We start from the raw sequence: 55804 nt of genomic DNA on the forward strand, positions 1-55804 counted from the left end.
GCCCCCCCCCCCCGCGGCGCAGACCCTAGGATCCATGCCGCTACCTCTCCGCTCGGCGGCGGTGCGGAATATGGCCACCTGCGCCTCGCTCTGTTTGGCGAGTATTCTGAGCCGTTTGCACTCTTCGGCTAATGTCGCGGCATGGATCCTAGAGTCTGCGCCGCGTCGCTTCGCTCCTTGCTTCGCCCTAGGATGACGAAGAGAAAGGCGCTCGGCCTTCGCTTCGCTCCGGCCACCCTCTCCCCGGCGGGGAGAGGAGAAGGGGAGCGCTAGATGGACACCTTCCGCGACAAGCTCATCCCCGTGACCTCGATCCTCTTGGGCGTGGTCGTGCTCTGGTACGTCTTTGCCGTCATCCTCAACGCGCCGTTCCAGCGCGATCTCGATAGCCGTGCCAACGAAACCCCCGGCACCGTAGAATTCATCGGCAAGACGCTGGCGCAGCCGAAACCGACGCTGCCGGCGCCGCATCAGGTGGCGGTGAATTTCTTCGAAAACACTTTTCTGCGGCCCATCACTTCGAACCGCAGCCTCGTCTACAATGCCTGGGTGACGCTGTCCTCGACGCTGCTCGGCTTTGCCTTCGGCACCGCGCTCGGCATCATCATCGCCGTCGGCATCGTGCATGTGGCGACGCTCGACCGCAGTCTGATGCCGTGGATCATCGCCTCGCAAACGATTCCGATCCTGGCGGTGGCGCCGATGATCATCGTCGTTCTGGCGGCGGTCGGCATCACCGGACTGATCCCGAAGGCGATGATCTCGACCTATCTGTCCTTCTTCCCGGTGACGGTGGGCATGGTGAAGGGTCTGCGCTCGCCCGAGATCATGCATCTCGACCTCATGCACACCTACAATGCCAGCGCCTCGCAGACCTTCTGGAAACTGCGCGTGCCGGCATCGGTGCCGTTCCTGTTTACCTCGATGAAGGTGGCGGTGGCGGCAAGCCTGGTCGGCGCCATCGTCGGCGAACTGCCGACCGGTGCGGTCGCGGGCATCGGCGCCAAGCTGCTCGCCGGCGCCTATTACAGCCAGTCGATCGACATCTGGTCGGCGCTGGTTGCCGGTTCGATCGTGGCGGCACTTCTGGTCATGGTGGTCGGCATTGCCGGGCGCCTCGTCGACCGCGCCATGGGCGGGAGGCCGGCATGAACTGGCTGAAGCCATCCTGGCAAGCGGTGCTGGCGATCGTGCTGTGCGTGATCGCAGTGGCGCTCGGCGCGATGTCGAAGCCGGAAGCGGCAGCGCTTGCGGACCCGACCGCAAGCATCAATTACCCCTACCTCGGAACGAAGAGCTTGATGCTTGGCTTGGCCATAGTGGCGGCGCTGATCTCGATGATCAGGATTCCGTCGCTTGCGGAAGCCGTCGTCCTGTTTGCCTGTGCCCATCTCGTTGCCTGGTTGCTGATCTCAGGCATTGCAGGTTTTGAAGGCTCGGCACTGGCACCGTACTTTCTGCTGCTCACGGCGGCCTGGCTGCTTGGCTGGCGTTGCGTGGCGGTGCTGTCGGGGCTTCGCCCGATGGCAAATTGGGCCCGCACCGCGCTCCGCCTGATCATTCCGGCCATCTTCGGTGCCTGGATCCTGATCATCTGGGAAGCGGTAACGCGTGGCGCCGGCATTCCCTTCATCCTGTTGCCGCCGCCGAGCGCCATCGGCGCGCGCATCGCGGGCTCGCTGCCGACACTCGGCGCCGATGTCCGGCAGACCATCTTCAAGGCGGTAATCTTCGGCTACGTCGTCGGCAGCGGCGCCGGCTTCATCACCGCGATCCTGGCCGACCGGGTGCCGTTCCTGCGGCGCGGGCTGCTGCCGATCGGCAACATGGTGTCGGCGCTGCCGATCATCGGCGTGGCGCCCATCATGGTGATGTGGTTCGGCTTCGACTGGCAGTCCAAGGCGGCTGTCGTCATCATCATGACCTTCTTCCCGATGCTGGTGAACACGGTCGCCGGCCTTGCCGCTTCCGGCCATATGGAGCGCGACCTGATGCGCACCTATGCGTCGGGCTATTGGCCGACGCTCATCAAGTTAAGGCTGCCGGCCGCAGCACCTTTCATCTTCAACGCGCTGAAGATCAACTCGACGCTGGCGCTGATCGGCGCCATCGTCGCCGAGTTCTTCGGCACGCCCGTCGTCGGCATGGGCTTCCGCATCTCGACCGAGGTCGGGCGGATGAACATCGACATGGTCTGGGCCGAAATCGCAGTTGCAGCACTTGCGGGTTCGGTCTTTTATGGCGTGGTCGCTCTTGTCGAAAGAGCCGTCACGTTTTGGCATCCCTCTGTCCGTGGTGGATAGGGGCGGTGGGTTTAGGGCACTAACTTCAGAGGGTAAAAAAATGAAAAGACTGATTATTCCTGTTCTGGCCGGCGCGATGTCGCTCGCCGCGTTCCAGGCAATGGCCGCCGACAAGGTGACGTTGCAGCTGAAATGGGTCACGCAGGCCCAGTTTGCCGGCTACTATGTCGCCAAGGCCAAGGGTTTCTATGAGGCCGAGGGTCTCGACGTCGACATCAAGCCCGGCGGTCCCGACATCGCTCCCGAGCAGGTGATCGCCGGCGGTGGCGCCGACGTCATCGTCGACTGGATGGGCGGTGCGCTCGCCGCCCGCGAAAAGGGCGTGCCGCTGGTCAACATCGCCCAGCCGTTCAAGAAGGCGGGCATGGAGTTGGTCTGCCCGAAGGACGGTCCGATCAAGACCGAAGCCGACTTCAAGGGCCACACGCTCGGTGTCTGGTTCTTCGGCAACGAATATCCGTTCTACGCCTGGATGAACAAGCTCGGACTCAAGACCGATGGCGGCCCCGACGGCGTCACCGTTCTCAAGCAGAGTTTCGACGTGCAGCCGCTGATCCAGAAGCAGGCGGACTGCATCTCGGTCATGACCTACAACGAGTACTGGCAGCTGATCGATGCCGGCTACAAGCCGGAACAGCTGACCGTCTTCAATTATTCGGCGATGGGCAACGACCTGCTCGAGGACGGGCTCTACGCCTCGGAAGACAAGCTCAAGGATCCTGCCTTCGAAGACAAGATGGTGCGTTTCGTGCGCGCCTCGATGAAGGGCTGGAAATACGCCATCGACAACAATGACGAAGCCGCAGGCATCGTCATGGACGGCGGCGGCCAGGACGAGAACCACCAGAAGCGCATGATGAGCGAAGTCGCCAAGCTGATCGATAACGCCGACGGCAAGCTCGATCCGGCGACCTACGAGCGCACCGCCAAGGCGCTGCTCGACCAGAAGATCATCACCAAGGAGCCGACCGGCGCCTACACGACCGCGATCACCGACAAGGCGGTCAAGTAAGCGGCACGAGCTGCCTCTTGCACATGTTTGAGAAGGGGCGGGCGACCGCCCCTTTTTCGTGGCGAGCGGTCACAAAACCGTGTGCGTGGATACATTGCGCCGCCCAGCCGTTCAAGTTGCGGCATGCGCGCGTCGGGGGGACGCGACGGATGCGACAGCCCATCGGAGGTTTTTCATGCGCACACACTCCCTATTGCCAGTGCTTTCGGCGCTGGCCGTTTCGACTGCTTTCCTGTTCGTGTCCCCGGCTCTCGCCGAGACGGTGAAATACAAGGCGACGCTCGACGGCAGCCAGCAGAGCCCGCCCGTCACCACCAAGGGCAAGGGCACCGCCACCCTCACCTTCGACACCACCAAGAAAAAGCTCAGCTGGAACGTCAAGTATTCCGGCCTCAGCGGGCCGGCTTCGGCCGCGCACATTCATGGCCCGGCGGCGATGGGCGCGAATGCGGACCCCGTCATCCCATTCAAAAAGCTGAAGAGCCCGATCAAGGGGTCGGCGACGCTCACCGATGCGCAGGCAGCCGATCTGGAGGCCGGCAAATATTACGTCAATGTCCACACCAAGGCTAACCCGGACGGCGAGATCCGCGGGCAGATCGAAAAGGCGATGTAGCGTAGTCGGCGAGAGGCAGCAGGCTGCCTTTCGCCTTAGCTCTTGTCGCGGATCTGCGTCATTGTCCGGGTCGGTGTGATCGCCTCCGGATCGAGCCGGATTTCGACGATGGCCGGCTTGCCGCTGGCGCGGGCACGCTCGAAGGCGGCTGCAAAATCCGCCGTCCTCTCCACCGTCTCGCCATGGCCGCCATAGGCGCGGGCCAAGGCTGCGAAGTCGGGGTTGTTGAGATCGGTGGCGACCACCCGGCCGGGATATTCGCGCTCCTGATGCATGCGGATGGTGCCGTAGATGCCGTTGTTGACGACCACGACGACGATCGGCAGGTCGTACTGGACCGCGGTGGCGAATTCCTGCCCGTTCATCAGGAAGCAGCCGTCACCGGCGAAGGCCACGACGGTGCGGTCCGGGAACAGATCCTTGGCGGCGACCGCGGCCGGCGTGCCATAGCCCATCGAGCCCGATGTCGGCGCACCTTGAGTGGCGAAGCGGCGGAAGCGGTGGAAGCGATGCACCCAGGTCGCGTAATTGCCGGCGCCATTGGTGAGGATGGCGTCGTCGGGAAGCATCTTCTCCAGATAATTCATGATCGGCCCCATCTGGACCGGGCCGGGGCCGCTCTCCGGCGGTGTCGACCAGTCGAGATAGGCGGCGTGCAGTTTGGCGGTCTCATCGGCCCAGCTCGGCGCCGCAGCCGGCTTGCGCTTGGCAAAGGCTTCGACGAAGGCAGAAGGCGAAGCGTTGATCGCCAATGTCGGCCGGTAGACGCGGCCGAGTTCGCCGGCATCGGCATGGACATGCACCAGCGTCTGGTCGGGGTAAGGGCTTTTCAGCAGCGTGTAGTCGGAGGATGGCATCTCGCCCATGCGACCGCCGATCAACAGCACGAGGTCGGCTTGCTTGATGGCGGTGGCCAGTTTCGGGTTGATGCCGATGCCGACATCGCCGGCATAGTTCGGATGCAGGTGATCGAACAGCATCTGGCGGCGGAAGGAGCAGCCGACCGGCAGCGACCACGCTTCGGCGATCGCGCGTATCCGTGCCACGGCCTCCGCGTCCCAGCGCGTTCCGCCGAGAATGACGAAGGGACGCTTGGCTTTGCCCAGCAGTGTTTCCAGTGCACCGAGTTCGGCTTCCCCCGGCCGGGTTTCAACGGGCGTGTGCGGCAAGGCGATGGGCGCTTCGACGACGCTGGTCAGCATGTCCTCGGGCAGCGAGATGACCACGGGACCGGGGCGGCCCGATGTCGCCACCGCGAAGGCGCGGGTGACGAATTCGGGGATGCGCGAGGCATCGTCGATCTCGACCACCCATTTGGCGATATCGCCGAAGAACCTCTTGTAATCCACCTCCTGGAAGGCCTCGCGCTCCTTGGCATGGCTGGCGACCTGGCCGATGAACAGGATGACGGGTATCGAATCCTGCATGGCGATGTGGATGCCGGCCGACGCATTGGTGGCGCCGGGGCCGCGGGTGACAAAGCAGATGCCTGGCTTACCAGTCAACCGGCCATGGCAGTCGGCCATCATCGCCGCACCGCCTTCCTGGCGGCAAACGATGGTGCGGATCTTGGAATCATGCAGCGCGTCGAGCACCGCGAGATAGGATTCGCCGGGCACGCAATAGATGCGGTCGGTGCCGTTGGCTTCGAGCGCGTCGACGATGAGTTGTCCGCCGGTCTTCATTTCCCAGACCTCTCCAGTTCGGCAAGGATTTCTTGCGTGTGCTCGCCGAGGCGCGGCGAGGGGCGCTCATAGACGAGCGGTGTGCCGGACATCACCATCGGCGCGCGCACCGAAGGCAGGCGGTTGCCGTGGCCGTCGTCGAGGTCGAGCCGCATGCCGCGCGCAATGGTCTGCGGGTCGGCGAACATCTGGCCGATCGTGTTGATCGGGCTCGCCGGCACGCTCGCCGCTTCCAGCTTGGCCAGCAGCGGGTCTCGATCCCAGCTTTTCAGCGCCTCGATCATGTGCTCGCGCAGCTTGACCCGGTTGGCGACCCGCGCCGGATTGGTGGCGAAATCCGGATTTGCCGGCAATTCGTCCAACCCGATGGCGGCACAGAATTTGGCGAACTGGCCGTCATTGCCGACCGCCAGGATGATGTGGCCGTCCCGGACCGGCACCACCTCGTAGGGGGCGATGTTCATATGCGCGTTGCCCATCTGCACCGGCGACTTGCCGGAGACGAGATAGTTGAGGTTCTGGTTGCCGAGCGCCGAGATCTGGGTGTCGAACAGCGCCATGTCGATGTGCTGGCCTTCGCCGGTTTGCTCAGCATGGCGCAGGGCTGCCTGGATGGCGATGACGGAATAAAGGCCGGTGAAGATATCGGAGATGGCGACGCCGGCCTTTTGCGGTTCGCGGCCGGCCTCACCGGTGATCGACATCATGCCGGCCATGGCCTGAATGATGAAGTCGTAGCCGGCGCGTGGCGCATAGGGCCCATCCTGGCCAAAGCCGGTGATCGAGCAATAGACGAGGCGCGGGTTTGTCTTGCGCAGGCTGTCATAGTCGAGCCCGTATTTCCTGAGCCCGCCGACCTTGAAGTTCTCGATCAGCACGTCAGAGGTGGCGACCAGCCGGCGCACTGTCTCGGCACCTTCCGGTGTCGAGAAGTCGACGGCGATCGAACGCTTGCCGCGATTGCAGGAATGGTAATAGGCAGCCGACAAGTTTTCGCCGTCATGGCTCATGACGAAGGGCGGTCCCCATTTGCGGGTGTCGTCGCCGCCATCGGGGCTTTCGACCTTGATGACATCGGCGCCGAGATCGGCAAGCAGCTGCCCGGCCCAGGGCCCGGCAAGGATGCGGGCGAGTTCGACGACGCGGACGCCTTTCAGGGGTGGTTCGGCCATAAATCACCAGAATTGGTCGGAACCGCAGCCTCTATCAACACCTTGTGCCGCTGTCACGGCCCTTGCGATGGGCCAAACCCTTTCAACCCTTCAGCACGCCGTCGGCCCAGGCGGCGAAATCGTCCATGATGACATCGCGGTTGACCTCGTTCAGGCTTTCATGGCGGGTGTCGGCGTAAACCTTTGAAACGAGATTCGAAAAGCCCATCCTGCGCATGCGGTCAGCGAGATGGGTGACGCCCTTGCCGTAGTCGGAAGCCGGGTCCTTCTCACCGCCGACAATGGCGACGGGAAGGTCGCGCCGGATACCGGCAAAGCCGGCATCCTTACCGCCATTCAGCGCCATAGAGACCACGTCGCGCCACATCGAGACAGAGGCGTCCCAGCCGCACAGCGGATCGGCGATGTATTTGGCCACCTCGGCCTTGTCGCGCGACAGCCAGTCGAACAATGTGCGGTGGTTGGGCACTGCCTTGCCCCAGGCTTGGAAGGTGAGTTTCGGCAGCAGGCGCGACGGGACGTCGGAGCCTAGCCGCATCCGTTCCCAGGCGAGCATGCCGAGTGCTGCCTGCCCAAGCAGCCCTTGTGAAAAATTGCCGTTCCAGATCGCGGCGGCATGGACGCGGGGCGAATGGGCCAAAAGGTAGTTCAGCGCCACGGACGCGCCCATCGAGTGACCGAAGAGGATGACCGGAAGGTTTGGGCATTCGCTGGCGATGAGATCGTGGATGGCGTCGACATCGGAGATCACCTTGGACGGTCCGTTCTTGTCTGCGAATTTGCCGAGCGGCGCATCGGGCGCCTTGGTCGCGCCATGGCCACGATGGTCGTGGACATAGACGTGGAAACCACGCTCGGCGAGGAAGTCGGCGAAACGGGCATAGCGCGCGGCATGTTCGGCCAGACCGTGGTTGATGTGGATGACTGCCCTTGGCGGGCCGTCGGCGTGCCTGACCAGGAGATTGAGGTCGGCGCCGGTCGGCGAACGAACCAAGCGCTGCTGGCTGAATGGCATGGCCGCCCGGTCCCCACCCGTGTCCTGTCTGTTACAGCACCTTGTTTGCGCCGGTGCCGGTTTTGCGTCAATCCGCCTTGCCTGCTTTCACACGACGATGTTTCTTGCGTTTGGCCAGCAAAATATCGCAATTCTGACATGGAGACAGCTTCAGTCTGTCGCCCACTTCTTCAGCCGGGGATTTCTCATGCGCATTGGTGTCGTTTTCGGATTGGCCTTGCTGGCGGCATCACTGACCGGTGCCGCGCATGCCGACGTCAAGATGAGCGGCACCTTCGTCGCCGATGCCTCCTGTCCGGCGACACAGGCCATCAAGAACGGCAAGAACCCCGGCAACGTGTCGACCGATGCCGGAAAGAGCTACCAGTTGCTTGCCGGCAACAAGGACACGCCGACGCACTACCTCATCCAGGTGCCGGGCGCCGATCCGGAGCGCCGGTGGGTGAAGGTTTCCTGCGGTCACCTCTCAGGCAGCAGTGCCGCAACAACGCCGGCAGCACCGGGCGGGCAAGGCAAGCCTGCCGCTTCCGGAAAGCCCGAATATGTCTTCGCTTTGAGCTGGCAGCCGGCGTTTTGCGAGACCAAGTCGAACAAGACCGAATGCAGGGCGCAGAGCCCGAGCGAATTCGACGCCACCAATTTCACCTTGCACGGCCTGTGGCCGCAGCCAAACGGCAATTTCTATTGCCAGGTGCCGGCAAGCGACAAGGCCAATGACAATCCGGGTCACTGGAAGGATCTTCCGCCTGTCAATCTGGACGCGGGCACGCGCGCGGAGCTCAACAAGGTCATGCCGGGCACGGCTTCCCAGCTCGAGCGACATGAATGGATCAAGCACGGCACCTGCTACGGCAAAACCCAGCAGGAGTATTTTTCCGACGCGCTCGGCCTGATGCGACAGGTGAACGGCTCTCCGGTGCGTGATCTCTTCGCCAAGAGCATCGGCGGCAAGCTGACGGCGGACCAGATCCGCGGCGCCTTCGACACCGCGTTCGGCGCTGGGGCGGGGGACCGCGTGCGCGTCTCCTGCGTCATCGATCCGTCGAGCGGCAGGCGGCTGATCGGCGAACTGACGCTCGGCCTTGCCGGCCCGATCGGCCCGAACAGCTCGCTCAAGGATTTGCTGCTGGCCTCGGTGCCGACCAACAAGGCCGGTTGCCCGACCGGCACCGTCGACGCGATCGGGTTCCAGTGACGGGCTGTCGCCGCGCCAGCCGCAGCGAAAGTCGCAACAAACAAACAGAGCTAGATCTGCGCGGATCTGGTCCATGCGACGGTGGTGTCGGGCTCATGGCCGCCCGGCTCGCCGATGACGCGGTCGCGGCCGGTCGACTTCGCCTTGTAGAGGCGCTGGTCGGCGAGCGCGAACAGGTCGGCAAGGCAATGGGTCGTCTCGCCGACACTGGAAACGCCGGCGCTGACGGTCAGTTCGAAGCGGCTGGTGGCCGCCGACGCCTTGACCGCGTGGCGGATGCTTTCGCCGAACAGCCGGGCGACCGAATGCGGCCGCGAACTCAGGATGGCGAATTCCTCGCCGCCGATCCGGAACACCTGATCCTCGGCGCTGGCCACCTCGCGAAGCAGCGTCGCCACCGCTTTCAGCACCTTGTCGCCCTCGGCGTGGCCGAAGCGGTCGTTGATCGACTTGAAATGGTCGACGTCGATGATCAGCAGGCTGAGCGGCCTGGCGGTGCGCAGGCTGACCTCGACGGCAGCTTCGCCGTCGGCGTCGAAGCGCCCGCGGTGCAGCAGGCCGGTCAGGCCGTCGCGGCCGACATGCTCGACCAGCGCTTCATAGCGTTCGCGATAGGTCAGCGTGTCGAAGATGTCAGTCAGTCCACGCGGAACCGAAATCTCGCGGGCCTCGAACCATCTGAGGTAGGCCACGAGCATGGCGCTGAAGGTCAGCGCCGCCGCCATCTTGGCGAACCAGCCGCCGAAGAAGACCGCGATTGGCGCGCCGGCGACGAAATGCAATGCGGTGAAGAAGCCCACCTGGTCGAAGGTCAGCACGCAGGCGACGCAAATCAGGATGCGCGCGAACTGCGCCTTGCGCAGGCTGCGTCCGAGCTTTTCGTAGAGCAGGATGATCAGGATGGCGTCGATGAACAGCAGCGTCGTGCCCCACACCATCAGCCAGCCCATCTCGTCGATGAAGCCGATATCGGGCAGCCTGCCGTCGGGGAGCGGTGCGATGGCGTGCAGGCGCAAGAGCAGCACCAGCCCGATCATCAGCGCATTGCCGAGCAAAAGGCCGTAGATCGGCTGGCGCACGGTGGCGGCGTCCTCCTTCATGTAGAGCAGGAGCAGCATCACCAGCTTGCCCGAAAACAGCACAGCCGAGCCCGGCGAGACCATGCCGAACGGCAAGGCGACGTAAAAGACGCTGGCGAGGTAGGTCTCGAGGAAATGCATGACGCCGAGCGCGCAGACGAAGACGCCAAGGCCAATGCGCTTGCGGAACCGGAAAAGCGTCACCATGACGCTGAAGTAGACGACCGCCTCGGCAAGGAGCAGGAAACTGTTCAGCACTGCCGTCGATCCGATCTCTTTCCCGAAATCGCGGCAAGCCGTCGATTCCCACCCGATCCTGTTTTGACGCCGAACGGTTAACCGGAGATTTCAGTTGGACGATTGGTTGTGGAAAATGGGTGGGTGCGGTCCCATGAAAGCGCTTCACCCATGGATGACTTTCTCCCATGCTAGAACAGGCGGATAGCCTGACAAATTTGTGATGATGAGCGCGTACTAGGGTTCGGCATCCAAAATTTGTCTTCTACGACCACCGATCAGGCGCCTAAATGCGGGATTCTGCCCGATCAGTGCCTCAACAGAATTGACAAGACTCCAATATATTCCCGGCGATGGCTCGTTGCCGTACAGGTCATTCCATGCGTGCCTAACAATGCCAACTGACCACCATAAACTATTAAATCGATATCTTTTTCCAGTTGATTTGCACAATAAATCGTTCTCCACAACAAGTGTGTCTATATACTTCAATATATAGTATATATTTGCATAATAGTTCTTACCTTTTTTGAGAAATACCCCATCTTTCTCCAGCATTATACACGCTATTCTCGCGGCGGCCTGCTTTGCGTCAATATTTGATCGAGATGAGTCTCTTTTTTTATAACCGCCATTTTCTTCTATGAATCGCGCGAGGCTTGAAAGGATTTCGCTATAGTGCCAGTTCCTAGCTTCCGCTTCAATGTGGAGGATAGCCTTCGGTGAGAGGTCGTGCATATTTCTCCACTGAAACGAAACGGTCTTTTTCTCCGCAACGTATCTTTTGGGATCGCGTTCTCTGTTGATCCAAATATACCTTGCTGAATTAGATGATATTGACCAAGCTACAAGGAGAAATGGCTCTTTAGAGAATTGCCACACAAATGCATCCTCTGATTTTATAGATATTGCTCGGTTTCGATCGTCTGATATAGTTTTTATCTGAACATAAACACGATGTTTTTCGACGACACCTAACCGAGAAGGTTGAATTACGACGTCTTCGCCATAGTCCGATACTATGTCGTTGACCACCCAACCGGATTCCAGAAACAAGGTTCTGACCTTGCTCGCGCCGACGTCTCCCGTTCGATGGCTGTCGGGTCTCATTTGTTTAGCTCCATCGTACTCGGCTGCCTATGTTCGTAGAATTTGAAAGGTGAGCGTCTCGTGGCCGATGGCGTAAGTTTTGCGCAAATTAGCTGCATTGCGTCAACGCCGCGCATCGCCTACATAGCGGCCAACCTCCATTCAATTCGACAAATCCAGTCAGTTTTTCTGGGCCAGTCAATTTTCAGGGAAAGCGCGCGTGGCACGCCAGTTCATCTATCACATGGCCGGCCTCAACAAGGCCTACGGCACCAAGAAGGTGCTCGAGAATGTCCATCTGTCCTTCTATCCCGACGCCAAGATCGGCATTCTGGGCCCGAACGGCGCCGGCAAGTCGACGATCCTCAAGATCATGGCCGGCATCGACAAGGAGTGGAGCGGCGAGGCGTGGCTCGCCGAAGGCGCCACTGTCGGTTACCTGGCGCAGGAGCCGGCGCTCGACCCGAAGAAGACGGTGTTCGAGAACATCATGGAAGGCGTCGCCGCCAAGACCGCCATCATCGAGCGCTACAACGAATTGATGATGAACTATTCCGACGAGACGGCCGACGAGTCGGCCAAACTCCAGGACGAGATGGACCGGCTGAACCTGTGGGATCTCGAACAGCAGGTCGAAATGGCCATGGAAGCGCTGGGCTGCCCGCCCAAGGATTCCGAAGTCACCAAGCTTTCGGGCGGCGAGCGCCGCCGCGTCGCGCTCTGCCAGTTGCTGCTGCGCCAGCCCGACCTTCTGCTGCTCGACGAACCGACCAACCATCTCGACGCCGAAACCACGGCGTGGCTGGAAAAGCATCTGCGCGCCTATCCGGGCGCCGTGATGATCATCACCCACGATCGCTACTTCCTCGACAATGTCACCGGCTGGATCCTCGAACTCGATCGCGGCCGCGGCATTCCCTATGAGGGCAATTACACCAAATATCTCGAAGCCAAGGCCAAGCGCCTCAAGCAGGAAGGCCGCGAGGACGACGCCCGCCAGCGCGCCATCGGCCGCGAGCGCGAGTGGATCCAGTCGAGCCCGAAGGCCCGCCAGACCAAGTCCAAGGCGCGTATCCAGGCCTTCCAGGACCTGTTGGATGCAGCCGACAAGCGGCGACCGAGCGATACCCAGATCGTCATCCCGCACGGTGAGCGGCTCGGCAATGTGGTGATCGAGGTCGACGGCCTGTCCAAGGGCTTTGGCGACACGCTGCTGATCGACGGACTGGAATTCAAGCTGCCGCCGGGCGGTATCGTCGGTGTCATCGGCCCGAACGGCGCCGGCAAGACGACGCTGTTCCGCATGATCACCGGCCAGGAAAAGCCCGATGCCGGCACGATCCGCGTCGGCGAGACGGTCAAGCTCGGCTATGTCGACCAGAGCCGCGACGCTCTCGATCCGTCGAAGACCGTCTGGGAAGAAATTTCGGGTGGCGCCGAAGTGGTCAAGCTCGGCAAGTTCGAGGCCAACACCCGCGCCTATTGCGCGTCGTTCAACTTCCGTGGCGGCGACCAGCAGCAGAAGGTCGGCAACCTCTCCGGCGGCCAGCGCAACCGCGTGCACCTGGCCAAGATGCTGAAGACAGGCGGCAATGTGCTGCTGCTCGACGAACCGACCAACGATCTCGATACGGAAACGCTGGCGGCGCTCGAAGACGCGCTGGAAAATTTCGGCGGCTGCGCGGTCATCATCTCGCATGATCGCATGTTCCTGGACCGTCTGGCGACGCACATCCTCGCCTTCGAGGGCGACAGCCATGTCGAATGGTTCGAAGGCAATTTCGAGGATTACGAGCAGGACAAGATCCGCCGGCTCGGCCCCGAAGCCGTCAACCCACACCGTATGACGTATAAGAGGCTGACGCGGTAAGGGGCTGGAGATCGTTGCGAGGGATCGTCGTTTGACCTAAATTGGGCTGACGGAGCTTTCCATGATCACAGTCAAACTGCCGCCAAAGACCGAGAAGCTACTGGCCGACATGGCCAAGGCCAGCGGTCGAACAGCCGATCAGGTCGCAGTCGATGCGATCCTTGAGGCTATTGAGGATTGGCAGGACGCCAAGATCGCGGACGAACGCCTGAAAGATGATGACGGTGTTCGCATTCCGCTGAAGGAGATGATCAGCAAGCTTGAACGTCGTGAAGTCGAGGAGCGCAGGAAGAAGCCTGCCGCTGAATGACTTGGCGCGTCGAGTTCACCCGGCGCGCCGAGAGAGACATCGAGCGGTTTTCGACGAAAGATCAACGGCGCATCCTGGAGTTCTTGAATCAGAGAGTTTCAGCGCATCCCAATCCGAGGGCGCTTGCCAAGCGCCTGACAGCGACCAAGGAAGAGGCTTGGCGCTTTCGCGTCGGTGACTACAGGATCATTGCTCAGTTCCATGACAGCAGACTTGTCGTCCTGGTGGTGGAAGTAGGTAACCGTCGCGAGGTCTATCGATGAACCATACCGCCGCTTCACAAAAGCCCGACTGGTCCGCCGCCCAATATCTGAAATTCGAGGATGAGCGCACGCGGCCCGCGCGGGATCTGGTTGCGCAAGTGCCGGTCGACTTCCCGCGCCGGGTCGTCGATATCGGCTGCGGGCCGGGCAACTCGACCGAATTGCTGGTCGAGCGCTGGCCGGATGCCGAGGTGCGCGGCTTCGACACTTCTCCCGACATGATCGAAAAGGCGAGGGCGCGCCTGCCCAACGTGACCTTCGATCTGGCCGATGCCGCGACATGGAAGCCGGTCGAGCCGGTCAACGTCATCTTCGCCAATGCGGTGTTCCAGTGGTTGCCCACGCATCCGGCGGTGTTCCAAGGACTGATGGGTTTTCTGGCGCCCGGCGGCGCGCTGGCTGTGCAGATGCCCGACAATATGGGCGAGGAGTCGCATCGTCTGATGCGGGAAACCGCTGCTGAAGTGCCGTTTGCGGCAAAGATAGGAAACGCGGCGCGTGCGCCGCTGCCGCCGGTGTCGTTCTATTACGACCTTTTATCGCCGCACTCCGATCGGCTCGATATCTGGCACACCGTTTACAACCATCCGCTGGCCGATGCCGAGGCGATCGTCGAATGGGTGAAGTCGACCGGGCTGAAGCCGTTCCTCGATCCACTTGAGGCGGACGAGCGCAAGGTGTTCCTCGACAGTTACACGGCCAAGATCGCCAAGGCCTATCCAAAGACCGCGAACGGCAAAGTGCTGCTGCGCTTCCCGCGTATATTCATCGTCGCCAAGCGGGCCGGCTAGGGCGTGTTGATATTCAGGTGATGCCGGCCTGCAAACGGCGGCTTCCTGCGCTTCCGGTGCTCGCGTACGAAAAGTACGCTCCGCTCCGGTTCTCGGAAACCACCATTTTCGGCTCGGCCTGACCTGAATCTCGACACGCCCTAGGAAAGAATTACCCACTTCAGTCGCAGCCGATTGACCCGGTTTCGCCGCCATGCGCAATTCAACGCGTTGGATCAAAATGCCCGCGTGGCAGGGGGTGAATGATGACGTTGAAGAAAGTGCTTTGCGGTGCTGGCGTGTGCGCGGCGGCGCTGCTGGCGTTCTCGGTTTCGGCGGAAGCCAAGCGGGCGCGCTGCTTCACCAGTGATGATGGCTATTTCCATGCAGCTACAGGGCGATCGACGATGCGGGCAGTTTCCGCATCTCGGCGCCGGGCTATCCGACCTATGTGCTGGAGATCGACGGGCCGGGCTTTGCCTATGGCTATGTCAATCTCGGCCGCCGCAACGTGCCGTTGCCGGGACAGTATGTGCGCAGCCGCGATGACGGTGCGTGCTGGAACAACCCGCAGACCAACACCAAGCTCTGCACCTGGTGAAACCCTGGTTTACGCCGGCGTAAACCTTTGGTTTAAGCCGGCGTAAACCCGCCTGATGAGAAAAGGGTTGCGCCGAAGCGCTTCGGCGCCCACATGAAGCCGCAACGCCTGCGGATGGGACGGACTGAAATATGCATCGCGTCATCATCAGCGGCATCGGCGCTGAAATCCCTGAAGCCGTCATCACGAATGAAGAGCTGGTCGAGAGCTTCAACAGCTGGGTCGACACGGAGAACGCGCGGCGCGAGCGCACCGGCGAGACCTTGCTGCAGAAGTCCGACAGCGATTTCATCGTCCATGCCTCCGGCGTGCGCTCCCGTCATGTGATCGAGCGCGAAGGCATTCTCGATCCGACCCGTATGACGCCGCGCATTCCGGCACGTCCGGACGATGCGCTGTCGCTGGAGGCCGAGTTCGGCATCGCCTCGGCCAGGAAGGCACTCGACCATGCCGGGCTGCAGCCATCCGACATCGACCTGATCATCTGTTCGGCCTCGCATCACCAGCGGCCCTATCCGGCGATCGCCATCGAAATGCAGGAGGCCCTGGGTACGAAGGGCGCCGGCTTCGACATGGGGCTTGGCTGTTCGTCCGCCGCGGCGGCGCTTCACATGGCCGTCAATCTGGTGCGCTCGGGCGCGCACAAGCGCATTCTGGTGACCACGCCGGAAATCATCACCGGCCATCTCAATTTCCGCGACCGGCAGACGCACTTCATCTTCGGCGACGCCTCGGTGTCGATGGTGGTGGAGGGGCTTGCCCAAGGCGAGAAGCGGCCGGGACGCTTCGAGGTGCTCGACACCCGCATCTGGACGCAAATGTCGAACAACATCCGCACCAATCTGGGCTATCACACCCGCACCGCCCAGGACGATCCCTACATGATCAACCTGGAAGGCAATTTGATCAAGCAGGTCGGCAACAAGGTGTTCAAGGAAGTCACCGTCGCCGGGCAAAAGTTCATCGTGGAATTCCTGGCCGAGCATGGGCTGACGCCGCAGGCGATCCGGCGCTTCTGGCTGCACCAGGCCAATGCGCGCATGAACGCGATGATTTTGAAGCTGTCCTTCGGCCACGATGTCGATCACGATCGTGCGCCGATGGTGCTGGAGCGCCTGGGCAATACGGCGGGCGCCGGCGCCATCGTGGCGCTGTCGGAGAACCATGCCGACATGAAGCCCGGCGATTTCGGCCTGATCTGCGCGTTTGGCGCGGGCTATTCGATCGGCGGTGCGCTGATCAGGATGCTCTGACGTCCAGGGCGCTCCGCCGCGTCAGGCTGGTGCGAAGGGCACCAGCATCGGCACTCGCCCGGCGTAATCGTCATAGGCGGTTCCGAGTTCTGTGCGCAGGAAACGCTCCTCGAGCTTGGCCTTCATGACGATGCCGATGGTCAAAAGGATGGCGCCGACGACGCCCCAGACGGTGCCTTTCGTCGCCATGGTGGCCAGGATTCCCAGGAGCAGTCCGGTGTAGATCGGGTGGCGAACGAGGCCGTAAGGCCCGGTGTCGATGACGCGGTGCTCAGCCTTGGCGGTGACCGTTCCCGACCACAGCCGGCCAAGGTGCAGCCGCGCCCACCATGAGAAGGCGAGGCCGATGGCGATCAGCGCGACGCAGGTCCAGGCCATGGCGAGGTTGGGAAACCACAGGCGAAAACGGCCGACATAGTTATGCGCCGGAATGAACAGCAGGATTGTGCCGAATATCAGCACGGCGCGGTACGGCGCCTCCGCCTGAAAGCCGGCGCGCTTCATTGCCGGGGCGGCCCAGAGCGCCGCGGCGGCCCACGATACCGCCCAGATCAACCAAAGCAGCGCGATTGCCGTGCCGGGGCGCATCACGAACCTCCGTCAATTTATCTGGACGTTACCATGAGGCCGGCTCGGCGCGGCAGCAATGCGGCGCTGGTTCCATTTCCAGTAAGAAGATCGTGATCCTCGTCCTCATTCACCCGAACAGCTGAACATCCACTGCACGCCAAAGGCGTCGACCAGCATGCCGAAAAAGGTTCCCCAATATTGCCTTGCCAGGGGCACGGTGATCCGTCCGCCTACGGCCATGCGGGCGAACAGCTCCCGCATGACGGCCAGGTCTTCGAACTCCAGCATCATTGCGGAGCCCTTCATCGGCTCCGCATCGTCATTGTCTGAGGCATGGAACAGGACACCCGGACCTTCAAACCGCGCATGCAGAATTTTTCCGCGCATCGCCTCGGTCCGCACCGGCATGTCGTCGCCCCAGCGCAGCAGGATCGCCCCCCGGCCAAGACCGCATTGTTCGTAGAAGGCCAATGCCGGTTCGCAGCCGGTGGTGAAGAACAGCGAAGGGGAGAGCCGCATCCTACCGCTCCTTGCCAGATCAGTGCGCGGCGGCGGTGGCGGCTGCGATGAGCGCGTCGCCTGAGTATTGCCTGTCACCAATGCCCCAGCCGCCGTCGGGCGCGTTGACGATGTTGATCCAGGTGTTTTCAGGTCTGTGGTCCGGCACGCAGAACTCGGCGACAATCGCGGCGGCGGCGGAGATGAAGTCCTTGCGGGCTTCGACCGAGCCAAGGCCGATGTTCGGCAATTTCAGCTCGACCATGACGACCGGCCGATTGGCGCCACCGGCATAGATGTGGTGAGGCGGCAAAATGTGGACCGTGCCGCCGACGATCGCGGTGAAGAAGGAATTGCCGGTGGCGCCGGAGGCTTCGATGAGGGCGGCGCTGAGGCGTGGCAGGATTTGGCGCTCTCCGGCCGGGGTCAGTACGCCTTCGGGGGCGGTCACGGTGATTGGCATTCGGGCTCTCCTCGTCCGCGGGTTGCACGGCCTTGCCGGTCGGATTGTCTTCCCGGCTTGCCATGTTTCGTATCGATTGGTACGTTATGCGTCGGAGGCGAGTCAACAGGTTTCGTATCGATCGCTATGGATAATTTGGAAAAGCCGCGCGGCGGCAGGCCGCGTGCGTTCAATGCCGATCAGGCACTGGATGCGGCGATGCACCTGTTCTGGGAGCATGGCTATGAGGCGACGTCGCTGGCCATGCTGCGCGAGGCGATGGGGCTGACGCCACCGCAGATTTACAACGCCTTCACCGACAAGGAGACCTTGTTCCGCAAGGCGCTGACGCGCTACCACCAGACCGAGATCGGCTTTGCGCTGGATGCGCTGAGCGCGCCGGTGCCGACGCGCGAGGCGATCCGGCGGTTGCTGCTCGGCGCGGCGGAGGCCTATTCCAGGCCCGGCAAGCCCGGCGGATGCCTGTTCGTCAGCGGTGCGTTGGCGGCCTCGCCGCAGGCGCAAGCCATTGCGGATGAACTCAAGGCCTATCGCAAGGCGAGCGAAGCGGCGATCGCGGAACGATTGGCCAAGGGCAGGGCGATGGGCGACTTTCCTGAAGCTCTCTTGGTCGAGGGCTTTGCCAAATACCTCGCCGGTGTCATGAACGGCATGTCGATCCAGGCGCGGGATGGCGCGTCGGTCGAAGAGTTGCGTATTTTGGCCCAAACCGCTCTTGCGGCTCTGCCGGCCGAAGGGCAAAACCAGGGCGCGTCATCCAAGGACTGAAGCCATGCTGGATCTCTTCCCCGAGGCCGAAAAGCCGGTCGAAATCATCCCGGCAAAGAAGCTTTCCGCACACGCGGCCGCTCTCTATGTCGCGCCGTCAGATCATTTCGAGACGCGTCCAGTGGAGGAGTTGCGGCTGGGCTTCGACGGCATATCGGGTGATTTCCACGCAGGCGCGACGCGACGCTCGGGCGGCCGCGAGCCCTGGTATCCACGCGGTACCGAAATGCGCAACGAACGGCAGTTGTCGATCGTGGCCGGGGACGAACTCGCCATCGTCGCCGAACGGATGGGCTTGGCCCAGATCAAGCCGGAATGGATCGGCGCCAATCTGGTGATCGAAGGCGTGCCGCATCTGTCGATGCTGCCGGCCGGCACGCTGCTGTTCTTCAAGGGCGGCGTGACCCTCAAGGTCGACGCACAGAACGGACCATGCCGCATCGCCGGCCGGTCGATCGCCGAACATGCCGGGATGGCCGACATCGAAGCCGGTGCGCTGTTGTTCCCGAAGGCGGCCAAGCGCCTGCGCGGCGTGGTCGCCTGGGTGGAAAAGCCCGGGACGATCAGGGCCGGCGAAGAGATTTCGGCGCGGGTGCCGGAGCAGTGGATCTATCCCACCTAGATCGGGAACGGTGCGGCTGCGCAGCCCTTGGCCGCCCCCCCGAGGCCCTGTCAGGCAGCCTTGCGGTTCTTCTTGGCGCCTTGCGCCATGATGGAAACCTCATCCCACTTTTCCCAGGTGGCGAGGCGGTTGGCGTATTCCTGGCGGATCATCGGCAGGCCGCCGTCGCCGAAGAATACCCTGAGCGGCGGCTCGGCGGCGTCGACGATGGCCAGCATCGCCGGGCCTGTCGCCTCGGGATCGCCGGCGACCGAGTTGGCGCGGCGCTCGGCCATCCTGGCGCGAGCGGGCGCATAGGCTTCGATCGCCTGGGAGACCTTGGCCGATGGGCCGGCCCAGTCGGTGGAAAAACCACCCGGCTCGACCAGCGTGACATGGATGCCGAATTCCGCGACCTCGATGCTCAGCGATTGGCTGAAGGCTTCCAGTGCCCATTTCGACGCGTGGTAAAGGCCGAGCGAGGCAAAGGCGTTGACGCCGCCGATCGACGAGATCTGGATGATGTGGCCGGACCGCTGCGCCCGCATGATCGGCAGTGCGGCCTGCGTGACCCAGAGCGCGCCGAACACGTTGGTTTCGATCTGGTCGCGAGCTTCCTGCTCGCTGACTTCCTCGATGGCGCCGAAATGGCCGTAGCCGGCGTTGTTGATGACGACGTCAAGCCGGCCAAAGCGCTTGTGCGCTTCGGCAATCGCGGCATCGACGGCTTTCTTGTCGGTGACATCGAGCTTTATCGCAGCGATGTTGTCGCCATATTCCTCGACGAGATCGGCGAGCGTGCCGGCATCGCGGGCCGTTGCGGCAACGCGGTCGCCACGTGCCAACGCGGCCTCGGCCCAGACGCGGCCAAAGCCCTTCGACGATCCGGTGATGAACCAAACCTTGTTTGTCATGATGTGGAATCCTTGCCCCTGCGGGCGCAATTTTCGGGTGAAAGCGGAGGCTTCTCCGCTTTCGGGCATATACGGCCTATCCCGCGATTTTCCAGAGGCGAGGGGGAAACTTTTTTGAATGAGATGTCTGGCGTCAGCGATAATTCACCGCACTCGACCACGCCGGATCGTCATGCTTTTGCCAATAGAGCGCCATCAGCCGGCTGGTGATCGGTCCGACCTTGCCGCCGGCGATCGCCGCGCCGTCGATCTCCGTCACCGGCATGATGCCCCCGGCGGTCGAGGTGATGAAGACCTCGTCGGCTTCGCGCAGCGCGGCGACGCTGACATCGGCGGCCGTCGCGGCAAGGCCTGACTCGGCACAGAGATCGAACACGGTGCGCCTTGTGATGCCCGGCAGCACGCCGATGGCCGGCGTCGACAATTTGCCGTCCTTGACGCAGAAGACGTTGAAGCCCGGGCCTTCGGCGACATTGCCGTTGAAGTCGAGAATGAGTGCGGTCTCGGCGCCGCGGTCGTAGGCGTCATAGAGCCCCTGAACCAGGTCGAGCCAGTGGTAATTCTTGATCGCCGGGTCGATCGAGGCCGGCGGAATGCGCACCTTGTCGCTGATGGCGACGCGCAGGCCGCGCCGCAACTGCTCGGCATTGGCGACGGAGCCGAACGGCACGGCGAACGCCATGAAGCGGTTGATCGCCTGGCGCGGGTCGCGGCTGAAGCTCGGCGAGGCGCCGCGCGTGCACAGCATTTCGACATAGGCGGCGCGATGGCCCGACAAGGCCACGCAATCGTGCAGGATCTCGGCCACGCCGTCGCGGTCGAAGGGTATCGTCATGCGCAGTTTTTCCAGCCCGCCGAAGAAACGGTCGAGATGCAAATCAAGGCGAAAGAAGCGGCCGTCCCAGACATGTACGGTGTCATAGGTGGCGTCGGAATGCAGGAACCCCCAGTCCAGCACCGATACCTTGGCTTGCGACATCGGCAGGTACTGGCCGTCGAGGTAGGCGATGCCGTCCGGATAGGAATGCGGGTCAACGTGATGCTCGCTGACCGCGGGCAGCGGCTTCGCACCCTGTTTTGCCGTGGTCTGGTCCATCGGGGCCTCCTCTCGCGCAACGGATCAGCAGGCTATCGGCGCCAAGGAGAAGGCATAGAGCCACCTGCCCGGCGCTGTTTGTCCTTCAGGACGATCCGGCCGTGCTGACGAGGTGGTTGCGACGTGTCATTCTTCCTCGTCGTCGGCATCGAGCAGGCGGGTGGCGCGCCAGCGGGTTAGCACCACGTTGGTCTGTTCGATGACGAAAAAACGCGCCGAGTCGCGGTCATAGCCGTCGGTCAGCAGTTTTTCGTAATCGGTGTGCATATGGCGGATATGGGCAATCGCGGCCAGCCACACCGCGATCGACGGCGGCAAGGTTTTCATATGCACCGAGCCGGCATCCGTACGGATCTTCTCCATGTCGGCGTACGGCGCCAGCGGCAGAAGCGCTGTCAACGCCTTGGCGATGGCGCGGCGGCGGCCTGTCGGCGCGGTCATCGCTGACCCCGATCGGATTCCTCTCGCCCTTCAACGGTCGCCTCGGCAATGGCATCGGTCGAGGCGAAGTAAGGCTTGATGTCGAGAACCGGCGTGCCGTCGAGCACGTCGATGGCGTCGAGATCGACGCGCCCGGTGGTGATGTCGAGTCCCACGAGCCGCGCCACATGCAGGCCGACCGGGTTCGGGCGGGCAGGGGAGCGCAGGCCGAATACGCCTTTGGCTTCAGCCGCATGGCGCGGTTTCTGCATAATCAGATTCCGCGGCGCGTGATGCAGCCAGGACAGGATGACGACGTGGCTGGCCCGCTCCAGGCCGCGCAGGCCTTCGCGGTAAGGCGCATCGATGGTGAGCATAGCGGGCTGTCCTGCCTCGCGCGCAGCGCGCATGTTCTTCGGGCAGTTTTCCCGCGTCGTCCATGGCGAGGTGATGCGGCCGATGAAGACGACGCCGGCATCGGGCGGCATTGCTGCCGGATTATGGTCCAGCCTCCGCTCGCCTTCTCGTGTCTCGAACATCTCACGCGGTCCGGTCATTCTACCCATCTCTTGCTGGTGCATGTAATCGCCCCAAAACCGTTGCGCACTTTTGGGCGATATGCGCCAGGAAATCACGCATGCGGCATTTTCTTGTCCGGAAGCGACATAGCGCTTGCAAGGTTTTGAAAATCGACATAAACATATGTTTATATCTTTTTCAAAGTGAATAGCTGAAAAGAATACGCTGATGCACGTCTCACTCGACACCATGGTGGACACATTGAAGGCGGCGGCCGAATCCAGCCGCCTGCGCATACTGGCATTGTTGTCGCGAGGCGACCTCACGGTTTCCGATCTTACCGAAATTCTCGGCCAGTCGCAGCCGCGTGTCTCCCGGCACCTGAAGCTCTTGCTGGAGGCAGGGCTGATCGGCCGCTACCAGGAAGGGTCGTGGGCCTTCTTTCGCCTGTCGGATGCGGATTCCGCGCGTGATTTCGTCATGGGTCTGGTGTCGGGCATTCGCGGCGCCGATCCGCAGGTCGAGCGCGATCTGGAGCGGCTGGCCTCGGTCAAGCGCAAGCGGCAGGATCGCGCCACCGAGTATTTCTCGGTGAACGCGGCGAGCTGGGACCATATCCGCTCGCTGCACGTGCCAGACCGCGCCGTCGAGGCCGCCATGCTGAAGCTGGTCGGCAAGCGACCGTTCCAGTCGATGCTCGATCTCGGCACCGGCACCGGGCGGCTGCTCGAAATCTTCTCGCCGCTCTACCGGCGCGGCATCGGCATCGACATGTCGCGCGAGATGCTGACTGTGGCGCGCGCCAATCTCGACAAGGCCGGCGTTTCGAATGCGCAGGTGCGGCAGGGCGACATCTTTTCGCCGCCGGTCGAGCGCGACGCCTTCGATCTCGTCACCATCCATCAGGTGCTGCACTATCTCGACGATCCGGCCCGCGCCATCCACGAGGCGGCGCGGCTGTTGCGGCCCGCTGGCCGGCTGGTCATCGTCGACTTTGCACCGCACACGCTGGAGTTCCTGCGCGAAGAGCATGCCCACATGCGGCTCGGCTTCTCCGACCGGCAGATCGGCGAGTGGTTTGCCGAGGCCGGCCTCGACCTCGAGGACGCCCAGGAGTTCGAGCCGCGCGGCGGCAACGAGGCCAGGCTCACGGTAAAACTCTGGCTTGGCCGCGACCGGCGCCTGCTGATCGCCGATCCCGCCAATGACAGTCAGCAGACCAAAGTGACCTCGATAGGGGAAATCGCCTGATGAACCAGTTCCGTTTTTCCCGCCGCCCCGACATTGGCGACAAGGTCCGGGTTTCGTTCGAATTCTTCCCGCCGAAGTCCGACGAGATGGAGGCAAGGCTCTGGGACACGGTCACGCGGCTGGAGCCGCTGAAGCCGAAGTTCGTCTCGGTGACCTATGGCGCCGGCGGCTCGACGCGTGAGCGGACCGCGCGCACCATCAGCCGCATCCTGCAGGAAACGAGCCTGACGCCGGCTGCGCACATGACCTGCGTGGATGCCGCCCGCCATGAGGTCGATGCGGTCATCCAGGAATTCGCCGACATGGGCGTGAAGCGCTTCGTCGCCTTGCGCGGCGATCCGGCCGCGGGCGTCGGCACGGCTTACCGTCCGCATGCGGACGGCTATGCCAACGGGGCTGAGCTGGTCGGGGCGCTGAAGAGCGCCGGCGACTTCGACATCTCGGTCTCGGCCTATCCGGAAAAGCATCCGGAAAGCCCTGACTTTGCCACCGACATCGACATGCTGAAGCGCAAGGTCGACAATGGCGCGACGCGGGCGATCACCCAGTTCTTCTTCGACAACGATCTCTACGAACGCTATGTCGAGCGCGCGCGCCGCGCCGGCATCTACATCCCGATCGTTCCCGGGATCTTGCCGGTGCACAATTTCACCCAGGTCGCTAATTTTTCGGCGCGCTGCGGTGCGCTGGTGCCGGCATGGCTGGCCGAGCGCTTCGACGGCCTGCAGAACGACCCGCAGACGCATGCGCTGGTGGCGTCAGCCGTGGCCGCCGAACAGGTGCTGGACCTGGTCGAGCGCGGGGTGGGCGACTTCCATTTCTACACCATGAACCGGGCCGACCTGGTGTTCGCGATCTGCCACATGATCGGCATCCGTTCGCATGAGGCCGAGGTGGCGGGGTCGGCCGCGGCATAGGCACGCTGAATAGCAAAAGGCCGGGTAAAAACCCGGCCTTTCGAATTGTCTGGACTATTTGGTGCTGGTCTTCCCCGGTTTGGCGGGTTCAGGGAAGGACGCCCATAATGAGGGCGCCGATGAAAGCAAACGCAGCACAGATCATCAATGCGTTGATTGGCCTCGTAAGTCCCATGACATAGCCTCCTCTTAAAGAGCTATGAGTGGGAGTCTAGGTTCATTTGTGCCACAGGCAAGCGGAAAATGTGCTGCATTGCGACGTAATTGTGGAATTTGCGACCCCGGTTTGCCGTTAGGCTTTGAAACTCCTGCGCAAAAACCCGCTGCAGGCCTGTGAATAAATTGTGGCGACGGCGTGTCGTTGCTGTGTCATGGCAGCGCTACCCTTTTGACAAATAGCCGCCCATCGATGGTGACAAGGCCAAGCCCGATCAACACCACGCCGCCGATCTCGAACAGTTCGAGCCGTTCCCCGAGGAACATGAAACCGAGCAGCATGGCGCTGGCCGGCACGACGAGCGTGACCAGCGAGGCGTTGGTGGCCCCGGCCGAGGCGACGAGGTTGAAATAGAGGATGTAGGCGAAGGCGGTGGACAGCAGCGCCAGCGCAAAGACGGCTGTCCATACCGGCGGCGAGGCCGAGAACAGGCCGGCCGGGCCATGGGCGAAGAGCACGATCGGGATCATGATGATGGTCGAGGCGGTCATCTGTCCGGTGGCGATGACCGGTGAGGGCACGCCCTTGAAGCGGCGTGCGACCATCAGGGCGACGCCATAGGACAGCGAAGCCCCGATCAGCGCGAATTTGGCCCAGACCGGGCCGCCGAGCCCGGCGAGCAGGCCTGGTCCGATCATCACCGCGGTGCCGGCGACGCCAAGCGCAATGCCGGCAAGCTTGTTCCAGGAGAGCTTCTCGTCCGATGTCAGCGCATTGGCGAGGATCAGCGTCCAGAACGGCGTGGTGGCATTGAGCACCGAGGCGACACCGGCGCCAAGTTTCGTCTGGCCGGCAAAGATCAGCGAGAAGGGGACGACGTTGTTGGTGAAGGCCAGCAGGAAGAACAGGCCGGCGTGGGGTAGGGCGAGGCGAAAGGAGGGGCCGCGCAGGCCGAGATAAAGCTGCAGCGCGATCGCGGCGATGGCGACGCGAAACAGCACCAGCACCAGCGGGTGAAGTTCCGCCACCGCTATGCGGGCGAAGAAGAACGAGCCGCCCCAGATCGCACCGAGCAGCAGCAATTGCCCCCAGTCGGCTAGCGTCATCGGTCCGCGTGGCGGTGCTGTCGCGGCCATTGCCATGTGAATCATCCTCCCCCAAGACGGGCTGAAATGCCGGTCTGAATCCCGACCGGTCAGGCAGATGGCATATCGGGTTCGGCGGCAAGAGCCACCCGAAACCTGATCGATGGCAAACGCTGCCCCAAAACTAGAGTCGCTGCGCCGGGCGCACGAGACACAGAATTGTTTTCATTGGCCGCTAGCTTGGATTAATTGTGCGCAGGCCGAAGTCGAGGATTCGTCAATGCAGCGATTCGAGAATGCCCGCGAGGCGGCCCTGGCACTTCGCCCGGACGATCCGGTCTATTGCTTCCGCCCGCAGGTGCTCAAGGCCGACGCCAGGCAGTTCATGGGCATGTTTCCCGGCAAGACCGCCTATGCGGTCAAGACCAATGGCGAGCAGATCGTGCTGAAGACCCTGGTCGAGGCCGGTGTCACTGCTTTCGACGTTGCATCGCCGGGCGAGTTTTCCGCCGTCCGCGCCGTCTCGCCCGATGCCGAGATGCTCTACATGCACCCGGTCAAGGCGCAGTCGGACATCAAGCTGGCGCTCGAGAAATACGCCATCCGCGTCATCTCGCTCGACCACGAGGACGAGATCACCAAGCTGACGCGCGTTGTGCGGGCGCTCGATATCGATCCGGGTGCGATCAGCGTGTTCGTGCGCATCCAGACGAAAGGATCGGCCGCCTACGAGCTGTCGAAGAAGTTCGGCGCTGGACCGGCTTATGCAGTCGAGCTCGCCGAGCGGCTGAACCGCACCGGCTACAAGGTTGGGCTTTGCTTCCATGTCGGCAGCCAGATCGAGGATCCCGACACCTATGAGCGGGCGCTGGCCTCGGCGGACTGGGTGCGCAACCGGCTGACCTTCGATATTGCCGGGCTGGATGTCGGCGGCGGTTTTCCCGCTGAATACGGCCACGATCCCAACCGCAAGCAGATCGAGATGCCGTCGCTCGGCCAGATCATGTCGCGGCTTTCCGGCGACCTGAAGGAGTACCAGTTCGACCAGATTCCATTGGTGGCCGAGCCGGGCAGGGTGATCGTGGCGCGCTGCCTGTCGCTGATCGTGCGGGTGCTGTTGCGCAAGGGCAAGCGGCTCTACATCAATGACGGCATCTGGGCGTCGCTGTCTGATTCATGGACCGGCAAGATCACGCTGCCGGCCCGTTTCATTCCCGATCCGGCGATCCGTTCGCGCAATGGCGAGGAAAAGAACATCGTGCCGTTCAAGGTCTGCGGCGCGACCTGCGATTCCGTCGACATCCTGTCCAGGCCGTTTTGGCTGCCGGAAACCGTCGACACCGGCGACTGGATCGAGATCGGCCATATCGGCGCGTACTCGCTGTCGCTAAGGACCCGCTTCAACGGGTTCTATCCCGACACCTTCGTCGAGGTGGCGACGCCGTTCGATGAGGGCGACGCGCCGCAGGGCTTTGCCAGTTTGGAGACGATGGCGGATTAGCGAATAGGGAATAGTGAGTAGCGAATAGGGCATTATCTTCCTCGCTACTCGCTACTCGCTACTCGCCATTCACAACTTTCCCAAAAGCTCGGGTGTCGGCCAGCCGTCCACGGGCAATCCCAGCCGCATCTGCTCCTTGCGGACGGCTTCGCGGGTGTTGGTGCCGAGGATGCCGTCGACCGTGCCGACATCGTAGCCCCTGGCTTCGAGCTTGGTTTGCAGTGCCTTCATCTGGTTGTTGTCGAGGCCTGGTTCGGGACTGCGCGGATCAAGCGGCTGTGCGCCGTCGAGCCTTGCCGCGAGGTTGGCCGCGGTCAGCGCATAGGTGAAGGACTGGTTCCATTCGAGATAGACGTCGAAATTGTCGTAGGTGAGGAAGGCCGGGCCCTTGCGGCCCATGGGCAAAGCGAGGCCAGCCTTGAGACCCTTGTCGACGAGCGGCGAGCCGTCGGGATTGGTGATGCCCCACTGCGCCCACTGTGTCAGCGGCAATTTGTTGGTGCGCCCGGTCTGGTCCCACGGCATCTCGTCGGGCACGCGCACTTCCTGGATCCAGGGCTCGTCGCGCTTCCAGCCGCGCGACAGCACCTTGTTGGCCGTGGTCATGATCACGTCGGGCACGCTGCCGCGCAGGTCGATCTTGCCGTCGCCATCGCCGTCGACGCCGCGGGCCAGATAGTCCGAAGGCAGGATTTGGGTCTGGCCGATCTCGCCGGCCCAGGCGCCGGTGACATCGGCCGGCAATACGCCGCGATCGATCAGCTCCAGCAGCGGCACGAGTTGCTGCCGGAACAGTTGCGGGCGGCGGCAATCATGCGACAGCGTGACCAGCGCGCTCAACGTGTGGAAATCGCCCTGCACGGCGCCGAAGTCGGTCTCCAGCGCCCAGAAAGCGGTGATGACCGGCGCCTGGACGCCGAACTGCTGGTCGGCGCGGGCGAAGATATCGGCGTACTTCTTCATGTTCGCCGCACCTTGCTTCAGCCGGTAGGCCGAGATCATGCGGTTTGAGAATTGAACGAAGGTCTGGGTGAAGACGCCCTGGGCGCGGTCGCGCGCCAGCGCCCTCTCGTCGAAGTTGGCATCTTCAAGCGCATCTAGGCCAACAGGGCCGACGCCTGCCGCCTTGGCCTCGGCCGCGACGCCCTGTTTCCAGGTTTCGAAGTCGCCGCCGCATTCCTGCGCCACCGCCGGCAAGGCCATGGCGCACAGGAACAGCGCCGCGAGGGCTTGAGAACGCAGTCGCATCGGCTTCCTTTCGAAACGAAGAGGGGTAATGTGGTGGCTTGCCGGTAAGCCCAACGCCCTGAATTACCGGCGGTTGCACTCATTACCGCTGGCTGTGTCGAAAAGCAGGCGGCAGGCCCGGTGTCAACGGTTCTTCTGCCGCAGCCCGTTATAGAAGGTGGTTCGTTGCCGTTGAACCCGGTTCAACGGAAACTCTGCTGGAGTGATCAATCCAGGCGGTGCTGCCGTTGAACCCGGTTCAACGGAAACTCTACTGGAGTGATTTGATCCAAGGCGTTGCTGCCGTTGAACCCGATATCAACGGGTGTTCTGCCGCAGCCACTTGTTCCAGGCGGCTTCGCTGCCGTTGAACACGTTGATGTCGGACTTGCCGGTCATGCCGGGAACGATGCCCGTGCCGGTGTACTGCCAGAAGGTGAAGGGGTGGCTGCCGTACTTCTCGCGCGGGTGGCCGGCGACGGAGCGCAGCCAGTAGGGATAGCCGCGGAAGGTCGACAGTTCGTTGTCGTCGAAGAAATCGACCGAGGTGTAGATGATCGGCTTCTTGCCGTAGTGCCGCTCGACGATTTCGAGGAAGGTGCTCATCTCCGCGCGCACCGTGGCCGCGTCCGGGCGCAGCCTGCAGGTCGGCGATTTCGGGTTCCATTCCATGTCAAGGACCGGCGGCATCGAGGAGCGGTCGACGGGGACATTCTGGATGAACCAGCGCGCCTGGACGGCCGCCGGCGTGCAGAAGTAGAAGAAATGATAGGCCGCGCGTGGGACGCCCGCGGCTCTGGTGCGCGCCCAATGCTCGTTGAAATATTCGTCGAAGCGGTCGCCGCCCTCGGTCGCCTTGATGAAGGCGAAGGAAATGCCGCTCGCCCTGGCTGCCGGCCAGTCGACCGAGGCCTGATACTTGGAGACGTCGGTGCCATGAACGGCATAATTCCACGGCGCCCCGCTGTCCCATTCATGCGGCTTGGAATCGCCGAAGCGCGGCGCGCGTACGGCGACCGTCGCGCTGCTGGATGGCGACAGTGGCGAGAGATCGTCCACGGTCGAGCAGGCGCCAAGCAGCGTCAGCATGAAAAGAGCCGCAAGACGGCGCATCACAACTTCCAAGCCGGATTCAGCCGGTCGCTGATGGGTCTGTGAATCGATGGCCGGTTTGGCCCCCTCCGAGCGATCGCCCCACAGCATCGCCCAGCATATCCATTTTCGTGCATATCGTTGTCCCAAAATCGCTGCGCAGCTTTGGGCGACACGCATCCATGTGATCGCCGATCATGGTTGATAATCGGTTGACGGCGCTCGACATGAGCTCCGATTTTGCGGAAGCAATGGCGGCAAATCGATGACATAAGGTTCGGGCGACAGCCTGGGAGGAAACAAATGCGGATCGTCGTCAAGATCGTCAAATGGCTGCTTGGCCTGAGCGTGCTGGCGGTCGCCGCTTTGTTTGCCTGGCTTTATATCGCGCCGCCGGAATTGATCCGCGTCGGCTCGGGCTACTCGGCCAAGATCGTCTGCTCCAATGTCTTCATAGCCGGGCGCGACCCCAACGAGGTGCTTGCCGTCGACGTGCAGGCGCCGGGCCATCCACTGCTGCGGCTGATGCGGGTTTCGGTCGACAAGAACCGCGGTACCGTTTCCGCTGGTTTGCTCGGCTTCCTCGGCAAGAGCGTCGCCGTCGCCCGCGACGGGCTGGGCTGCGCCTCCGTTCCGGACGGCGATGTCGGCAAGGCGCGGCGCACGGCCGTCCATGTCGAGCCCGCCGCGACCAGCCGGGACACGCTGTGGCCGGAGGGCGAGCGGGTCGACGCTTCACAGGATCCAGTGCTTAGCAAGCTGCTCGACGATGCGGCGCTGACCGGCGCCGGCATGCGGGCGATCGTGGTGGTCAAGAACGGCCGCGTCGTCGCCGAACGCTATGGCGAGGGGTTTTCCGCCAAGACGCCGTTGCTCGGCTGGTCGATGACCAAGACGGTGAATGCCGCCATCATCGGCACGCTGATCAAGGACGGCAAGATGACCATCGACAACAAGGGCCTGTTCGCGCCGTGGAAGACAGATGGCCGCGCCGCGATCAGCCTTGCCGACATGATGGCGATGTCGAGCGGGCTGGAATTCAACGAGGATTACGGCGACGTCGCCGATGTCACGCGCATGCTCTATCTCGAACCCGACATGGCAAGCTTTGCCGAATCCAAGCCGCTGACTGGCGAAGTCGGCAAGGTGTTTTCCTATTCGAGCGGCACGGCGGTGATGCTGTCGCGGCTCTGGCAGGACGCGATCGGCGACAAGGCCAAGGCGCTGACACTGCCGCGCAGCGCGCTGTTCGAGCCGCTCGGCATGCACAGTGCGGTGCTCGAAACCGATGAGCAGGGCACATTCGTCGGCTCGTCCTATCTCTACGCCACCGCGCATGACTGGGCGCGCTTCGGCCAGTTCCTGCTGCAGGGCGGCGTCTGGAACGGTAACCAGATCCTGCCGGCCGGCTTCGTCGACTGGATGCGCGAACCAGCACCGGCGTCCAATGTCTACGGCAAGGGCCAGTTGTGGATCGAAGCACCCGGCGACGAGGAGAAGCCTGGCGCTGGTGTCGCAGCGGGCCTGCCCAAGGACACTTACTGGATGCAAGGTCATGACGGGCAGACCGTCACCATCATCCCGTCCGAGCAGTTGGTGGTGGTACGGCTCGGCCTGACGCCTGCCAAGCTCGGCTACCGCCCGCGGACGATGGTGGGAGCACTGGTGAAGGCATTGCATTAGAACGCGGCGGGGCCGCCGGTCGCCTCAAAGTCCTGTCTATGCAGCCGTCGCCAAAGGCTTGGCGCGATCGACACGCGCGCGCTCGTCGGGCGAATTCATAACCGCCCAAAGATCGCTGCGGCGTTGGACGTTCAACCAGAAGTCCGGACTGTTGCCAAACACCCGCGCCAAAATGAGCGCAGTCGCCGCCGTCACACTGCGGCGGTCGTTGCACAATTCGTTCACGTGCTTGCGTTGAACGCCCATCGCGTCGGCCAAGGCTGCCTGTGTCAGGCCGAGCGGCTGCATGAATTCTTCCGAGAGAATTTCACCAACCGTTGCCGGCTTGCGTGCAGTCATCAACATGTCTCACCTCACTTATAACCGTGGTCGTCCAGATAGATGTCCGACGCCTCACCGCGGCCGCCATCCCAGCGGAAGACCAGCCGCCATTGCTTGTTGACGCGGATGGAATGGAAGCCTTCGAGATTGCCGCGCAACTTCTCGAAATGATTGCTTGGCGGCACGCGCAAATCCTGATCGACCATCGCGTCGTCAATCATCTGGAGCTTGCGGAACAAGCGGCTTTCGAGGTCGGACGGAAGATTGCGGGAGTGGGTATCTTCTACGAAGAAAGCCCGCAGCCATCCGTCCCTAAAGCCGACGATCATCACATGCTTTCAGCAGCATGGAGATAATGTACCACTCCTTGGGTCATCAGGCAATCTATCTTGCTGAGCGCGGTAGCTATCGTCTCACTGAGGGGATTGATCCCGATGGCTGCTATTTTTCAAATGGCGATCTTGATCACAGCCAGCCACGCGTAGCCGCGATAAAGGGTGCGAAAATGGAAGCTTGCATCGGTTCGCCGGGATTCCGATTCCAGCACCTCGCGCAACGACTCACGTGGCGTGACGTGGAATTTTCTGAGCCAGCCGCGCAGCAACGTCCGGAACCAGCCGGGTAGGCCTTCCTGCTGGCCGAAGTCGACGATATGCAGCGAACCGTTGGGGGCAAGCGCTGCCAGTGCCGCAGACACCGTCTTCTCCCAGCCGGGGATCATCGACAGCGAATAGGACACGAAGACGCGGTCGAAGCGTTCGGTTTCGAAGAGCGCGCCGGCATCGAAATCGGTGGCGTCGCCTCTTGCCAGCGTGACGCGGTTGGACAGGCCTTCGCGGTCGATCGCCTTGCCGGCCGTCTCCAGCATTTCGGATGAGATGTCGAGGCCGAAGAAGCGGGCGTCGGGATAGCGACGGGCGGCCAGAATGATGTTGCGGCCGGTGCCGCAGCCGAGTTCCAGCACGCTGCCGCCTGCCGGAACGTCCAGCCCCGCGATTAGCCGGTCGCGGCCGACCAAATAGTATTTGCGGGTCAGGTCGTAGATGTGGCGCTGCCAGCGGTAGACGCCGTCCATCAGCTCGGCATGGTTGGCCTTGAATTCGGGGCTGGCCGGCAGCTCCGTCGTGCTCATGCCGAGCGCTTCACATAGAGGTGGAAGCCGCCATAGATGGCGGAGCGGTCGCGGGCCGAGAAGTCGCGCGATGCCTCATTCTGGTAGTCCCACTGGTCGAGCAACGAAGTGGAGACGCGGCCCGGCAACAGGCTGGGCTCGGCGGCGGTGCGGAAGATGACGCGGGCGCCGGTGGAGGCAGTGCGGGTGATTTCTGACCACAGCGCATTGAGCTGGTCGTCGGTCATCCAGTCCTGAGCGTCGAGCAGGATGAAGCGGTCGACAGCGCCGGCGTCCTTGCCGGCCAGGAACTCGATCAGATTGGCGTGGTGGATGGCGACGCGATCGATGTTGCCGCGGATGGTGTCGTAGTTCTGCTTTTCCAGATAGGCGGGCAGGGCGGCCTCGCCGGGTTCGGGATAGCGGCGGGCGAAAGCCTGCCAGGCGAAATAATTGTTCTCCAAGGGAAAATCGCAGGCGAGCTTTTCCAGCCGGGCCTTCAGAACGCTGGCCATGGTGCCGTCGCCGGAGGTGATCAGGGAATCATACTGCGCCGGCGGGATGCCGAGGCCGAACAGCGAGGCCTTGCGCGAGGTCGCCCATTTCAAGAGTTTCCTGTCGAAGACCGGCGCCAGTTCCTCATTGAAGAAGCGGCGCTGTTCGCCGATGTTGCGGGCCTGCATGATGCCCGCTGGGTCGACGCCGAAGAATTTCGCCGTGCGGTGGCCCATGGCGATGAACAGGCCGAGCAGGCCGGTCTGGTAGAAATTGTGGTCGAAGACACCGATGCGCCTGATGCCGCGCCAGTTGCGGTGCTCCCAATAGTGGCGGCTGACCGGATCGAGATGCGGCGCGATGAAGCGGTCGTAGGCTTCCGAATTGTGGCGGGTGTCGGCGGCGCCGAAGAAGCGGAACAGATCGCCTTGCGAGGGCAGACGACGCACCGCCTCCAGCTTCATGCGGTTCAGCGCGATGTGGGCAGCGTTGAGGTCGACGGCGTCGACCCTTGCCGGCGAGCGGGTGAGGTAGGCCAGAATGTTACAGCCGCCCGAGGCGATGGTGACGACGCGGTGGCCCTGGCCAAGCTGCATGGCCTCCATGTCGACATCGGGGTCTTCCCAGATCTGCGGATAGACGAGGCCGGAAAACAGGAAGGCGAACAGCCGCTCGGAAATGCCGGCTTTCGAAAGCGGGCGGTTCTGGTAGATGGCCTTTCCAACTTCCTTGCCGCGGCGAAAAACCAGATCCGAGGAGACGTCCGTCATGGCCAAGTGATTCCCCATTTGCTTTGCCGCAAGCGGGTAACCCAGGGTCATGACAGGCCGGTGACAGTCGGTTGACGGGGGTTCAGGCCTTCAAATCCGATGAGGGGCGAAGCCGACGCGGCGCAGGCCCCGTTATCTCGTTGAGATAAAGCCCTTTGCGCTCTATGGGCGGCGTCGGGGAGATAACTACGCTTTTACAGCGTTAATTACCCAGAAATCCGAAGCCATGCTTCCATCGGTCAGATAAGCATATGGCATGAAGAAGTAGCCCTTCTTGCCGACACTGGCTCCCCAGGAATTTCTGATTTTGAAAAGGCTGGTTGCATTGTCGTATCCGACACACATCACGGCATGGCCACCGATTGCGCTATCGTTCGCGCCGGGCAGGGGAATGGTCGCCGGCCTGGGATTTTGAGAATACCAGCTGTCAAATACGGTGAATCCGAAGACAAACGGATATCCTGCCGCAAGGCAACCTCTCAGCTGATTGAGGATTGGGGTCAGCCGTTGATAGTTGGTAATGACATACTTGCTGGCGTCGTCATAGCAAGCCTTCTTGGGCTGGGTCGCCGGCTTTGAATTCTTGGGAAAAGGGCCGCCGTCGTAAGCGGCGGGCGTGTCGTCGTATGGCCATTCCGCTTCCGGGCAGGCTCCCTGTTTTTGCAGGGTTCTTATCCCGTCCCTGATCTGCGCTCCCGCGTCATTTGCGACATGGCCTTCGATCTTGCGCTCGTTGTAGTAGATAAAGAGTCGCGACGGCACGAAATCGGGCATCTGCTTGCTCTTCAATCGGTCAAACTGCACCGCACCGGCCAGCGCGTTGGCTGTACAGGATCCAATGCGGCCCTGATCATAGATCGGAAATTCTGGCTTGAGGTCCACTGCTGCTGGAAGTGCCTTCAATACAGGGAGTGGGGCGCTGTATAGTTGATCTCTCGGATCTGGAAGATCCCTTACCCACCCGAGGCCGCTGATTTTTCTTTCTGTCGGAGCCGTAGTTGACGTGACGTTCTTGGCCATGGAAATCTCCCCCTCCTGCCGTTCAAAATAATACGCTACATCGAAACGATATTTACTTCTATAGTAACCGGTTGCCTGCGGTGGTATGTTACTGTGGCTATGTGATAGAAATAATCATTATTTACAATAAAATATTGGCGCGCCTTAATGGTCCTATAGAGGCGATCACTTGCTTGTGATTTGTCATTTTTCTTCATAGATGCATCCTTATTTCAAGAGGGGATAAATGTCATGATCGCTGACCGTTCTTGGGTTCAGAGAAATCTTGGATTCGATCCACTCCGTGATCCACCGCCAGCGACAACTTTCGCTGTTCCATCTATCGCGAAGTCGAAGGGTACAGAGGATTTTCAGCGAGAGATCATAGAGTTCGACTCTGAATCTTCGTCGGGGCTGCAATTTCTTGCGTTTACAAAATCCACCGGCCTATCCCGATACAAGGACATTCCATGGCCGCAAGGGTTGGCTCCGCAGACAGCCGGCAACGCAGGCGGTAGCAGCGGCGGTCCTTTGCCCAAAGCGGATGTCCTGGTGGTGACCTGGACCGTCGATGAAGGCCACGCCTTGAGCCGGGTACTTACCCCGGGCAAGGACAGCCGCGACGACTATCTTTCCTATACTCATCGATTTGCGGAAATTTCCAAGAACATGCGGCCTGGGTGCCCAGCCCTTCAAGCCAAGCGTCTCGGGGCCTATTGGATGACAACCATCGGCGGGAAATCCGTCGTGGTTTTTAAGTCCGATTCCCATATGTCACAAGACGGTCCGAAGGTACCGAATATCGAAGTCTGGCGGCAGATCATCGAAGAAGTCGCACCCAAGCTGGTGATCACGACCGGAACTGCGGGCGGTATCGGTAAGCAATTCGAGGTCGGTGATGTCGTGGTGAGTGCGCTGGTTCGCTTCGATTGTCTTGCCAAATTCAAGAAGGAGCCGTTTGCGGGCCTTCATTATGCAAGCGCTGTTGCCGATACCAAATACTTCGCCAAGGCACGGCAGCTGTTCAAAACCAACGCATCGCAGCTGCCGCAAGACAACACCCGGGTGCCCAAGATTTTTGTTGCCGCGCCAAGCGCGCTGAGATCGTGCGTGGTCACGACCGATTTCTTTGGCTTTGACACCTCCGATAATCATTACCACCTCCAGGGCCTTGGAGCTGTTTCGGAAATGGGTGACGCCATCCTTGGATTGGTCGCTTCGGAAATGGGCCCCGCGGCGCCGCGCTGGCTCGCGATCCGGAATGTTTCCGACCCTCAGATCAAGGCGGACGGTTTGACGCTCAAACAACAAGCCACTATGGCCGCGCAAATCTACAAAGGTTTCGGACGGTGGAGTTCGATCTGCAGCGCGGTCACCTGCTGGGCCAGCATCGTCGCCGAATAGACGGCGATGAAAGCGGTGGGGAAAGGTGGGCCCGATTAACGGACTCAGCCCTTGCCAAACCCACCCGGCGTCGGTGTCGTCAGGATGACGGCCTCGCCGGCCTCAAGCACCGTCTGATCACAGGCCTTCAACGTGTCGACGCGACCATCCTTGCGACGCACCTTGGTCGAGCCGACCTCACCATCACCACCACCGTCCAGCCCTTGTGGCGGGCGGTTGCGGTGCGAGGACAGGATCGCGCATTCCATCTTTTCGAGGAAGCGGATGGTGCGTTTGGTGCCGTCGCCGGCGCTCCATTTGCCCGTGCCGCCAGAGCCTTCGCGGATGTGGAAATCCTCCAGCACCACGGGAAAGCGCAGTTCCAGCACTTCCGGATCGGTGAGCCGTGAATTGGTCATGTGGGTGTGGACGCCGGAGGTGCCGGCAAAGCCGCGGCCGGAGTTCATCTGGCCGGCCGGCGAGCCGGAGCAGATCGTCTCGTAATACTGGTACTGCTTGTTGCCGAAGGTCAAATTGTTCATCGTGCCCTGCGCATTGGCCATCGCGCCCATGGCGCCGAACAGCGCGTTGGTGACATGCTGCGAGGTCTCGACATTGCCGGCGACGACGGCGGCGGGGTAGGCGGGCTTCAGCATGCAGCCATCGGGAATGATGATGTTGATTGGCCGCAGGCACCCGGCATTCATCGGGATCATGTCCTCGACCATGACACGGAAGGCATAAAGCACCGCCGCACGGGCGACAGGCTCGGGTGCGTTGAAGTTGTTCTTCATGACCGGCGACGTGCCGGTGAAGTCGACTGTCGCCTCGCGTTTTTGCCGGTCGACCGATATCTTCACCTTGATGATCTGGCCGGTGTCGGTCGGGTATTCGTATCGCGACGTGCCGGGCAGCCGTTCCAGCACGCGGCGCACGCTTTCGGCGGCGTTGTCCTGGACATGACCCATATAGGCCTCGACGACATCGAGGCCGAAATGCGCGACCATCTTGCGCAGTTCGGCGACGCCTTTCTCGTTGGCGGCGATCTGCGCCTTGAGGTCGGCTATGTTCTGGTGCGGGTTGCGGGCCGGATAGCGGTGGTCGGTGAGCAGCGTCTGCAATTCCGTCTCGCGGAACTTTCCGCGGTCGACGATGCGGAAATTGTCGAACAAGACGCCTTCCTCGTCGACCGTGGTGGCGAGCGGCGTCATCGATCCGGGCGCTGTGCCGCCGATATCGGCGTGGTGGCCGCGCGAGGCAACGTAGAAGAGGATTTCCTCCCCCCTTGAGGGGGAGGTGCCGCCGAAGGCGGCGGAGGGGGTCGCCGAGGCAGTGCTCGACGTTCTTGCGGTGCCTTCTGAGAGGACCCCACCCGGCCGCTGCGCGGCCACCCTCCCCTCAAGGGGTAGGGAAAATACCGGCGTCACCACGGTGATGTCAGGCAGATGCGTGCCGCCATTGTAAGGGGCGTTCAAGGCAAAGACGTCGCCGGGGTGGATGTCGCCGGAGTTCAGCCGGATGATGGTCTCGACCGAACGATCCATCGAGCCGAGGTGCACCGGCATGTGCGGCGCGTTGGCGACCAGCGCACCGGTGTGGTCGAAGACGGCGCAGGAAAAATCCAGCCTTTCCTTGATGTTGACGGAGTAGGCGGTGTTCTGCAGCGTGACCCCCATCTGCTCGGCGATCGACATGAAGAGGTTATTGAAGACCTCCAGCATGACCGGGTCGGCTTCAGTGCCGAGCGCTGCCTGACGGCGCTTTCTTTCGATGCGGCGCAACAGCACATGGTTCCTGGCGGTGATCTCGGCCTGCCAGCCCGGCTCGATGACGATGGTCTGGTTCGGCTCGATGATCAGAGCGGGACCGGCAATCCTGTTGCCCGGCTTCAGCGCCTCGCGGCGGAAAATGCCGGATGGACGCCATTCTCCCTCGGTGAAGATTTCGCGGCTCTGCGAAGGGCTTAAGGCGAGATCCTCGGTTTCTGAATCACTTTCGTCGCGGCCTCCGCCGCCGGTGTCGGTGCCCTCGACGCCGACTGTCTCGACGATCATCGGCTTGTCGTCATAGACGAAACCGAATTGCGCCTTGTGGGCGATCTCGAAGTCGCGCTTCGCCTGGAAAATCGAGTCACTTTCGAAATTCACCGGCAGCGTCGTGTCGGTGCCGTCGTAGCGAATGTGCAGCACCGGCCTGGCGGCAACCGCGTTCTCGGCGATGCCTTGCGCAGCGAGTTCGGCAATGACGGTGTTTCTCAAATTGGCAATGAGGCTACCAATCTCGGTTCGGGACTCCTCCGCAAGCGGCTTGAGCAGCGCCTGCTGGCGCGAGGCAAAGACGGACGCCAGGCCGATGCCATAGGCCGAAAGCAGGCCGGAGAAGGGGTGGATCAGCACCGCCTCCATGCCGAGCGCGTCGGCAACCAGGCATGCGTGCTGGCCGCCGGCGCCGCCAAAGCAGTTGAGCAGATATTCGGTGACATCGTAGCCGCGCTGCACCGAGATCTTCTTGATGGCGTTGGCCATGTTCTCGACGGCGATGGTGATGAAGCCTTCCGCGACCGCCTCGGGCGAGCGGCCGTCACCGATCTCGGCGGCAAGTGCGCTGAATTTCGCGCGCACGGCCTCGACGTCGAGCGGCTGATCCTGGCCGGGGCCGAAGATCGCCGGGAAGAAATCGGGCTGCAGCTTGCCCAGCATGACGTTGGCGTCGGTGACGGCGAGCGGCCCGCCACGCCGATAGGCGGCGGGGCCGGGATTGGCGCCGGCTGAGTCCGGGCCGGCACGAAAGCGGCCGGCCTCGTAGTGCAGGATCGAACCGCCGCCGGCGGCGACGGTGTGGATGCGCATCATCGGGGCGCGGACCCGCACGCCGGCGACTTCGGTGTCGAAGGCGCGTTCATACTCGCCATCATAGTGGGCGACATCGGTTGATGTACCGCCCATATCGAAGCCGATGACCTTGTCGAAACCGGCGGATTTCGCTGTCTCGACCATGCCGACGACGCCGCCGGCCGGACCCGACAGCAGCGCGTCCTTGCCCTGGAACATGTTGGCGGCGGTGAGGCCGCCAGAAGACATCATGAACATCAGGCGGGGGGATTGGTCAGTCTCTTCCGCCGCACCCAGTTCTCTTGCCACCTTCTGCACATACCTCGACAGGATGGGCGACAGATAGGCGTCGACCACGGTTGTGTCGCCGCGGCCCACCAGCTTGATCAGCGGCGAAACCTCGTGGCTGACCGAGACCTGGCTGAAACCAAGCTTGCGGCAGACTTTTGCCACCGCCTTCTCGTGATCGGGATATTTCCAGGCATGCATGAAGACGATGGCTACGGCATCGATGCCGTCGGCCCTGGCCTGTTCGATCGCCGGCCGGCAAGCGGCGATGTCGAGCAGCCGTTCGACGCAGCCATCGGCCAGCACGCGCTCGTTGATCTCGATGACGCGCTCATAAAGCTGTTCGGGAAGGATGATCTCCTTGGCGAAGATGTCCGGGCGCGCCTGGTAGGCGATCCTGAGCGCATCGCGAAACCCCTTGGTGATGAGCAGGAGCACGCGGTCGCCCTTGCGCTCCAGAAGCGCATTGGTAGCCACCGTGGTGCCCATCTTGATGTCGCCGATCCGGCCGGGCGGAACCGCGGCGCCAGGTTCAAGCCCGAGCAGGTCACGGATGCCCTGGATGGCGGCATCGGCATAGGCTTCCGGATTCTCCGAAAGGAGCTTGCGCGGATGCAGCCCCCCTTGCGGATCTCGGCCGACGACATCGGTGAATGTGCCGCCGCGGTCGATCCAGAAGTCCCATTTCGCGGCCATGGCGGCTGTCTCCGGCATTTTTCGTTTCCAGCTTTGTTGTTAATGCGCCATGGCATCGGCGGCAACGCATCCCGTTGATGTTACACGCGGAAACGCAACGTTACGAAACTCATGGCGATGTGATGCATTTTCCCTTCGACCGTTCACTGCAACGTGAACGTGTGTTGAAGGAGAGATGTTATGAAAAAGCTCATTCTTGCGTCCGTGTCCGCGCTTGCCCTGCTGGGCGTCGCGGCCTGCAGCGACAGCGGCACAGGCACAGACAACACCACCACGCAGAGCACCAATCCGCCGGCCTCCGAGCCGATGAAGCCAGCGGCCCCGGCCGATAATTCGACCAAGCCTGCCGAACCGGCTCCGGCAACGCCTGCTCCTGCGCCCGCGCAGTAGCTTGTAAGCAGTAAGTGTCTTGGGAGAAAAGGCCGGCGTCATGCCGGCCTTTTGTCGTGGAGTCGATCGTCGAAACCGACGAGGCGCCTCTCTTCACGGACCTCGGACAGTGGCCGTTATTGGCTTGATAGCGGGGACCGGTTGGCTCTATGAAGCTGGCCATGTCGATTTGGGACCGCCTTGGCGAATTCATAACACGGGTTTCGTCTTCGACGACGTCGGGCGTCGCCGACGTCGTCGAGGCCGTGCGCACGGTGTTCTCCGGCGACGCGGACCTGCGCCGCCGCGTCGCCTTCTCGGTGGCCATGATTGCGCTTTCGGCCAAGATGGCCAAGGCCGACGGCATCGTCACCCAGGACGAGGTGCGCGCTTTCCAGGAAATCTTCGAAGTGCCGCCGAAGGAGACGCGCAATGTGGCGCGGCTGTTCGATCTGGCGCAGCGCGACGTGGCCGGATTCGAGACCTATGCCGAACGGATGGCGCAGATGTGCGGCTCTGGGCATTCCAACTGCGTGATGCTGGAAGACATACTCGACGGCCTGTTCCACATCGCCAAGGCCGACGGCTTGGTGCATGAGCATGAAGGCACCTTCCTGCATCGGATCGCGGAGATTTTCCGCATCGACGAGGCACATTACGAGGCCATCCTGGCGCGGCACGTCAATCTTGGCGCTGGCGACCCCTATGTCGTGCTCGGCATCGAGCGCGGCAAGCCGTTCGAGGAGGTCAGGAAGCGGTACCGCAAGCTGGTTTCCGACAATCATCCGGACCGGCTGATCGCGCGCGGCCTGCCGCAGGAATTCATCAAGATCGCGACGACCAGGGTCGCGGCGATCAACGCCGCCTATGAGATGATCGAGCGAGGCCTGCGGCACGTATGAGCGGCTTCCTGCCCGACGAGCCGCGCGCCGAGGTCAGGGTGTCGCCGAATTTCGGGCCAAGGCGCGACACGCTGAAACCCGACATGATCGTGCTGCACTATACCGGCATGGCGACGGGTGCCGGGGCGGAGGCGTGGCTGTGCGACCCGGAGAGCGAAGTCTCGTCGCATTATCTCGTGCATGAGAATGGTCATATCGTGCAGATGGTCAGGGAAAGCGACCGCGCTTGGCACGCCGGCAAGAGTTCCTGGTTCGGACGCAGCGACATCAACTCCTGTTCGATCGGCATCGAGATCGTCAATCCGGGACATTCGCTGGGGTATCGCGGATTTCCCGGGCGCCAGATCGATGGGGTGATCGGCCTGTGCAAAGGCATTGCCGCGCGGCATGCGATCCCAGCCACGCGGGTGCTGGCGCATTCGGACGTGGCGCCCGGGCGCAAAGTCGATCCAGGCGAGAAGTTTCCGTGGGGCGCGCTGTTCGAGGCCGGTGTCGGCCATCTCGTACCGGCCGCGCCGGTGAGGCGAGGGGCCACATTGGGACCCGGTGCCCGCGGCGCCGATGTCGAGGCGCTGCAGTCGATGCTGGCGCTTTATGGCTATGGCGTCGAGATATCGGGCGTTTTCGATCATCAGACACGGATTGTCGTCGAGGCTTTCCAACGGCATTTCCGACCACGCCTGGTTGACGGGCTGGCCGACGGCTCGACGATGCGTACGCTGCAAAAACTGCTTGCCTCCATGAGTCGCTGACCCAGGGTCAAGGCCCTGCCCAAGTAATCCTTTGCGCCTTTCAGGTTACAAACTGTCACTTAAAGTGACTTGCCCCGCCTTCATTGGCGCGAATTCGGACTTCAAAGGGCAATTCGTACAGTTTGTCGGGCGTCTATCCCCCCGGATGTTCCGATATTAATCAAGGCGTGCCACGCGATGATCTTCGCGTGGCCCAAACAGAACAGGATCACATGCAGAAATTGACCGTTGTAACGGCAGCTCTTGCTGCCGGCGTAATGACTTTTGCCTTTGGTGCGGCCAATGCCGCGCCGTTAAGCCCACGGGCCGATCAAGGGCTCGTAGTGGCAACCGCCAAAGGCAAGGCCATTTCGGCCAAAAGCAGCAGGAGTGTGAAGACGGCGAAGAAGCAGGCTTCCGCGAAAGTGGAAAAGGCAAGTTGGACCAAGGCGAAGAAATCCACCGCCAAAAAGCACACCAAGCGCGGCCGCAAGACCGTCGACATGACAACAACGGCATCGATCGGCCTCGGGAATGCAGCCGCGTCGATGGCAGCGGTGACCAGCAGCGGCCAGTATTCCGCGATCGTCACCCGCTATGCGGCGAGCTACGGCGTCCCGGTGTCGCTGGCTAATGCCGTCATCAAGATCGAGAGCAATTATCGGCCGAACATGGTCGGCGGTGCCGGCGAGATCGGCCTGATGCAGATCAAGCCGGCGACGGCGCGGATGATGGGCTATAACGGTTCGGCCAAGGGCCTCTTCGATCCCGACACCAACATCAAATACGGCATGAAGTATCTCGCCATGGCGCGGGATCTCGGCGGCGGCACGACCTGCGGCACGATCCTGAAATACAATGCCGGCCATGGCGCGACACGGATGAACCCCGTTTCGGCCGCCTATTGCAGCAAGGTCAAGGTGCAGTTGGCTGCTGTTGGTGCGCCTGCCTGAGAAGAGCTGGCGTAAGAAGAGCTGGCCGCAACCGGCTTTTTCGGTTGCGTTTTCTGGGCTGAACCCCTTTATACGCCTTGCCAGCTGGCCGGGCGGCCGCACTCGCAAACGCCGAAAGGCCGCGGGTGAGGAAAGTCCGGGCTCCATGGAGACACGGTGCCGGTTAATGGCCGGCGGGGGCGACCCCAGGGAAAGTGCCACAGAAAGCAAACCGCCACGGTTTCACCGTGGTAAGGGTGAAAGGGTGGGGTAAGAGCCCACCGCGCGACTGGCAACAGGAGCGGCACGGTAAACCCCACCGGGAGCAAGACCGAATAGGGGCGGTGCGAGGGGAAACCCTCGAGGGCTGTTTCCGGCTCACCGTCCGGGTAGGTTGCGTGAGGCGCATGGCAACATGCGCCCAAGATGAATGGCCGCCACGTTCTCGTCCCGCAAGGGGCGAGGGCCATACAAAACCCGGCTTACAGGCCGGCTGGCAGTTTTCCTTCGAAAGAAAGCGCTTGAGATCAGCAGGTTGCGCCCTCCAGCGCGCCTGCCGATTCAAGTCGGTGCGACGTTTGCCGGCTGGATCGACACCAGGCCATTGCTTGAAGCTGGTACGATTAAATCGTACCATGGGATCGACGCAAGGCATCGGGAGCCTATCATGGGACATGTCGATAAACGCAGCATCACGCTGTCGCCGGAACTGGCGCAAGCGGTGGACGATGTGGTTGCCGCCGGCGAATATGCTTCGGCGAGCGAAGTGATCCGCGATGCGCTGCGGCAATGGAAGGACCGCCGCGATCTGCTCGGCTATACGGTCGAGGAACTGCGCAAACTGGTGCAGGAAGGGATCGACAGCGGGCCTGGTCGATTTGCATCGATGGATGAAATCAAAGCCGAGGCGCGCAATTACAGGCTGTCCGATGGCCCTGAGAGCGGGAGGATAGTGGACGGGCCTTTATTTATGGAGCGCTTGCGGGCCAAATATGTTGCTGCGTCCGATGTAGGCGACTTTCAGAAATGAGACATAGCTGTCGCTTCAGACGTTGGTGCTGCCCCTCATCCCCCTGCCGGGACCTTCTCCCCGTATAGTGACGGGGAAAAAGGGGGCTTTTTTCTGCAGTTTGGAAAACTGGCCAAACCGTCAAAGACAGCGCCTTTCTCCCCGTTCTCCACGGGGAGAAATGTCCGGCAGGACATTGAGGGGCGGCGCTGATGCCGGTCAATCTCGAGGATATCACAGCCAGGTTTCAGCCGCTGATCCCGTCCAGCGACGTTTCGATCGCCTTCCAAAGCTCTTCCACCGGTTCACAGCCGACCGAGAGGCGAACGAAGCCGGGCGGCACCGCGTCGCCTCGCTTCAAACGCCGCTCGGCCGAGGTGTGTACGCCGCCGAAGGATGTCGCTGCCTGCATCAGGTCGCAATTGTTGATGAAATCCTCGGCCCTCTGTTCCGAGGCGAGCTCGAACGAGATGAGAAAGCCGAAGCGCTCCATCTGGGCGCAGGCAAGATTATGCGACGGATCGCTCTCCAGTCCGGGAAAGCGCAGGCCGCTGATCGCCCGGTGGCCCTGCAGTCGCCGCGCGATCACCTCCGCGGAGGTGCACATGCGGTCGAAGCGCACATCGAGTGTCTCCAGGCCACGGTGCACCAGCCAGGCTTCGAACGGTCCGGGAATGCTGCCTGAAATTTCGCGCCAGCCGGTCACGGCGGCAATGAAGTCGGCGTTGCGGCTGGCGACGTGGCCGAACAGCACGTCGGAATGGCCGTTCGGCGCCTTGGTGTCGGCGGCGACGACGATATCGGCGCCGTGGTCGAGCGGGCGCTGGCCGAACGGCGTCATCGTCGTGTTGTCGATCGCCAGCAGCGCACCTGCTTTGTGAACCGCCGCGGCAACGGCCGCTATGTCGCAGATATCCAGTCCCGGATTGGCCGGGGTTTCGACGAAAGCAAGCCGGTAGCCATCGAAGCCGCCATCGAGGAACGTCGAGGTCGGGCGGACATCGTAGCTGACGCCGAAAGGCTTCAGGAAACGATCGGCCAGTGCCCTTGTCGTGTGATAGCCGTCCGACGGCAGCAGGATACGGTCGCCAGTCTTGAGCAGTCCGAAGAACACGGCCGAGATCGCGCCCATTCCGGAAGGGAAGGCCACGCAGGGCGCGTCTTCCAGATGCGCCAGCATGTGTTCGACCGCGTCCCAGGTCGGATTGCTGAAGCGGCCATATTGATCGTAGCCGGTGGCATCGCCAGGCGCATGGTAGATCGCGGCCATGGTCAGCGGCAGCGGGATCGGGTCGCCTTTGGCAAGTCCGCTGTTGCGCAGATGGGGAAGTGCTGCAGCGCGTGTGTTCGCTGATTCAGGCATCGATTCTCAAACCCTCCTGGTGACCGGTCGGACGCGACCAAACGCTATGCCCGGCAACGCGCCCCAGCAAGCCGCCTCCGGTTGGGCCAAGCGCTCTAAACGCTTCGTTAGGCTTAATGATCCATAAAGACGAGACGTGCCGGAACGGCTGCCCTCATCGGTCGCGATGCGCGTGTTTGCGAAGCCTATTCCCGTTGACGCCCATAGTGCCCCATGATATCCCATTTCGATACTCAAGCCTTCGTTCCGCGTCAGGGTAAAGCGTACGCCAATCGGGCAGCCGCGGCGGCTGCGCGTTTGCCGGTTTTTGCCCGCGTAAACGAGGTGGGTGCGAGGCAGGGAACGCGCTGCGGCGGCGCGTGCGACACGATAAAGAGGGGTGCGGCGGCGCAAGCGGCTGTAACGCGTGATGGACCGGTTTCTGTCGAACACGGTGAGCAGGATCGATGCGAAGGGACGGGTGTCCGTTCCGGCGCATTTCCGTGCCGTCGTGCAGAAGCGCGGCTATTCGGAACTCTACGCGCTGCGTTGCCTGGATCTGCCGGCGATGGATGTCGGTGGGCTCGACCTGCTCGATCGGTACGAGCAGCGCATCGCGCTCGAGGATCCCTTCCTGCAGACGGCGGACGACATGTCCTTCTTCTGCCATGGCGATGGCGCATTCCTGAAACTCGACCAGGATGGCCGCATCACCATGACCGATTTCATTCGCGAGCACACCGGCATCTCGGCGGAGGTGACTTTTGTCGGCCGCGGCAATTTCTTTCAGGTCTGGGAGCCGGGACGGCTTGCTGCCTATGGCGCGCAGGCGCGGGCCCGGCTTTTGCAGCTTCGGCAGGGGACGAAGCCTGGGGAGCGGCCGGAATGACGGCGGGCCACGGCGATGACATCCACGCCGTTGGCGGACCGGCCCGCCACATTCCGGTCCTCCTTGGCGAAGTGCTCGAGGCACTGGCGCCGGCGGAAGGCGACATCATCATCGACGGCACGTTCGGCGCCGGCGGCTACACCAAAGCCATCCTGGCTACGGGGGCCTCGGTGGTGGCCATCGATCGCGACCCGGACGCGATCGCCGCCGGACGCGATCTCGAGGCGCAATCGGGCGGCAGGCTGAGGCTGGTGCAGGCGCCGTTCTCGACCCTGGACGAGCATGCCGAAAGCGTTGATGGCGTCGTGCTCGACATCGGCGTGTCCTCCATGCAGCTCGACCAGGCGGAGCGCGGCTTCTCATTCCGCAATGACGGGCCGCTCGACATGCGCATGGCGCAGGCGGGCCTCAGCGCCGCCGATGTCGTCAACAGCTTCAAGCCGGGCGACCTTGCCCGCATCTTCGGCTTTCTCGGCGAGGAGCGTCACGCCGGGCGTATCGCCCGCATGATCGAGGCGCGCCGCGAAAAGCGGCCATTCGAACGCACGCTGGAACTCGCCGACGCCATCGAGACGCATATCGGGCGCGCGCCGAAGGACAAGATCCATCCGGCCACCCGCGTCTTCCAGGCGCTGCGCATCTTCGTCAATGACGAGCTTGGCGAGCTGGCCAAGGCCCTGTTCGCCGCCGAACGCGCGCTGAAGCCGGGCGGACGCCTCGTCGTGGTGACGTTCCATTCGCTGGAAGACCGTATCGTCAAGCGCTTCATAGCCGACCGCGCCGATACCGCGAGCGGTTCGCGCCACTTGCCCGAGGCGCAGGCGCGCAGCGCCACCTTCCGCAAGGATGGCGGCGGCGTGACGCCTGGTGACGCGGAGATCGCGGCCAATCCGCGCGCCCGCTCGGCGAGGCTGCGCGCCGCGATCCGCACCGAGGCGCCGGCGCGCCCCGGCGATTTTTCGATTTTCGGCCTTCCAAAGCTTCCCGGTGTCGATCGTCCGGGGGAGAGGTAAGCACGTGTTCCGTACCAGCGACATTGTCCTGATCGCCGTCATGGTTTCGGCGGCGGCCCTGACCTACAAGATCAAGCGCGAGGCCGAGGACCAGCTGGCGGCGGTGCAGAAGATCCATACCCAGATACGCTACGAGGAGGAGACGATCGACCTGCTCAAGGCCGACTGGAGCCTGCTCACCCAGCCGTCGCGGCTGCAGAAGCTCGCCGAACTCTACAAGGCGCAGCTCGCCCTCGAACCGGTCAGCGCGCGCCAGATCGTGGGCCTGAGCGACCTGCCGGCCAAGGCCCTGGACATCCAGGACATACTGAACGGACGCCAGGGCGGCATGGCCGACAATTCCGACAAGGCGCCCCCTGGCGACAAGGATCCCGTCGTGACCGGAGGCATCGCCCAATGATCGGCAAACTGCTGAAGCGCCGGGCCAGGACGGTTGAGGACGGGTCCATCGTCGTCGATGGCGCCCGCAAGGCGACCGGCGGCAAGGGCAAGGCGCGTATTGTGATGACGATGGCGGTGTTCTTCGGCATCTTCTCGGTCATTTCGGGGCGGCTGGTCTATCTCGGCTTCCAGACGCCCGACCTGTCGGGCGGCCCGCAGAGCCGGGTCACCGCCTCGCGGCCCGACGTTGTCGACCGCAATGGCGAAGTGCTGGCGACCGACATCAAGACGGCGTCGCTGTTCGCAGAGCCGCGCCGCATCGTCGATGCCGACGAGGCGATCGAGAAGCTGTCGACCGTGCTGCCCGAGATCGACTATGAGCAGACCTACCACAAGCTCAAGAGCGGCGCCGGCTTCGTCTGGCTGCAGCGCCAGCTGACGCCCAAGCAGCAGGCCGACATCATGCAGCTCGGCATTCCCGGCTTCGGCTTCCGCACGGAGAAGCGCCGCTTTTATCCGAGCGGCGAAACCTCGTCCTACATTGTTGGCCTGACCAATATCGACAACCAGGGCATCTCCGGTATGGAGAAATATATCGACGAGCAGGGCCTGAGCGACCTGCAGGCGTCGGGCTTGGCGGTGGCCAAGGATCTCAAGCCGGTCAAGCTTTCGATCGATCTGCGCATCCAGCATGTGGTGCGCGACGAGATCGCCGCTGGCCTGGAACGCTATCGCGCCCTGGGCGCCGGCGCCGTCGTGCTCAACGTCAAGACCGGCGAAGTGGTGGCCATGGCCTCGGTGCCGGATTTCGATCCGAACAATCCCTACAATGCACAGGAAAAGGACCGGCTGAACCGGATGTCGGCGGGCCTCTATGAAATGGGCTCGACCTTCAAGAGCTTCACCTCGGCCATGGCGCTCGATTCCGGCAAGGCGACGATGGCGAGCCGCTTCGACGCTTCGCATCCAATCCGGGTCGGGCATCAGGCCATTCACGATTTCCACGGCAAGAACCGTGTGCTGTCGTTGCCGGAGGTGTTCCTCTATTCGTCCAACATCGGGTCGGCCCGAGAGGCCGAACTGGTCGGTATCGCGGGGCACCGGGAATTCCTGCATCGTCTTGGCATCCTGGACAAGATGCAGACCGAACTGCCGGAAGTCGCCCGCCCGACGGAACCGAAGGTCTGGAAACAGGTCAATTCGTTCACCATCGCCTTTGGCCATGGCGTGTCGACGACACCGCTGCAGGCGGCTGTCGGCTGCGCGGCGCTGATGAATGGCGGCTACTTGATGGAACCGACGTTCCTGGTCCGCAGCGAGCAGGAAGCGATGGCGACGGCCAAGAAAGTGGTTAGCGACAAAACCGTCGAAGGCATGCGCTACCTCTATACGCTCAACGCCGAGAAGGGCTCGGCCAGAAACGCCAGGGTCCCCGGCTACCGCGTCGGCGGCAAGACCGGAACGGCCGAGAAGGTGATCAACGGCCGCTATTCTAAGGATTTGAATTTCAACACCTTCGTCGCAGCCTTCCCGATGGACGATCCGCAATACCTGGTGTTTACGATTGCCGATGCCCCGCACCCCGAAAAGCCCGGGATGACCGACGTCGCGGCCGCGAATGCTGGGGTTATAGCCGGCAATATCATCAGGCGTTCAGCGGCCATGCTTGGCGTGAAGCCAGATTTCAGCCATGAAAATGGTGCAACGCTGGTGTCCTATCAGTGATTCTTGGGGCGCGCCGGTAACTGCGCGCTATTTTGTTGCGGTGAACGGAACTCGATGAAGCTCAGAGATCTAGACGGTATCCTGCCAGTCGAAGGAACAGCTTCCGCCGATCTGGAGGTTACCGGCATCTCGTCGGATTCCCGGCAGGTTAAACCCGGCGTCATCTTCTTCGCGCTTGCGGGAAGCAAAGCCGACGGCTCGGCCTATGCCGCCGATGCCGCCAGGCGCGGTGCCGTGGCGATCGTAACAGCCAAGGGCACCGCCGTTGGCGGGCATCCGATTCCAGTGCTGGCGGTCGACGATCCGCGCCTGGCGCTGGCGCTGGGAGCCGCCCGCTTTTTCGGCAACCAGCCACAAACCATGGTCGCGGTGACAGGCACCAGCGGCAAGACGTCGGTCGCCGCCTTCACGAGGCAGATCTGGGAGCAGGCCGGCTACGCCGCCGCCTCGATCGGCACCACCGGCGTGGTGGCGCCGGGCCGCAACGAATATGGTTCGCTGACCACGCCCGATCCGGTCGCTCTGCACCAGTTGCTCAAGGAATTGGCCGACGCCGGCGTTACCCACGCCTCGATGGAGGCTTCCAGCCACGGGCTCGACCAGCGCCGCCTCGACGGCGTCAAGCTCGCGGCCGGCGGCTTCACCAATCTTGGCCGCGACCACATGGATTACCATCCAACGGTCGAGGATTATCACCGCGCCAAACTGCGCCTGTTCGACACGCTGCTGCCGAAGGGCGCGCCGGCGGTCATCTTTGCCGACGATCCGTGGTCGGCGCCGACAATCCAGGCCGCGCGGGCCGCCGGGCTCGAGGTGCTGACCGTTGGCCGCCATGGCGATTTCCTTAGGCTGAAACGGGTCGAGCATGAGCGTCATCGCCAGCGCGCCGAGGTCGAGGCCAACGGTGTGCTTTATGAAATCGACCTGCCGCTGGCCGGCGATTTCCAGATTTCGAACGCGCTTGTGTCCGCGGGGCTTGCCATTTCCACGGGAATACCCACTGCCAAGGCTTTGATGTCGTTGGAGAAATTGAAGGGCGCGCCGGGCCGGCTCGACCTCGTCGGGACCACCGCCAATGGCGCGCCCGTTTATGTCGATTATGCCCACAAGCCCGATGCGCTGGAAAACGTGCTGACCTCGGTGCGGCCGTTCACCACGGGCCGCGTCATGGTCGTGTTCGGCTGCGGCGGCGACCGCGACCGGGGAAAAAGGCCGATCATGGGCGAGATCGCGACCCGGCTCGCCGATGTCGTCATCGTCACCGACGACAATCCGCGTTCGGAAGTGCCCGAGACGATCCGCGCCGCCATCATGGCTGCGGCGCCTGGAGCCATCGAGATCGGCGACCGGCGCAAGGCGATCCACGATGCGGTCGCGATGCTTGATGCCGGCGACACGCTGATCGTGGCCGGCAAGGGTCATGAGGAGGGCCAGACGATCGGCTCCGAGACGCTGCATTTCTCCGATCATGAGGAAGTCCGCGCCGCGCTGCGGGAGCGTGCCGCATGAACCTCTTGTGGACTTCCGAAGCGCTGGTTACCGCCATGGACGGGCGGCCGCTCGGTCCGATGCCGGAAGGCATATCGGGCATTTCGATCGACAGCCGCAGCCTGCAGCCCGGCGATGCCTTCTTCGCCATCAAGGGCGAGGCAATGGACGGGCACGACTTCGCCACCGCTGCGATCAAGGCCGGCGCCGGCGTATTGGTGGTGGCGGAAGGCAAGCTGCCGTCGCTCGGCCGGCTGACGGCGCCGATTGTCGTCGTCGAGGATGTGCTGGTCGCATTGGAAAAGCTCGGTGTTGCCGCACGAGCCCGTTCGCAGGCAAAAATCATCGCGGTGACCGGGTCGGCCGGCAAGACCACCACCAAGGAGGCGCTGCGCCACGTGCTGTCGGCGGTGGGCAAGGTGCATGCCTCGGCGCAGTCCTTCAACAACCATTGGGGCGTGCCGCTGACCTTGGCGCGCATGCCCGTGGATTGCGATTACGCCGTGTTCGAGATCGGCATGAACCATCCCGACGAGATCCGGCCGCTGGTCAAAATGGTGCGGCCGCATGTCGCCATCGTCACCATGATCGCGGCGGCGCATCTCGGCTTCTTCCGCAACCTCGACGAGATCGCCAAGGCCAAGGCCGAGATTTTCGAAGGCATCGAACCGGATGGCGCCGCCATCCTCAACCGCGACGACGCGCGCTTCAAGCTTCTGGACAAGATGGCGCATGCCGCCGGTGTCGAGCATGTCTACGGCTTCGGCGAGAATGCGCGCTCGACCTTCAAGCTCACCAAATGCGAACTCCACGCCGACCATTCCGACATCGCAGCCAGGATCGGCGGTCATGATATGATCGCCCGCATCGGCGCGCCCGGCCGTCACATGGTGCAGAACGTGCTGGCCGTGCTGGGCGCGGCGCATCTGGTCGGCGCCGACCTCGACAAAGTGGTGCTGGCGCTGGCCGATCTCTCCGCCGAGCGCGGGCGCGGCAAGCGCCACGTGCTGCGCCATCCCGGTGGCCCGATCACGCTGATCGACGAGAGCTACAATGCCAATCCGGCATCGATGGCCGCCGCGATGGCGTTGCTCAACACGACGCCGGTGGCGGGCGAGGGTCGTCGCATTGCCGTGCTCGGCGACATGCTGGAGCTCGGTGACCATTCGGCCAAGCTGCATGCCGCACTTGCCGACCTCATCGTCGGTACCGGCACGCAGACCGTCTTTCTCGGTGGCCCGGAAATGAAAGCGCTGGCGGAAGCGCTTCCGGCCGAGATCCAGACGGAATACCGCGCCGGCGCCGCGGAGTTGAAGCCGGTGCTGCTTGCCGCGCTTAAGCCAGGCGACGTGGTGATGATCAAATCGTCGAAGGGCATCGGTTTCGCAAAACTGGTCGATGCGCTGCTGGGCAAATTCCCGGCGGAATCCACAACCAGCAAACAGACCTAGACCAAGTCGGGGGACGAAAGCGCATGTTCACACTGCTCGTCGATTTTGCGGACAAGATCTCGGTCTTCAATGTCTTCCGTTACATCACCTTCCGTACCGGCGGCGCGCTGATCACATCGGCGCTGATCGTCTTCATCTTCGGGCCGACGATCATCAATTCGCTCAGGCTGCGCCAGGGCAAGGGCCAGCCGATCCGCGCCGACGGGCCGCAGACGCATTTCAAGAAGGCCGGCACGCCGACCATGGGCGGCCTGATGATCCTGTCCGGCATCATCGGCTCGTCGCTGCTGTGGGCGAACCTGTCGAGCATCTATGTCTGGGTGGTGCTTTTGGTGACGCTCGGCTTCGGCTCGATCGGCTTCTACGACGACTATCTGAAGGTGACCAAGCAGTCCCATCTCGGCTTTTCCGGCAAGGCAAGGCTGGCGCTGGAATTCGTCATCGCCGGCATCGCCGCCTGGGCGATCATGCACAACGGCCAGGCACCGTTCTCGTCGTCGCTGACGTTCCCCTTCGCCAAGGAATTCATCATCAACCTCGGCTGGTTCTTCATTCCGTTCTCCTGCTTCGTCATCGTCGGCGCCGGCAACGCGGTGAACCTGACCGACGGCCTCGACGGACTTGCGATCGTGCCGATCATGATCGCGGCGGCGTCCTTCGGCGTCATTGCCTATCTCTCCGGCAACGCGGTGTTCGCCGAATATCTGCAGATCCATTTCGTGCCGGGCACCGGCGAACTGGCGGTCGTGCTTGGCGCCGTCATCGGCGCCGGCCTCGGCTTCCTCTGGTTCAACGCGCCGCCGGCGGCGATCTTCATGGGCGATACCGGCTCGCTGGCCATGGGTGGCCTGATCGGCACCGTCGCGGTCGCCACCAAGCACGAGATCGTGCTGGTCATCGTCGGCGGGCTGTTTGTCGTGGAAATCCTGTCGGTCATCATCCAGGTCGGCTACTTCAAGATGACCGGCAAGCGGGTGTTCCTGATGGCGCCGATCCACCATCACTTCGAAAAGCTCGGCTGGACCGAAAGCCAGGTGGTGATCCGCTTCTGGATCATCGCCGTCATCCTGGCCCTGGTCGGCCTCTCCACCCTCAAGCTCAGGTAGGAACCCCTTGATCCCCGCCGCATCTTTCGCAGGCAAGCGCGTTTCGCTCTTCGGGCTCGGTGGCTCGGGGATCGCGACCGCGCGGGCATTGATCGAGGGTGGCGCGGAGGTGCTGGCCTGGGACGACAATCCCGACAGTGTCGCCAAGGCGGCCGCCACCGGCATTGAAACCGCCGACCTGCGCGGCGCCGACTGGGCGAAATTCTCGGCCTTCGTGCTGTCGCCGGGCGTACCGCTGACACATCCCAAGCCGCATTGGACGGTGGAGCTGGCGCGCGGCGCCGGTGTCGAGGTGATCGGCGACATCGAACTGTTCTGCCGCGAACGCACGCTCAGTGCGCCGGCAGCTCCCTTCATCGGGATAACGGGCACCAACGGCAAGTCGACGACGACCGCACTGACGGCGCATATCCTCAAATCTGCGGGCCGCGACACGCAGATGGGCGGCAATATCGGCCGCGCGGTGATGACGCTCGATCCGCCGAAGCCCGATCGCCACTATGTCGTGGAATGCTCGTCCTACCAGATCGACCTTGCACCCTCGATTAACCCGACGGCCGGCATCCTGCTCAACCTGACGCCCGACCACCTCGACCGCCACGGCACCATGCAGCACTATGCCTCGATCAAGGAGCGGCTGGTAGCGGGCAGCGAGACGGCGATCATCGGCATCGACGATTCCTGGTGCGCGCAGATCGCCGAACGGCTGGAACGAGCAGGGCGGCAGGTCATCCGCATCTCCAAGCGGCTGCCTTTGACCGACGGCTATTTCGCCGACGGCAGCAATTTGATGGAAGCCGTGCACGGCCGCTACAGCCGGGTTGCCTTCCTCGAAGGCATCGGTTCGCTGCGCGGCCAGCACAATGCGCAGAACGCGCTTGCCGCGGTCGCTGCTTGCCTCCGGGTCGGGCTGGAGCTTGGCGAGATCCAGTCGGGACTGGAAAGCTTCCCCGGCCTTGCGCACCGTATGGAGCAGGTCGGCCGCAAGGACCATGTGCTGTTCATCAACGATTCCAAGGCGACCAATGCCGATGCGGCGGCGCCCGCCCTGTCGAGCTTCAGCCGCATCTACTGGATCGCCGGCGGACTGCCCAAGGAAGGCGGCATTGAGCCGCTGCGCGGCTTCTTCCCGCGTATCGCCAAGGCCTACCTGATCGGCGAGGCGGCGCCCGCCTTCTCGGCGACGCTGGGCGACGCGGTGCCCTATGAGATATCGGGCACGCTGGCCGCGGCCGTCGAACACGCCGCGCGTGATGCGGCCAGGGACGACAGCGGCGAGGCGGTGGTGCTGTTGTCGCCGGCCTGCGCCAGTTTCGACCAGTTCAAGAATTTCGAAGTCCGCGGCGAAGCCTTCAGGCAAGCTGCGAATGCTATCGAGGGCGTGAAACCCATCGGAGGGGCACGATAATGCAGAGCCGTCTCGACAAAAGCCCGGTTGCAACCTGGTGGTGGACGATCGATCGCTGGTTTCTGGCGGCATTCCTGTCGCTGATGGGGCTCGGCATCGTCTTGTCGTTCGCCGCCAGCCCGGCGGTGGCCGAACGGATCGGTCTCGACAGCTTCCACTTCGCCACCAGGCAGATCATCTTCACCGTGCCGGCGCTCGGCGTGATGCTGGCCGTGTCCTTCCTCGATTCCCGGCAGATCCGGCGCATGGCGCTGATCATGCTATGCCTGATGCTGGTGCTGATGGTGGCGGTGCTCTACATCGGCATCGAGGTGAAGGGCGCGCGGCGCTGGGTGTCGATTGCCGGCCTGTCGATCCAGCCGTCGGAATTCCTCAAGCCGGCCTTCGTCATCATGTGCGCCTGGCTGTTCGCCGAACACAAGCGCCAGCCCGACATTCCCGGCAATCTGTTCGCCATGCTGCTCCTGGTGCTGGTCGTGTCGCTGCTGGTGGCGCAGCCGGATCTCGGCCAGACCATGTTGACGACCGGCACCTGGGGCATCATGTTCTTCATGGCGGGGCTGCCATGGCTGTGGATCATCGTGCTGGGCGCGGCCGGCGTAGGCGGCGTCTTCGCCGCCTATACGGTGTTCCCGCACGTTGCCTTGCGCATCGACAAGTTCCTCACCGGCGAAGGCGATACGTTCCAGGTCGACATGGGACGCGACGCCCTGATCAACGGCGGCTGGTTCGGCGTCGGGCCGGGCGAGGGCACCGTCAAGCGGGTCATTCCGGACAGCCATGCCGACTTCGTGTTCTCGGTCGCGGGCGAGGAATTCGGGCTGATCATGTGCTTCTTCATCATGTCGATCTTCGCCTTCATCGTGCTGCGCGGCCTCAACACGGCGCTCAAGGAACATGACGATTTCACCCGTTATGCGGTCGGCGGCCTG

At 62.7% G+C, this 55804-nt stretch carries 54 protein-coding genes and 1 other RNA gene (1 of these 55 cut by a window edge); 33 read left to right on the forward strand and 22 right to left on the reverse strand.

Features of this window, described 5'->3' with window-relative positions:
- Positions 1 to 273 precede the first annotated feature (273 nt).
- The 4 genes from LB568_RS19045 (at position 274) to LB568_RS19060 (ending at position 3931) form a co-directional block, all read left to right on the forward strand.
- Positions 274 to 1152, forward strand: coding sequence for an ABC transporter permease (locus LB568_RS19045; RefSeq protein ID WP_224730981.1), 879 nt, complete (start codon positions 274 to 276; stop codon positions 1150 to 1152).
- Positions 1149 to 2303 (forward strand): ABC transporter permease, encoded by a 1155-nt coding sequence (locus LB568_RS19050; RefSeq protein ID WP_224730982.1) that lies wholly within the window; start codon positions 1149 to 1151, stop codon positions 2301 to 2303. Before LB568_RS19045 ends, LB568_RS19050 begins: the two co-directional genes overlap by 4 nt.
- Before the next feature lie 40 nt (positions 2304 to 2343).
- On the forward strand, positions 2344 to 3315 hold the full coding sequence (locus tag LB568_RS19055; protein ID WP_013894623.1) for an ABC transporter substrate-binding protein: 972 nt from the start codon (positions 2344 to 2346) through the stop codon (positions 3313 to 3315).
- Between the two features lie 175 nt (positions 3316 to 3490).
- On the forward strand, positions 3491 to 3931 hold the full coding sequence (locus LB568_RS19060; RefSeq protein ID WP_013894624.1) for a CHRD domain-containing protein: 441 nt from the start codon (positions 3491 to 3493) through the stop codon (positions 3929 to 3931).
- Positions 3932 to 3966: 35 nt separating this feature from the next.
- Here LB568_RS19060 and LB568_RS19065 read toward each other — a convergent pair whose 3' ends face one another.
- The 3 genes from LB568_RS19065 to LB568_RS19075 all read right to left on the reverse strand — a co-directional run bounded on the left by LB568_RS19065 (position 3967) and on the right by LB568_RS19075 (position 7803).
- Positions 3967 to 5616 carry a thiamine pyrophosphate-binding protein gene (locus LB568_RS19065; protein ID WP_224730983.1) on the reverse strand — a complete coding sequence of 550 codons (1650 nt, stop codon included), beginning with the start codon at positions 5614 to 5616 and terminating at the stop codon, positions 3967 to 3969.
- Positions 5613 to 6788, reverse strand: coding sequence for a CaiB/BaiF CoA transferase family protein (locus tag LB568_RS19070; protein ID WP_224730984.1), 1176 nt, complete (start codon positions 6786 to 6788; stop codon positions 5613 to 5615). Before LB568_RS19070 ends, LB568_RS19065 begins: the two co-directional genes overlap by 4 nt.
- A gap of 82 nt (positions 6789 to 6870) precedes the next feature.
- On the reverse strand, positions 6871 to 7803 hold the full coding sequence (locus tag LB568_RS19075; RefSeq protein WP_224730985.1) for an alpha/beta fold hydrolase: 933 nt from the start codon (positions 7801 to 7803) through the stop codon (positions 6871 to 6873).
- Positions 7804 to 7990: 187 nt separating this feature from the next.
- Here LB568_RS19075 and LB568_RS19080 point away from each other — a divergent pair, with 187 nt between their 5' ends.
- Complete coding sequence (locus tag LB568_RS19080) at positions 7991 to 8998, forward strand: ribonuclease T2 family protein (protein WP_224730986.1); 1008 nt, start codon at positions 7991 to 7993, stop codon at positions 8996 to 8998.
- 50 nt (positions 8999 to 9048) lie between these two features.
- On the opposite strand, the gene LB568_RS19085 is transcribed toward LB568_RS19080, so the two are convergent.
- Positions 9049 to 10335, reverse strand: a complete 1287-nt coding sequence (locus LB568_RS19085; RefSeq protein ID WP_224730987.1) for a sensor domain-containing diguanylate cyclase — start codon at positions 10333 to 10335, stop codon at positions 9049 to 9051.
- 216 nt (positions 10336 to 10551) lie between these two features.
- Positions 10552 to 11424 (reverse strand): DUF4365 domain-containing protein, encoded by an 873-nt coding sequence (locus tag LB568_RS19090; RefSeq protein WP_224730988.1) that lies wholly within the window; start codon positions 11422 to 11424, stop codon positions 10552 to 10554.
- Between the two features lie 199 nt (positions 11425 to 11623).
- Here LB568_RS19090 and ettA point away from each other — a divergent pair, with 199 nt between their 5' ends.
- The 6 genes from ettA to LB568_RS19120 all read left to right on the forward strand — a co-directional run bounded on the left by ettA (position 11624) and on the right by LB568_RS19120 (position 16470).
- Positions 11624 to 13273, forward strand: a complete 1650-nt coding sequence (ettA, locus tag LB568_RS19095) for an energy-dependent translational throttle protein EttA (protein WP_013894629.1) — start codon at positions 11624 to 11626, stop codon at positions 13271 to 13273.
- Between the two features lie 61 nt (positions 13274 to 13334).
- The gene (locus tag LB568_RS19100) at positions 13335 to 13583 is read left to right on the forward strand and encodes a DUF6290 family protein (RefSeq protein ID WP_140576470.1); all 249 of its coding nucleotides are present in this window, start codon (positions 13335 to 13337) and stop codon (positions 13581 to 13583) included.
- Positions 13580 to 13846 (forward strand): type II toxin-antitoxin system RelE family toxin, encoded by a 267-nt coding sequence (locus tag LB568_RS19105; protein ID WP_224730989.1) that lies wholly within the window; start codon positions 13580 to 13582, stop codon positions 13844 to 13846. The genes LB568_RS19100 and LB568_RS19105 overlap by 4 nt, the downstream gene beginning before the upstream one ends.
- Entirely contained in the window at positions 13843 to 14637 is a 795-nt protein-coding gene (gene tam, locus LB568_RS19110; RefSeq protein ID WP_224730990.1) for a trans-aconitate 2-methyltransferase, read from the forward strand. Before LB568_RS19105 ends, tam begins: the two co-directional genes overlap by 4 nt.
- A gap of 430 nt (positions 14638 to 15067) precedes the next feature.
- A complete protein-coding gene (locus LB568_RS19115) occupies positions 15068 to 15217 on the forward strand; it encodes a hypothetical protein (RefSeq protein WP_224730991.1) in 150 nt (49 codons plus the stop codon).
- Between the two features lie 131 nt (positions 15218 to 15348).
- Positions 15349 to 16470 carry a beta-ketoacyl-ACP synthase III gene (locus LB568_RS19120; protein ID WP_013894632.1) on the forward strand — a complete coding sequence of 374 codons (1122 nt, stop codon included), beginning with the start codon at positions 15349 to 15351 and terminating at the stop codon, positions 16468 to 16470.
- A 21-nt stretch (positions 16471 to 16491) separates the two neighbouring features.
- On the opposite strand, the gene LB568_RS19125 is transcribed toward LB568_RS19120, so the two are convergent.
- The 3 genes from LB568_RS19125 to LB568_RS19135 form a co-directional block, all read right to left on the reverse strand.
- Positions 16492 to 17058: a methyltransferase family protein gene (locus tag LB568_RS19125; protein WP_013894633.1), complete on the reverse strand. Its 567-nt coding sequence runs from the start codon at positions 17056 to 17058 to the stop codon at positions 16492 to 16494.
- Between the two features lie 105 nt (positions 17059 to 17163).
- Entirely contained in the window at positions 17164 to 17559 is a 396-nt protein-coding gene (locus LB568_RS19130) for a VOC family protein (RefSeq protein WP_224730992.1), read from the reverse strand.
- 19 nt (positions 17560 to 17578) lie between these two features.
- A complete protein-coding gene (locus LB568_RS19135; RefSeq protein WP_013894635.1) occupies positions 17579 to 18001 on the reverse strand; it encodes a hypothetical protein in 423 nt (140 codons plus the stop codon).
- 126 nt (positions 18002 to 18127) lie between these two features.
- Here LB568_RS19135 and LB568_RS19140 point away from each other — a divergent pair, with 126 nt between their 5' ends.
- Together LB568_RS19140 and LB568_RS19145 are read left to right on the forward strand one after the other, a co-directional pair.
- Positions 18128 to 18769, forward strand: a complete 642-nt coding sequence (locus tag LB568_RS19140) for a TetR/AcrR family transcriptional regulator (protein ID WP_224730993.1) — start codon at positions 18128 to 18130, stop codon at positions 18767 to 18769.
- Between the two features lie 4 nt (positions 18770 to 18773).
- Entirely contained in the window at positions 18774 to 19391 is a 618-nt protein-coding gene (locus LB568_RS19145) for an MOSC domain-containing protein (protein ID WP_023765158.1), read from the forward strand.
- A 50-nt stretch (positions 19392 to 19441) separates the two neighbouring features.
- Here LB568_RS19145 and LB568_RS19150 read toward each other — a convergent pair whose 3' ends face one another.
- The 4 genes from LB568_RS19150 to tsaA all read right to left on the reverse strand — a co-directional run bounded on the left by LB568_RS19150 (position 19442) and on the right by tsaA (position 22357).
- On the reverse strand, positions 19442 to 20284 hold the full coding sequence (locus LB568_RS19150) for an SDR family oxidoreductase (RefSeq protein ID WP_140576400.1): 843 nt from the start codon (positions 20282 to 20284) through the stop codon (positions 19442 to 19444).
- 133 nt (positions 20285 to 20417) lie between these two features.
- Entirely contained in the window at positions 20418 to 21380 is a 963-nt protein-coding gene (locus LB568_RS19155) for a D-amino acid aminotransferase (RefSeq protein ID WP_224730994.1), read from the reverse strand.
- A gap of 126 nt (positions 21381 to 21506) precedes the next feature.
- Positions 21507 to 21821 (reverse strand): DUF2293 domain-containing protein, encoded by a 315-nt coding sequence (locus LB568_RS19160; protein ID WP_224730995.1) that lies wholly within the window; start codon positions 21819 to 21821, stop codon positions 21507 to 21509.
- On the reverse strand, positions 21818 to 22357 hold the full coding sequence (gene tsaA, locus LB568_RS19165; RefSeq protein WP_224730996.1) for a tRNA (N6-threonylcarbamoyladenosine(37)-N6)-methyltransferase TrmO: 540 nt from the start codon (positions 22355 to 22357) through the stop codon (positions 21818 to 21820). The genes LB568_RS19160 and tsaA overlap by 4 nt, the downstream gene beginning before the upstream one ends.
- 190 nt (positions 22358 to 22547) lie before the next feature.
- On the opposite strand from tsaA, the gene LB568_RS19170 reads away from it, so the two are divergent.
- Positions 22548 to 23570, forward strand: coding sequence for an ArsR/SmtB family transcription factor (locus LB568_RS19170; protein ID WP_140576406.1), 1023 nt, complete (start codon positions 22548 to 22550; stop codon positions 23568 to 23570).
- The gene (metF, locus tag LB568_RS19175; RefSeq protein WP_013894643.1) at positions 23570 to 24487 is read left to right on the forward strand and encodes a methylenetetrahydrofolate reductase [NAD(P)H]; all 918 of its coding nucleotides are present in this window, start codon (positions 23570 to 23572) and stop codon (positions 24485 to 24487) included. The genes LB568_RS19170 and metF overlap by 1 nt, the downstream gene beginning before the upstream one ends.
- A 369-nt stretch (positions 24488 to 24856) precedes the next feature.
- On the opposite strand, the gene LB568_RS19180 is transcribed toward metF, so the two are convergent.
- Positions 24857 to 25786 carry a DMT family transporter gene (locus LB568_RS19180; RefSeq protein WP_013894644.1) on the reverse strand — a complete coding sequence of 310 codons (930 nt, stop codon included), beginning with the start codon at positions 25784 to 25786 and terminating at the stop codon, positions 24857 to 24859.
- 223 nt (positions 25787 to 26009) lie between these two features.
- On the opposite strand from LB568_RS19180, the gene LB568_RS19185 reads away from it, so the two are divergent.
- The gene (locus LB568_RS19185; protein ID WP_013894645.1) at positions 26010 to 27230 is read left to right on the forward strand and encodes an alanine racemase; all 1221 of its coding nucleotides are present in this window, start codon (positions 26010 to 26012) and stop codon (positions 27228 to 27230) included.
- Positions 27231 to 27299: 69 nt separating this feature from the next.
- Here the strand turns inward: LB568_RS19185 and LB568_RS19190 are convergent, their stop codons facing one another.
- Both LB568_RS19190 and LB568_RS19195 read right to left on the reverse strand, forming a co-directional pair.
- Positions 27300 to 28478: a lytic murein transglycosylase gene (locus tag LB568_RS19190; protein WP_013894646.1), complete on the reverse strand. Its 1179-nt coding sequence runs from the start codon at positions 28476 to 28478 to the stop codon at positions 27300 to 27302.
- Between the two features lie 297 nt (positions 28479 to 28775).
- Positions 28776 to 29570, reverse strand: coding sequence for a GH25 family lysozyme (locus tag LB568_RS19195; RefSeq protein WP_140576414.1), 795 nt, complete (start codon positions 29568 to 29570; stop codon positions 28776 to 28778).
- Positions 29571 to 29852: 282 nt separating this feature from the next.
- On the opposite strand from LB568_RS19195, the gene LB568_RS19200 reads away from it, so the two are divergent.
- The gene (locus tag LB568_RS19200; protein WP_140576415.1) at positions 29853 to 31232 is read left to right on the forward strand and encodes a serine hydrolase domain-containing protein; all 1380 of its coding nucleotides are present in this window, start codon (positions 29853 to 29855) and stop codon (positions 31230 to 31232) included.
- Positions 31233 to 31268: 36 nt separating this feature from the next.
- Here the strand turns inward: LB568_RS19200 and LB568_RS19205 are convergent, their stop codons facing one another.
- The 5 genes from LB568_RS19205 to LB568_RS19225 form a co-directional block, all read right to left on the reverse strand.
- Positions 31269 to 31577 (reverse strand): HigA family addiction module antitoxin, encoded by a 309-nt coding sequence (locus LB568_RS19205; protein ID WP_013894649.1) that lies wholly within the window; start codon positions 31575 to 31577, stop codon positions 31269 to 31271.
- Between the two features lie 8 nt (positions 31578 to 31585).
- The gene (locus LB568_RS19210) at positions 31586 to 31882 is read right to left on the reverse strand and encodes a type II toxin-antitoxin system RelE/ParE family toxin (RefSeq protein WP_140576417.1); all 297 of its coding nucleotides are present in this window, start codon (positions 31880 to 31882) and stop codon (positions 31586 to 31588) included.
- Positions 31883 to 32001: 119 nt separating this feature from the next.
- Positions 32002 to 32685: a class I SAM-dependent methyltransferase gene (locus LB568_RS19215; protein ID WP_224730997.1), complete on the reverse strand. Its 684-nt coding sequence runs from the start codon at positions 32683 to 32685 to the stop codon at positions 32002 to 32004.
- Positions 32682 to 33980: a DUF3419 family protein gene (locus LB568_RS19220; protein ID WP_224730998.1), complete on the reverse strand. Its 1299-nt coding sequence runs from the start codon at positions 33978 to 33980 to the stop codon at positions 32682 to 32684. Before LB568_RS19220 ends, LB568_RS19215 begins: the two co-directional genes overlap by 4 nt.
- Before the next feature lie 135 nt (positions 33981 to 34115).
- Positions 34116 to 34949, reverse strand: a complete 834-nt coding sequence (locus LB568_RS19225; RefSeq protein ID WP_224730999.1) for a C1 family peptidase — start codon at positions 34947 to 34949, stop codon at positions 34116 to 34118.
- 231 nt (positions 34950 to 35180) lie between these two features.
- On the opposite strand from LB568_RS19225, the gene LB568_RS19230 reads away from it, so the two are divergent.
- Complete coding sequence (locus LB568_RS19230) at positions 35181 to 36332, forward strand: hypothetical protein (RefSeq protein ID WP_013894653.1); 1152 nt, start codon at positions 35181 to 35183, stop codon at positions 36330 to 36332.
- A gap of 44 nt (positions 36333 to 36376) precedes the next feature.
- Here the strand turns inward: LB568_RS19230 and LB568_RS19235 are convergent, their stop codons facing one another.
- Complete coding sequence (locus LB568_RS19235; RefSeq protein ID WP_224731085.1) at positions 36377 to 40126, reverse strand: hydantoinase B/oxoprolinase family protein; 3750 nt, start codon at positions 40124 to 40126, stop codon at positions 36377 to 36379.
- 180 nt (positions 40127 to 40306) lie between these two features.
- On the opposite strand from LB568_RS19235, the gene LB568_RS19240 reads away from it, so the two are divergent.
- From LB568_RS19240 to LB568_RS19265, 6 genes are all read left to right on the forward strand, one after another.
- Positions 40307 to 40516, forward strand: coding sequence for a hypothetical protein (locus LB568_RS19240; protein ID WP_013894655.1), 210 nt, complete (start codon positions 40307 to 40309; stop codon positions 40514 to 40516).
- A gap of 161 nt (positions 40517 to 40677) precedes the next feature.
- Positions 40678 to 41397, forward strand: a complete 720-nt coding sequence (locus LB568_RS19245; RefSeq protein ID WP_023778030.1) for a J domain-containing protein — start codon at positions 40678 to 40680, stop codon at positions 41395 to 41397.
- Positions 41394 to 42149, forward strand: coding sequence for an N-acetylmuramoyl-L-alanine amidase (locus LB568_RS19250; protein WP_224731000.1), 756 nt, complete (start codon positions 41394 to 41396; stop codon positions 42147 to 42149). Before LB568_RS19245 ends, LB568_RS19250 begins: the two co-directional genes overlap by 4 nt.
- A 212-nt stretch (positions 42150 to 42361) precedes the next feature.
- Positions 42362 to 43081, forward strand: coding sequence for a lytic transglycosylase domain-containing protein (locus LB568_RS19255; protein WP_013894658.1), 720 nt, complete (start codon positions 42362 to 42364; stop codon positions 43079 to 43081).
- 80 nt (positions 43082 to 43161) lie between these two features.
- An RNA gene (rnpB, locus tag LB568_RS19260) (RNase P RNA component class A) lies at positions 43162 to 43561 on the forward strand.
- A 166-nt stretch (positions 43562 to 43727) separates the two neighbouring features.
- The gene (locus LB568_RS19265; RefSeq protein ID WP_224731001.1) at positions 43728 to 44090 is read left to right on the forward strand and encodes a type II toxin-antitoxin system ParD family antitoxin; all 363 of its coding nucleotides are present in this window, start codon (positions 43728 to 43730) and stop codon (positions 44088 to 44090) included.
- A 226-nt stretch (positions 44091 to 44316) separates the two neighbouring features.
- Here the strand turns inward: LB568_RS19265 and LB568_RS19270 are convergent, their stop codons facing one another.
- Entirely contained in the window at positions 44317 to 45432 is a 1116-nt protein-coding gene (locus LB568_RS19270) for a cystathionine gamma-lyase (protein WP_224731002.1), read from the reverse strand.
- Between the two features lie 409 nt (positions 45433 to 45841).
- Here LB568_RS19270 and mraZ point away from each other — a divergent pair, with 409 nt between their 5' ends.
- The 9 genes in view from mraZ to ftsW are tightly spaced (at most 54 nt apart) and all read left to right on the forward strand, a layout consistent with a single transcriptional unit that may run on beyond the window.
- Positions 45842 to 46300, forward strand: a complete 459-nt coding sequence (gene mraZ, locus LB568_RS19275) for a division/cell wall cluster transcriptional repressor MraZ (protein WP_224731003.1) — start codon at positions 45842 to 45844, stop codon at positions 46298 to 46300.
- The gene (rsmH, locus tag LB568_RS19280; protein WP_013894662.1) at positions 46297 to 47313 is read left to right on the forward strand and encodes a 16S rRNA (cytosine(1402)-N(4))-methyltransferase RsmH; all 1017 of its coding nucleotides are present in this window, start codon (positions 46297 to 46299) and stop codon (positions 47311 to 47313) included. The genes mraZ and rsmH overlap by 4 nt, the downstream gene beginning before the upstream one ends.
- A 4-nt stretch (positions 47314 to 47317) precedes the next feature.
- Positions 47318 to 47713 carry a hypothetical protein gene (locus tag LB568_RS19285; protein ID WP_013894663.1) on the forward strand — a complete coding sequence of 132 codons (396 nt, stop codon included), beginning with the start codon at positions 47318 to 47320 and terminating at the stop codon, positions 47711 to 47713.
- Positions 47710 to 49419, forward strand: a complete 1710-nt coding sequence (locus LB568_RS19290; protein WP_224731004.1) for a peptidoglycan D,D-transpeptidase FtsI family protein — start codon at positions 47710 to 47712, stop codon at positions 49417 to 49419. The genes LB568_RS19285 and LB568_RS19290 overlap by 4 nt, the downstream gene beginning before the upstream one ends.
- A 54-nt stretch (positions 49420 to 49473) precedes the next feature.
- Positions 49474 to 50928 carry a UDP-N-acetylmuramoyl-L-alanyl-D-glutamate--2,6-diaminopimelate ligase gene (locus LB568_RS19295; RefSeq protein ID WP_224731005.1) on the forward strand — a complete coding sequence of 485 codons (1455 nt, stop codon included), beginning with the start codon at positions 49474 to 49476 and terminating at the stop codon, positions 50926 to 50928.
- Positions 50925 to 52358, forward strand: coding sequence for a UDP-N-acetylmuramoylalanyl-D-glutamyl-2,6-diaminopimelate--D-alanyl-D-alanine ligase (locus LB568_RS19300; protein WP_224731006.1), 1434 nt, complete (start codon positions 50925 to 50927; stop codon positions 52356 to 52358). The genes LB568_RS19295 and LB568_RS19300 overlap by 4 nt, the downstream gene beginning before the upstream one ends.
- A 23-nt stretch (positions 52359 to 52381) precedes the next feature.
- The gene (gene mraY, locus LB568_RS19305) at positions 52382 to 53464 is read left to right on the forward strand and encodes a phospho-N-acetylmuramoyl-pentapeptide-transferase (protein ID WP_013894667.1); all 1083 of its coding nucleotides are present in this window, start codon (positions 52382 to 52384) and stop codon (positions 53462 to 53464) included.
- A 7-nt stretch (positions 53465 to 53471) separates the two neighbouring features.
- Complete coding sequence (gene murD, locus LB568_RS19310; RefSeq protein WP_224731007.1) at positions 53472 to 54872, forward strand: UDP-N-acetylmuramoyl-L-alanine--D-glutamate ligase; 1401 nt, start codon at positions 53472 to 53474, stop codon at positions 54870 to 54872.
- Positions 54872 to 55804 carry the 5' portion of a putative lipid II flippase FtsW gene (gene ftsW, locus LB568_RS19315; RefSeq protein ID WP_013894669.1) on the forward strand. 219 nt of this gene lie beyond the right edge of the window, so only the first 933 of its 1152 coding nucleotides appear in the window; its start codon is at positions 54872 to 54874; its stop codon lies beyond the right edge, outside the window. Before murD ends, ftsW begins: the two co-directional genes overlap by 1 nt.

The sequence above is a fragment of the Mesorhizobium sp. B263B2A genome (assembly GCF_020165775.1).
Lineage (GTDB): Bacteria > Pseudomonadota > Alphaproteobacteria > Rhizobiales > Rhizobiaceae > Mesorhizobium > Mesorhizobium opportunistum.

Bases quoted from the DNA above. Each gene is read 5' to 3' on its own strand.
- LB568_RS19045 (WP_224730981.1), top strand. From the start codon at position 274: ATGGACACCTTCCGCGACAAGCTCATCCCCGTGACCTCGATCCTCTTG.
- LB568_RS19050 (WP_224730982.1), top strand. From the start codon at position 1,149: ATGAACTGGCTGAAGCCATCCTGGCAAGCGGTGCTGGCGATCGTGCTG.
- LB568_RS19055 (WP_013894623.1), top strand. From the start codon at position 2,344: ATGAAAAGACTGATTATTCCTGTTCTGGCCGGCGCGATGTCGCTCGCC.
- LB568_RS19060 (WP_013894624.1), top strand. From the start codon at position 3,491: ATGCGCACACACTCCCTATTGCCAGTGCTTTCGGCGCTGGCCGTTTCG.
- LB568_RS19065 (WP_224730983.1), bottom strand. From the start codon at position 5,616: ATGAAGACCGGCGGACAACTCATCGTCGACGCGCTCGAAGCCAACGGC.
- LB568_RS19070 (WP_224730984.1), bottom strand. From the start codon at position 6,788: ATGGCCGAACCACCCCTGAAAGGCGTCCGCGTCGTCGAACTCGCCCGC.
- LB568_RS19075 (WP_224730985.1), bottom strand. From the start codon at position 7,803: ATGCCATTCAGCCAGCAGCGCTTGGTTCGTTCGCCGACCGGCGCCGAC.
- LB568_RS19080 (WP_224730986.1), top strand. From the start codon at position 7,991: ATGCGCATTGGTGTCGTTTTCGGATTGGCCTTGCTGGCGGCATCACTG.
- LB568_RS19090 (WP_224730988.1), bottom strand. From the start codon at position 11,424: ATGAGACCCGACAGCCATCGAACGGGAGACGTCGGCGCGAGCAAGGTC.
- LB568_RS19100 (WP_140576470.1), top strand. From the start codon at position 13,335: ATGATCACAGTCAAACTGCCGCCAAAGACCGAGAAGCTACTGGCCGAC.
- LB568_RS19105 (WP_224730989.1), top strand. From the start codon at position 13,580: ATGACTTGGCGCGTCGAGTTCACCCGGCGCGCCGAGAGAGACATCGAG.
- tam (WP_224730990.1), top strand. From the start codon at position 13,843: ATGAACCATACCGCCGCTTCACAAAAGCCCGACTGGTCCGCCGCCCAA.
- LB568_RS19120 (WP_013894632.1), top strand. From the start codon at position 15,349: ATGCATCGCGTCATCATCAGCGGCATCGGCGCTGAAATCCCTGAAGCC.
- LB568_RS19125 (WP_013894633.1), bottom strand. From the start codon at position 17,058: ATGCGCCCCGGCACGGCAATCGCGCTGCTTTGGTTGATCTGGGCGGTA.
- LB568_RS19130 (WP_224730992.1), bottom strand. From the start codon at position 17,559: ATGCGGCTCTCCCCTTCGCTGTTCTTCACCACCGGCTGCGAACCGGCA.
- LB568_RS19135 (WP_013894635.1), bottom strand. From the start codon at position 18,001: ATGCCAATCACCGTGACCGCCCCCGAAGGCGTACTGACCCCGGCCGGA.
- LB568_RS19140 (WP_224730993.1), top strand. From the start codon at position 18,128: ATGGATAATTTGGAAAAGCCGCGCGGCGGCAGGCCGCGTGCGTTCAAT.
- LB568_RS19145 (WP_023765158.1), top strand. From the start codon at position 18,774: ATGCTGGATCTCTTCCCCGAGGCCGAAAAGCCGGTCGAAATCATCCCG.
- LB568_RS19150 (WP_140576400.1), bottom strand. From the start codon at position 20,284: ATGACAAACAAGGTTTGGTTCATCACCGGATCGTCGAAGGGCTTTGGC.
- LB568_RS19155 (WP_224730994.1), bottom strand. From the start codon at position 21,380: ATGGACCAGACCACGGCAAAACAGGGTGCGAAGCCGCTGCCCGCGGTC.
- LB568_RS19160 (WP_224730995.1), bottom strand. From the start codon at position 21,821: ATGACCGCGCCGACAGGCCGCCGCCGCGCCATCGCCAAGGCGTTGACA.
- tsaA (WP_224730996.1), bottom strand. From the start codon at position 22,357: ATGACCGGACCGCGTGAGATGTTCGAGACACGAGAAGGCGAGCGGAGG.
- LB568_RS19170 (WP_140576406.1), top strand. From the start codon at position 22,548: ATGCACGTCTCACTCGACACCATGGTGGACACATTGAAGGCGGCGGCC.
- metF (WP_013894643.1), top strand. From the start codon at position 23,570: ATGAACCAGTTCCGTTTTTCCCGCCGCCCCGACATTGGCGACAAGGTC.
- LB568_RS19180 (WP_013894644.1), bottom strand. From the start codon at position 25,786: ATGGCAATGGCCGCGACAGCACCGCCACGCGGACCGATGACGCTAGCC.
- LB568_RS19185 (WP_013894645.1), top strand. From the start codon at position 26,010: ATGCAGCGATTCGAGAATGCCCGCGAGGCGGCCCTGGCACTTCGCCCG.
- LB568_RS19190 (WP_013894646.1), bottom strand. From the start codon at position 28,478: ATGCGACTGCGTTCTCAAGCCCTCGCGGCGCTGTTCCTGTGCGCCATG.
- LB568_RS19195 (WP_140576414.1), bottom strand. From the start codon at position 29,570: ATGCGCCGTCTTGCGGCTCTTTTCATGCTGACGCTGCTTGGCGCCTGC.
- LB568_RS19200 (WP_140576415.1), top strand. From the start codon at position 29,853: ATGCGGATCGTCGTCAAGATCGTCAAATGGCTGCTTGGCCTGAGCGTG.
- LB568_RS19205 (WP_013894649.1), bottom strand. From the start codon at position 31,577: ATGTTGATGACTGCACGCAAGCCGGCAACGGTTGGTGAAATTCTCTCG.
- LB568_RS19210 (WP_140576417.1), bottom strand. From the start codon at position 31,882: ATGATCGTCGGCTTTAGGGACGGATGGCTGCGGGCTTTCTTCGTAGAA.
- LB568_RS19215 (WP_224730997.1), bottom strand. From the start codon at position 32,685: ATGAGCACGACGGAGCTGCCGGCCAGCCCCGAATTCAAGGCCAACCAT.
- LB568_RS19220 (WP_224730998.1), bottom strand. From the start codon at position 33,980: ATGACCCTGGGTTACCCGCTTGCGGCAAAGCAAATGGGGAATCACTTG.
- LB568_RS19225 (WP_224730999.1), bottom strand. From the start codon at position 34,949: ATGGCCAAGAACGTCACGTCAACTACGGCTCCGACAGAAAGAAAAATC.
- LB568_RS19230 (WP_013894653.1), top strand. From the start codon at position 35,181: ATGATCGCTGACCGTTCTTGGGTTCAGAGAAATCTTGGATTCGATCCA.
- LB568_RS19235 (WP_224731085.1), bottom strand. From the start codon at position 40,126: ATGGCCGCGAAATGGGACTTCTGGATCGACCGCGGCGGCACATTCACC.
- LB568_RS19240 (WP_013894655.1), top strand. From the start codon at position 40,307: ATGAAAAAGCTCATTCTTGCGTCCGTGTCCGCGCTTGCCCTGCTGGGC.
- LB568_RS19245 (WP_023778030.1), top strand. From the start codon at position 40,678: ATGTCGATTTGGGACCGCCTTGGCGAATTCATAACACGGGTTTCGTCT.
- LB568_RS19250 (WP_224731000.1), top strand. From the start codon at position 41,394: ATGAGCGGCTTCCTGCCCGACGAGCCGCGCGCCGAGGTCAGGGTGTCG.
- LB568_RS19255 (WP_013894658.1), top strand. From the start codon at position 42,362: ATGCAGAAATTGACCGTTGTAACGGCAGCTCTTGCTGCCGGCGTAATG.
- LB568_RS19265 (WP_224731001.1), top strand. From the start codon at position 43,728: ATGGGACATGTCGATAAACGCAGCATCACGCTGTCGCCGGAACTGGCG.
- LB568_RS19270 (WP_224731002.1), bottom strand. From the start codon at position 45,432: ATGCCTGAATCAGCGAACACACGCGCTGCAGCACTTCCCCATCTGCGC.
- mraZ (WP_224731003.1), top strand. From the start codon at position 45,842: ATGGACCGGTTTCTGTCGAACACGGTGAGCAGGATCGATGCGAAGGGA.
- rsmH (WP_013894662.1), top strand. From the start codon at position 46,297: ATGACGGCGGGCCACGGCGATGACATCCACGCCGTTGGCGGACCGGCC.
- LB568_RS19290 (WP_224731004.1), top strand. From the start codon at position 47,710: ATGATCGGCAAACTGCTGAAGCGCCGGGCCAGGACGGTTGAGGACGGG.
- LB568_RS19295 (WP_224731005.1), top strand. From the start codon at position 49,474: ATGAAGCTCAGAGATCTAGACGGTATCCTGCCAGTCGAAGGAACAGCT.
- LB568_RS19300 (WP_224731006.1), top strand. From the start codon at position 50,925: ATGAACCTCTTGTGGACTTCCGAAGCGCTGGTTACCGCCATGGACGGG.
- mraY (WP_013894667.1), top strand. From the start codon at position 52,382: ATGTTCACACTGCTCGTCGATTTTGCGGACAAGATCTCGGTCTTCAAT.